General features: G+C 35.5%; 58 protein-coding genes, 2 pseudogenes, 2 riboswitches and 1 other annotated feature (1 of these 63 running past the window's edge). Of the genes and pseudogenes, 16 read left to right on the top strand and 44 right to left on the bottom strand.

Translation table 11 applies throughout. From position 1 onward, the window contains the following. From FG382_RS00310 to FG382_RS00260, 10 genes are all read right to left on the bottom strand, one after another. On the bottom strand, nucleotides 1-58 hold the 5' portion of the coding sequence (locus FG382_RS00310; RefSeq protein WP_142537378.1) for a Y-family DNA polymerase. It extends 1,196 nt beyond the left edge of the window; only the first 58 of its 1,254 coding nucleotides appear in the window; the start codon lies at nucleotides 56-58; its stop codon lies off the left edge, out of view. A gap of 138 nt (nucleotides 59-196) precedes the next feature. After that, complete coding sequence (locus FG382_RS00305) at nucleotides 197-400, bottom strand: DUF6366 family protein (RefSeq protein WP_142536889.1); 204 nt, start codon at nucleotides 398-400, stop codon at nucleotides 197-199. A gap of 401 nt (nucleotides 401-801) precedes the next feature. Further along, nucleotides 802-960: a DUF4083 family protein gene (locus FG382_RS00295; RefSeq protein WP_244950510.1), complete on the bottom strand. Its 159-nt coding sequence runs from the start codon at nucleotides 958-960 to the stop codon at nucleotides 802-804. A gap of 390 nt (nucleotides 961-1,350) precedes the next feature. Then, nucleotides 1,351-2,385, bottom strand: a complete 1,035-nt coding sequence (locus FG382_RS00290; RefSeq protein ID WP_142536887.1) for a uroporphyrinogen decarboxylase family protein — start codon at nucleotides 2,383-2,385, stop codon at nucleotides 1,351-1,353. A 14-nt stretch (nucleotides 2,386-2,399) separates the two neighbouring features. Beyond that, complete coding sequence (locus FG382_RS00285) at nucleotides 2,400-3,095, bottom strand: amino acid ABC transporter permease (protein ID WP_229677335.1); 696 nt, start codon at nucleotides 3,093-3,095, stop codon at nucleotides 2,400-2,402. A gap of 39 nt (nucleotides 3,096-3,134) precedes the next feature. Next, complete coding sequence (locus FG382_RS00280; protein WP_142536886.1) at nucleotides 3,135-3,872, bottom strand: amino acid ABC transporter permease; 738 nt, start codon at nucleotides 3,870-3,872, stop codon at nucleotides 3,135-3,137. A 35-nt stretch (nucleotides 3,873-3,907) separates the two neighbouring features. After that, on the bottom strand, nucleotides 3,908-4,741 hold the full coding sequence (locus tag FG382_RS00275) for a transporter substrate-binding domain-containing protein (RefSeq protein ID WP_229677336.1): 834 nt from the start codon (nucleotides 4,739-4,741) through the stop codon (nucleotides 3,908-3,910). Continuing rightward, complete coding sequence (locus tag FG382_RS00270; RefSeq protein WP_142536885.1) at nucleotides 4,734-5,504, bottom strand: amino acid ABC transporter ATP-binding protein; 771 nt, start codon at nucleotides 5,502-5,504, stop codon at nucleotides 4,734-4,736. Before FG382_RS00270 ends, FG382_RS00275 begins: the two co-directional genes overlap by 8 nt. Nucleotides 5,505-5,525: 21 nt before the next feature. Then, nucleotides 5,526-6,728 (bottom strand): trans-sulfuration enzyme family protein, encoded by a 1,203-nt coding sequence (locus FG382_RS00265; protein ID WP_142536884.1) that lies wholly within the window; start codon nucleotides 6,726-6,728, stop codon nucleotides 5,526-5,528. Then, on the bottom strand, nucleotides 6,729-7,388 hold the full coding sequence (locus FG382_RS00260) for a GntR family transcriptional regulator (RefSeq protein WP_142536883.1): 660 nt from the start codon (nucleotides 7,386-7,388) through the stop codon (nucleotides 6,729-6,731). 264 nt (nucleotides 7,389-7,652) lie between these two features. Here FG382_RS00260 and FG382_RS00255 point away from each other — a divergent pair, with 264 nt between their 5' ends. Further along, on the top strand, nucleotides 7,653-8,537 hold the full coding sequence (locus FG382_RS00255) for a LysR family transcriptional regulator (protein WP_142536882.1): 885 nt from the start codon (nucleotides 7,653-7,655) through the stop codon (nucleotides 8,535-8,537). Between the two features lie 240 nt (nucleotides 8,538-8,777). On the opposite strand, the gene FG382_RS00250 is transcribed toward FG382_RS00255, so the two are convergent. The 9 genes and pseudogenes from FG382_RS00250 to FG382_RS00210 all read right to left on the bottom strand — a co-directional run bounded on the left by FG382_RS00250 (nucleotide 8,778) and on the right by FG382_RS00210 (nucleotide 17,665). Beyond that, nucleotides 8,778-9,716, bottom strand: coding sequence for a ring-cleaving dioxygenase (locus FG382_RS00250; protein WP_142536881.1), 939 nt, complete (start codon nucleotides 9,714-9,716; stop codon nucleotides 8,778-8,780). A gap of 78 nt (nucleotides 9,717-9,794) precedes the next feature. Beyond that, nucleotides 9,795-10,736 (bottom strand): ring-cleaving dioxygenase, encoded by a 942-nt coding sequence (locus tag FG382_RS00245; protein WP_142536880.1) that lies wholly within the window; start codon nucleotides 10,734-10,736, stop codon nucleotides 9,795-9,797. Between the two features lie 161 nt (nucleotides 10,737-10,897). Then, nucleotides 10,898-11,500 carry an NADPH-dependent FMN reductase gene (locus tag FG382_RS00240; RefSeq protein WP_142536879.1) on the bottom strand — a complete coding sequence of 201 codons (603 nt, stop codon included), beginning with the start codon at nucleotides 11,498-11,500 and terminating at the stop codon, nucleotides 10,898-10,900. Nucleotides 11,501-11,518: 18 nt separating this feature from the next. Further along, nucleotides 11,519-12,502 (bottom strand): ring-cleaving dioxygenase, encoded by a 984-nt coding sequence (locus FG382_RS00235; protein WP_142536878.1) that lies wholly within the window; start codon nucleotides 12,500-12,502, stop codon nucleotides 11,519-11,521. Nucleotides 12,503-12,932: 430 nt separating this feature from the next. Beyond that, nucleotides 12,933-13,397, bottom strand: a complete 465-nt coding sequence (gene ribH / locus FG382_RS00230; protein WP_142536877.1) for a 6,7-dimethyl-8-ribityllumazine synthase — start codon at nucleotides 13,395-13,397, stop codon at nucleotides 12,933-12,935. A 72-nt stretch (nucleotides 13,398-13,469) separates the two neighbouring features. After that, nucleotides 13,470-14,060 (bottom strand): annotated as a pseudogene (ribB, locus tag FG382_RS00225) (3,4-dihydroxy-2-butanone-4-phosphate synthase); the annotation flags it as partial. 26 nt (nucleotides 14,061-14,086) lie between these two features. Next, entirely contained in the window at nucleotides 14,087-14,725 is a 639-nt protein-coding gene (gene ribE / locus FG382_RS00220; protein WP_142536875.1) for a riboflavin synthase, read from the bottom strand. Nucleotides 14,726-14,880: 155 nt separating this feature from the next. Beyond that, nucleotides 14,881-15,012: riboswitch (FMN riboswitch) on the bottom strand. A 147-nt stretch (nucleotides 15,013-15,159) separates the two neighbouring features. Beyond that, nucleotides 15,160-15,290: riboswitch (FMN riboswitch) on the bottom strand. Nucleotides 15,291-15,371: 81 nt separating this feature from the next. Next, nucleotides 15,372-16,115: an SAM-dependent methyltransferase gene (locus FG382_RS00215; protein ID WP_142536874.1), complete on the bottom strand. Its 744-nt coding sequence runs from the start codon at nucleotides 16,113-16,115 to the stop codon at nucleotides 15,372-15,374. A 128-nt stretch (nucleotides 16,116-16,243) separates the two neighbouring features. Then, nucleotides 16,244-17,665 carry an aminotransferase-like domain-containing protein gene (locus tag FG382_RS00210; protein ID WP_142536873.1) on the bottom strand — a complete coding sequence of 474 codons (1,422 nt, stop codon included), beginning with the start codon at nucleotides 17,663-17,665 and terminating at the stop codon, nucleotides 16,244-16,246. A gap of 99 nt (nucleotides 17,666-17,764) precedes the next feature. On the opposite strand from FG382_RS00210, the gene FG382_RS00205 reads away from it, so the two are divergent. After that, nucleotides 17,765-18,367, top strand: coding sequence for a LysE/ArgO family amino acid transporter (locus FG382_RS00205; RefSeq protein ID WP_142536872.1), 603 nt, complete (start codon nucleotides 17,765-17,767; stop codon nucleotides 18,365-18,367). Nucleotides 18,368-18,433: 66 nt separating this feature from the next. On the opposite strand, the gene FG382_RS00200 is transcribed toward FG382_RS00205, so the two are convergent. The 4 genes from FG382_RS00200 to FG382_RS00185 are packed head-to-tail and all read right to left on the bottom strand — an operon-like array spanning nucleotide 18,434 to nucleotide 21,742. Then, nucleotides 18,434-19,156 (bottom strand): amino acid ABC transporter ATP-binding protein, encoded by a 723-nt coding sequence (locus tag FG382_RS00200; RefSeq protein WP_142536871.1) that lies wholly within the window; start codon nucleotides 19,154-19,156, stop codon nucleotides 18,434-18,436. Beyond that, nucleotides 19,153-19,779, bottom strand: a complete 627-nt coding sequence (locus FG382_RS00195; protein WP_280525878.1) for an amino acid ABC transporter permease — start codon at nucleotides 19,777-19,779, stop codon at nucleotides 19,153-19,155. Before FG382_RS00195 ends, FG382_RS00200 begins: the two co-directional genes overlap by 4 nt. A gap of 43 nt (nucleotides 19,780-19,822) precedes the next feature. After that, nucleotides 19,823-20,596 carry a transporter substrate-binding domain-containing protein gene (locus tag FG382_RS00190; protein ID WP_142536869.1) on the bottom strand — a complete coding sequence of 258 codons (774 nt, stop codon included), beginning with the start codon at nucleotides 20,594-20,596 and terminating at the stop codon, nucleotides 19,823-19,825. 24 nt (nucleotides 20,597-20,620) lie between these two features. Beyond that, nucleotides 20,621-21,742: a tyramine oxidase subunit B gene (locus FG382_RS00185; protein WP_142536868.1), complete on the bottom strand. Its 1,122-nt coding sequence runs from the start codon at nucleotides 21,740-21,742 to the stop codon at nucleotides 20,621-20,623. Nucleotides 21,743-21,987: 245 nt separating this feature from the next. Between FG382_RS00185 and FG382_RS00180 the strand changes: the two genes are divergently transcribed. The 7 genes from FG382_RS00180 (at nucleotide 21,988) to guaD (ending at nucleotide 30,145) form a co-directional block, all read left to right on the top strand. Beyond that, the gene (locus FG382_RS00180; RefSeq protein WP_211356349.1) at nucleotides 21,988-23,403 is read left to right on the top strand and encodes a glycerate kinase type-2 family protein; all 1,416 of its coding nucleotides are present in this window, start codon (nucleotides 21,988-21,990) and stop codon (nucleotides 23,401-23,403) included. Next, on the top strand, nucleotides 23,393-24,667 hold the full coding sequence (eno, locus tag FG382_RS00175) for a phosphopyruvate hydratase (protein WP_211356348.1): 1,275 nt from the start codon (nucleotides 23,393-23,395) through the stop codon (nucleotides 24,665-24,667). The genes FG382_RS00180 and eno overlap by 11 nt, the downstream gene beginning before the upstream one ends. Nucleotides 24,668-24,725: 58 nt before the next feature. Continuing rightward, entirely contained in the window at nucleotides 24,726-25,415 is a 690-nt protein-coding gene (locus FG382_RS00170; protein WP_142536867.1) for a GntR family transcriptional regulator, read from the top strand. Between the two features lie 19 nt (nucleotides 25,416-25,434). Further along, nucleotides 25,435-26,280 (top strand): MurR/RpiR family transcriptional regulator, encoded by an 846-nt coding sequence (locus FG382_RS00165; RefSeq protein WP_142536866.1) that lies wholly within the window; start codon nucleotides 25,435-25,437, stop codon nucleotides 26,278-26,280. A 266-nt stretch (nucleotides 26,281-26,546) separates the two neighbouring features. Beyond that, a complete protein-coding gene (locus tag FG382_RS00160) occupies nucleotides 26,547-27,944 on the top strand; it encodes an HD domain-containing protein (RefSeq protein ID WP_142536865.1) in 1,398 nt (465 codons plus the stop codon). Nucleotides 27,945-28,412: 468 nt separating this feature from the next. Beyond that, nucleotides 28,413-28,634, top strand: coding sequence for a hypothetical protein (locus FG382_RS00155; protein ID WP_142536864.1), 222 nt, complete (start codon nucleotides 28,413-28,415; stop codon nucleotides 28,632-28,634). A 143-nt stretch (nucleotides 28,635-28,777) separates the two neighbouring features. Further along, nucleotides 28,778-30,145, top strand: coding sequence for a guanine deaminase (guaD, locus tag FG382_RS00150; protein ID WP_142536863.1), 1,368 nt, complete (start codon nucleotides 28,778-28,780; stop codon nucleotides 30,143-30,145). Nucleotides 30,146-30,196: 51 nt separating this feature from the next. On the opposite strand, the gene FG382_RS00145 is transcribed toward guaD, so the two are convergent. From FG382_RS00145 to FG382_RS00135, 3 genes are all read right to left on the bottom strand, one after another. Continuing rightward, nucleotides 30,197-31,474: a M48 family metallopeptidase gene (locus FG382_RS00145; protein ID WP_142536862.1), complete on the bottom strand. Its 1,278-nt coding sequence runs from the start codon at nucleotides 31,472-31,474 to the stop codon at nucleotides 30,197-30,199. Between the two features lie 179 nt (nucleotides 31,475-31,653). Further along, nucleotides 31,654-32,043: a hypothetical protein gene (locus FG382_RS00140; protein WP_142536861.1), complete on the bottom strand. Its 390-nt coding sequence runs from the start codon at nucleotides 32,041-32,043 to the stop codon at nucleotides 31,654-31,656. A 685-nt stretch (nucleotides 32,044-32,728) separates the two neighbouring features. Beyond that, complete coding sequence (locus tag FG382_RS00135; protein WP_142536860.1) at nucleotides 32,729-33,412, bottom strand: Crp/Fnr family transcriptional regulator; 684 nt, start codon at nucleotides 33,410-33,412, stop codon at nucleotides 32,729-32,731. Between the two features lie 283 nt (nucleotides 33,413-33,695). Here FG382_RS00135 and FG382_RS00130 point away from each other — a divergent pair, with 283 nt between their 5' ends. The 4 genes from FG382_RS00130 (at nucleotide 33,696) to FG382_RS00115 (ending at nucleotide 37,246) form a co-directional block, all read left to right on the top strand. Continuing rightward, nucleotides 33,696-34,976, top strand: a complete 1,281-nt coding sequence (locus FG382_RS00130; RefSeq protein ID WP_142536859.1) for an SLC13 family permease — start codon at nucleotides 33,696-33,698, stop codon at nucleotides 34,974-34,976. Between the two features lie 102 nt (nucleotides 34,977-35,078). Next, nucleotides 35,079-35,966 (top strand): DUF6282 family protein, encoded by an 888-nt coding sequence (locus tag FG382_RS00125; protein WP_142536858.1) that lies wholly within the window; start codon nucleotides 35,079-35,081, stop codon nucleotides 35,964-35,966. A gap of 49 nt (nucleotides 35,967-36,015) precedes the next feature. Continuing rightward, nucleotides 36,016-36,399: a cupin domain-containing protein gene (locus FG382_RS00120; RefSeq protein ID WP_211356347.1), complete on the top strand. Its 384-nt coding sequence runs from the start codon at nucleotides 36,016-36,018 to the stop codon at nucleotides 36,397-36,399. A 70-nt stretch (nucleotides 36,400-36,469) separates the two neighbouring features. Next, complete coding sequence (locus FG382_RS00115) at nucleotides 36,470-37,246, top strand: HpcH/HpaI aldolase family protein (protein ID WP_142536857.1); 777 nt, start codon at nucleotides 36,470-36,472, stop codon at nucleotides 37,244-37,246. Nucleotides 37,247-37,641: 395 nt separating this feature from the next. On the opposite strand, the gene FG382_RS23470 is transcribed toward FG382_RS00115, so the two are convergent. The 3 genes and pseudogenes from FG382_RS23470 to FG382_RS00095 form a co-directional block, all read right to left on the bottom strand. Continuing rightward, nucleotides 37,642-37,758, bottom strand: a complete 117-nt coding sequence (locus FG382_RS23470; RefSeq protein WP_373287594.1) for an Imm30 family immunity protein — start codon at nucleotides 37,756-37,758, stop codon at nucleotides 37,642-37,644. Nucleotides 37,759-38,099: 341 nt separating this feature from the next. Beyond that, complete coding sequence (locus FG382_RS23110; protein ID WP_229677338.1) at nucleotides 38,100-38,309, bottom strand: hypothetical protein; 210 nt, start codon at nucleotides 38,307-38,309, stop codon at nucleotides 38,100-38,102. A 188-nt stretch (nucleotides 38,310-38,497) separates the two neighbouring features. Continuing rightward, nucleotides 38,498-38,908, bottom strand: a pseudogene (locus tag FG382_RS00095) (tetratricopeptide repeat protein). 264 nt (nucleotides 38,909-39,172) lie between these two features. Between FG382_RS00095 and FG382_RS00090 the strand changes: the two are divergent. The 3 genes from FG382_RS00090 to FG382_RS00080 are packed head-to-tail and all read left to right on the top strand — an operon-like array spanning nucleotide 39,173 to nucleotide 41,762. Next, entirely contained in the window at nucleotides 39,173-39,625 is a 453-nt protein-coding gene (locus FG382_RS00090) for a hypothetical protein (RefSeq protein WP_142536856.1), read from the top strand. 30 nt (nucleotides 39,626-39,655) lie between these two features. Next, a complete protein-coding gene (locus FG382_RS00085) occupies nucleotides 39,656-40,525 on the top strand; it encodes a tetratricopeptide repeat protein (protein WP_142536855.1) in 870 nt (289 codons plus the stop codon). 4 nt (nucleotides 40,526-40,529) lie between these two features. Then, nucleotides 40,530-41,762, top strand: a complete 1,233-nt coding sequence (locus tag FG382_RS00080) for an ATP-binding protein (protein ID WP_142536854.1) — start codon at nucleotides 40,530-40,532, stop codon at nucleotides 41,760-41,762. A 325-nt stretch (nucleotides 41,763-42,087) separates the two neighbouring features. Here the strand turns inward: FG382_RS00080 and FG382_RS00075 are convergent, their stop codons facing one another. From FG382_RS00075 to FG382_RS00005, 15 genes are all read right to left on the bottom strand, one after another. Beyond that, entirely contained in the window at nucleotides 42,088-42,510 is a 423-nt protein-coding gene (locus tag FG382_RS00075; protein WP_142536853.1) for a hypothetical protein, read from the bottom strand. Nucleotides 42,511-42,559: 49 nt separating this feature from the next. Beyond that, nucleotides 42,560-42,850: a tetratricopeptide repeat protein gene (locus FG382_RS00070; protein WP_229677339.1), complete on the bottom strand. Its 291-nt coding sequence runs from the start codon at nucleotides 42,848-42,850 to the stop codon at nucleotides 42,560-42,562. 280 nt (nucleotides 42,851-43,130) lie between these two features. Further along, entirely contained in the window at nucleotides 43,131-43,595 is a 465-nt protein-coding gene (locus FG382_RS00065) for a hypothetical protein (RefSeq protein WP_142537370.1), read from the bottom strand. A 2-nt stretch (nucleotides 43,596-43,597) separates the two neighbouring features. After that, nucleotides 43,598-45,436 (bottom strand): ribonuclease YeeF family protein, encoded by a 1,839-nt coding sequence (locus tag FG382_RS00060; RefSeq protein ID WP_142536852.1) that lies wholly within the window; start codon nucleotides 45,434-45,436, stop codon nucleotides 43,598-43,600. 348 nt (nucleotides 45,437-45,784) lie between these two features. Then, entirely contained in the window at nucleotides 45,785-47,341 is a 1,557-nt protein-coding gene (gene lysS, locus FG382_RS00055; RefSeq protein WP_142536851.1) for a lysine--tRNA ligase, read from the bottom strand. 81 nt (nucleotides 47,342-47,422) lie between these two features. Further along, nucleotides 47,423-47,675 (bottom strand) — a binding site (T-box leader). 119 nt (nucleotides 47,676-47,794) lie between these two features. After that, nucleotides 47,795-48,412 carry a nicotinate (nicotinamide) nucleotide adenylyltransferase gene (nadD, locus tag FG382_RS00050; RefSeq protein WP_142536850.1) on the bottom strand — a complete coding sequence of 206 codons (618 nt, stop codon included), beginning with the start codon at nucleotides 48,410-48,412 and terminating at the stop codon, nucleotides 47,795-47,797. A gap of 51 nt (nucleotides 48,413-48,463) precedes the next feature. Next, entirely contained in the window at nucleotides 48,464-49,915 is a 1,452-nt protein-coding gene (locus FG382_RS00045; protein ID WP_142536849.1) for a nicotinate phosphoribosyltransferase, read from the bottom strand. Between the two features lie 20 nt (nucleotides 49,916-49,935). Continuing rightward, nucleotides 49,936-50,487, bottom strand: a complete 552-nt coding sequence (locus FG382_RS00040) for a cysteine hydrolase family protein (RefSeq protein ID WP_142536848.1) — start codon at nucleotides 50,485-50,487, stop codon at nucleotides 49,936-49,938. A gap of 92 nt (nucleotides 50,488-50,579) precedes the next feature. After that, a complete protein-coding gene (locus FG382_RS00035; RefSeq protein WP_142536847.1) occupies nucleotides 50,580-51,380 on the bottom strand; it encodes an NUDIX domain-containing protein in 801 nt (266 codons plus the stop codon). Between the two features lie 223 nt (nucleotides 51,381-51,603). Then, a complete protein-coding gene (splB, locus tag FG382_RS00030) occupies nucleotides 51,604-52,632 on the bottom strand; it encodes a spore photoproduct lyase (RefSeq protein ID WP_142536846.1) in 1,029 nt (342 codons plus the stop codon). A gap of 93 nt (nucleotides 52,633-52,725) precedes the next feature. After that, nucleotides 52,726-53,937: an MFS transporter gene (locus FG382_RS00025; RefSeq protein ID WP_142536845.1), complete on the bottom strand. Its 1,212-nt coding sequence runs from the start codon at nucleotides 53,935-53,937 to the stop codon at nucleotides 52,726-52,728. Next, entirely contained in the window at nucleotides 53,934-54,977 is a 1,044-nt protein-coding gene (locus tag FG382_RS00020) for an ArsR/SmtB family transcription factor (protein WP_142536844.1), read from the bottom strand. The genes FG382_RS00025 and FG382_RS00020 overlap by 4 nt, the downstream gene beginning before the upstream one ends. Nucleotides 54,978-55,157: 180 nt before the next feature. Then, a complete protein-coding gene (locus tag FG382_RS00015) occupies nucleotides 55,158-56,093 on the bottom strand; it encodes an MBL fold metallo-hydrolase (RefSeq protein ID WP_142536843.1) in 936 nt (311 codons plus the stop codon). 27 nt (nucleotides 56,094-56,120) lie between these two features. Next, on the bottom strand, nucleotides 56,121-57,206 hold the full coding sequence (locus FG382_RS00010; protein WP_142536842.1) for a metallophosphoesterase: 1,086 nt from the start codon (nucleotides 57,204-57,206) through the stop codon (nucleotides 56,121-56,123). Between the two features lie 130 nt (nucleotides 57,207-57,336). After that, a partial coding sequence (locus FG382_RS00005; RefSeq protein ID WP_280525876.1) for an acyl-CoA dehydrogenase family protein occupies nucleotides 57,337-57,671 on the bottom strand: 335 nt, incomplete at its 5' end.

Genomic DNA, 57,671 nt, shown 5'->3' with positions numbered 1-57,671 from the left:
CGAAAAAGCTCCGTATATCAATGCATATAATTTTTCGATCTTCTAAACCTTCATGCATCATATCTCTTCTCCTTCAACAAAGAACATTTGTTCTTATTATATGCCGAACGTTCGATTTTATTCAAGAAGATTTTATTGGTAATAGACCAAAATAATTGGAAAATGAAGAACAACAAATTATAGAGACTAATTGAAATCAGTTAAAAAACAATTTATACAAAACATACCCAACTATTAAAACAACGATTAATATTCCTGTCCCTTTCCATCCCATACCGCCCGTTAAATTCCCATTGCTTCCTCTATTTATGGCATCGTTTAGAGAACCAGTCGGATTATTTTTTAGTTCCGCTTGTCTCAATCGCTCTCTTTTTTCTTCCGTTTCGTCGTGATTATTCAAACTAAACACCTCCTAAAAATAGCTTCGATTGTATCTCTGTGGGAATTAAATAACATTTTTAAGCCAAGTCATCATTCGTAAAACCTGAAAGGGTTCAAACCAAACAACTAAAAAGAGAATGACAAAAAAAGAAGTGAGTGTTATAAATTTTATACTTCCAGCTTCCTTTTTAAATATGGCTATAAAGCAAAATAGAGCCCCAATTAGTATAAAAATAAATCCGGTAAGGATAAGAGGCTCAAAATAACCCTCTATTATCCAGTTCACTGTAAAGGAAAGAAGTCCTAAAAGCATGAAGAATATGGAGATTAAACTGAATCGTTTCATCTTACACCTCAAGTTCATTTTCTGAATATGACTCCATGATCCCTTATAAGGTTTCACTTCTTGAACCTAACCTATTAACCATTCATCAATTTCATTAATTTATCCAATTTCATTTCAATTTCCTTAAGTTGAATCTTTTGTGCTTGTTGATTCAAAAGCAATCTTCTAATAAATAGCGTAAACGATATTACAAATAAAATGATAAGTCCCCACACGATAATCTGATAAATCATTTCTCCCATATTAAACATTTAAACATCTCCTTTTCTAGAAATGGTCAGGCATAGCTGTCTATCACTTATCGTTTTCCCGCATTACTTTAGTTGCACTAGACAATCTTCTAAATGAAACGTAATCATTTTTGCAATATGTAATTTTCTTACATCCTTAAATTTGGATAACTTTGTGTGTGCATTCAATTTTCATGTATTATTTACTTCTAACCTACTTATAAAATTCCCCATTATACATCCAGCAGAATTACTTCACTTACCCCTTATAGTCAAATACGAGGGTTTCCTTTTAACCATAATTGTTTTCAATTGTCCTACTCTGCTAATATAGTAAGTTCAACAAAAAGAGCGTTAATTCCTCCCAGAATTAACGCTCCTATTTTTTTAGTACTAAACGAGAGTTTGTGGAACATATTGTACAACACTACGACGTACAGCATATATATTCTTTTCAGGTATATTTTGACTAGCAACACACCCAGGACCAAGAATTATCCCCTTACCTTCTGCCTCGTTTATTGCCTCTAGAATATGTTCTTCAATTTCAGGAATTGTACCATCTATCAACAAACTGTTTTTAATAAAATTTTTATTTGTATCGTAGTAAGGTACCTCTCTCATTCCCCCTAATATACATTTATCCGTGAGTTTCCGAGCTTCTGCAATTGTTGGAGAACTCCAACGATCATGCCAGTTCAAACAATTTACTGGATATTTTGAAATAGTATCAAACATGATGTTATTACCATGCATATGTGCAATATTAAAGAATGTTTTATCATGATAGCTCTCTATTACTTTTAAATCGTATGGGACACCAAATTCCTCATACTCTTCTTTTGTCATGAAATCAGTTGTCGCACATTGTGTCGCGAAGAAAAATCCATCAATACCTATATCAATATTTGCTTTAACAAAATTAATAGTAGTCTCTGTGATGATTTCCAGCGCTGCCTTAACTAAATCAGGATTTTCTTTCATATCTAAAATAAGTCTATCTCCTCCTAATTTACGAGCTACTGTTAATGGACTAAAAATTGTTTGAACAAATGGGATTTCATTTTTAACTTCTGCAGCGACATATTTAGTTAATTGAAGTTGTTTACCATAGGTTCCGTAAATAGGAGGCAATACTTCAAGTTTTGCCCAATCTTCTACCTTTTCAATAGCATATTTTTTTACAACCGGCGGTTTATTAACTTGGCTAAAGTATTCAACTTCAACTCCCCAATCTTCTACGCAATATAAACCAAATGGCATTAACTTTATAAAATCAAAGTTATATTTTCGTGCATATTCCACTTGAGCTAATGCTAAACTTTTTGGGTTTTGGTCAACTGCTGACAAATGCATCCAAAGGTTAACTGGTATTTGGTCAACTTCCTCAAAATTTAATGCTGCCTTTATTCTCTCAAATTTATTCATTTTATCCGCTCCCTTTAATTAAATCCTTCCCGCATTTTAAATTCGATTTTGTTCGCAATTTTTGTTAATAAAACACATAATACCCAGTAAATTATAGCTGCAGCTGCAAAAGCTTCAAGGTATCGTTGTGTAAAACCGCCAAGAAGTTTCGCTTGACCCAAGATATCAATAACTGTAAATAAGTAAGCCAACGATAAGCCCTTAATAATAACTAAAAGTGAATTCATAATATCAGGGAATGCTGCTATCAAAGCTTGGGGTAAAGTTACTTTTCTAAATGTCTGCCAGAAACTATATCCTAAAGAATGTGCAGCCTCATTTTGCCCTTGATCAACAGATAATATAGCACCTCTGATAATCTCAGATTGGAAAACAGACAGACTAATTGAAAAGGTTAATATAACAATAAAAACAGGTTCAATTTTATTTGCATCAAATGGAATTCCCAAACTTTCCGTTATAGAAGTAAGTAATTCTGGCAATGCTGCGAACATGAAAAATAACAATACAACATTTGGTGTCCCTCTCAAAAATGATTGAAGCACAACAATTACTTGTGATAAAATGGGTACTTTATAATGTACAATCAAGTATATAAATGCACCCATTATTAATGCCAGTAACAAAATAAACATAGCTAACAATAGTGTTTTAGGTACAACTTTTGAAATTTCAACTATTCCATTAAGGAAAACACCTATATCAAACAAATGGCTCCCCCCTTCCGAAAATTAATCAGAACATTCCGACTATTGAATCGATACTGACTCCTTATATACTTTAGTTTTTTTAACCTTAGACTTTCTCTTAATTCTCTTTAAATATGTGAAATGCTCTAGTAATTTAATAATTCTATCCGAAGATAAACAAACTAACCAATACATAATAGCAATTGCTAGATACATTTCAATTTTATTTTCACCATAAGTGTTAGCTAACATTAACTTCGCTTGCCCCATTATATCAACAACTCCAAGTGTAAAAACTAGAGATGTATCATGAACCAAATAGATAATGGCATTTCCCAATCCTGGTAATGCTATTGGGGCTAACTGAGGAAAGATTACTTTACGGAACTTTTCAATAGGTTTATATCCTAGACTATCTGCAGCTTCATGCTGCCCCCTTTCAACGGATAGATAAGCAGGTCTTAAAATCTCCGACAAATATGCACCATTAAAAATGATCAGTGCAATAATGGAGGATGTAATAGCGCCAAAATCCCCAGCATTAAATCCAAGACTATTCATTAATACAGGTAAACCGTAAAAAACAAGAAATAACTGTATAAGAATTGGTGTACTACGCATGAATGAAACATAGGTTTCTAGTATTGGGCCAATAATTATCAACTTTTTTAATCTTAGGTACGTAACTCCTATGCTAAGAAGCAAACCAAAAATAGCAGATACTACAATAATTAATAATGTAATAGGTAAAGTCATAATTAATTTCGGAAATATCTCTATCATATAAGCTACATCCATGCATTCCCCTCCTAGTTAACTTGAAATACTAAACTTTACTCAAAAAGGAATACATCTTCACCGTAATATTTTATGGATAGTTCTGATAGCATGCCCTCTTCTTTTAATTCAGATAAAGCTGTGCTTACTTGTGATACGAGCTCTTGATTGTCTTCGGAATTATGAATCATAAAAAATGTTGGAAAGACTTTTACTGGATCTGATGTATTGATCTTTAAACTTTGCATTTCAATTATGTCTGCCGCACCTAAATTCGAAGGTAATACTAAAACATCATATTTTCCACTTTCTACATCTTTTAATCTTTCTGCTACTGTTAACCCTGCATCAGAAGTATCAAATTTCAATTCTTTATCAGGATTTTCTTTGTTATGTGCCATTAATAAGTTATAAACTCCACCACTTGGAGTAGGCGGGGAAATTGTTTTACCAACTAAGTCACCTAAAGATTCAATGTCAGTAAATTTCTCATTACTATAAACACGCATTAAACTTGCACCATTATTTTGCTCTGGAATTAAGTACTTTTCTTCACGGGTTGGTGATCTAAATAAACCCTGTGCTATCATTTGATATTTTCCAGTATCTAACCCTATTTCTGCCGCACTGTCATGAACACCCACCAAGTCAAACGAATAATCCTTTAATTTTTCATCTACTGCCTTTAAGATTTCAATTTCATAGCCAGTTAGTTCACCATTTTCATCAGTGTAGCTCAGTGGTTTTGAATCGGGTGGAACAGCTACTTCAATAGAACGTACACCATCTGCTAATGCATTTTTATCCTTGGCTTCTCCACCACATGCCCCCAGCAACATAAGAGCAAGCAAACTAGAAATCAGTGAGATTTTCTTGTGCTTTTTAAGCATAAACTTCCTCCTTCGTGACATTTAATTTATTTGTATTAAAATGATTTAAAAATTCTTTTGTTCGTGCATTTGTGGAGTCCTCAAAGATCGATTTAGAGGAACCTTCTTCCACGATGTTACCTTTATCCATGAAGACAATTTTTGTAGAAATCTTTTGTGCAAAAGACATTTCATGTGTTACAAGAACAATTGTCATACCAGTAGATACCACATTTTCAATTACCTTTAAAACCTCTCCAACTAATTCTGGATCAAGTGCTGATGTTGGTTCGTCAAATAAAACTACCTCCGGCTTCAATGCTAACGCCCTAGCTATACTAACACGCTGTTGCTGACCTCCAGAAAGTTGAGAGGGATATGATTCCAATTTATCTATTAATCCTACCTTGTCTAGTTGTTCTACACTAGTTTCGTAAGCTTCCTTCCTACTTTTTCGTTGCACAATCATTTGCGGTTCCATGACATTTTCAATAACTGTTTTATTTTTGAATAAATTATATTGTTGAAAAACCATAGCAGTTTTTCGTCTTAAGGCTAATATTTCTTTCTTTGTAATTTTTTCATAATCAATATTTAGATCATCTAAAATAATGTTTCCTTTTGCCGGCTTTTCTAAATAATTAATACAACGAAGTAAAGTGGTTTTACCTGTTCCGCTTGGACCAATTAGGGTCACTACATCTCCTTTATTTACCTCCAAGTCGATTCCTTTTAAAATTTCATTGTCTTTAAATGACAACCTTAGATCTTTGATTGATAACATTTATATCCCTCCCTCCAGTAATTAGACACTCATCCGAATATCTACCTTTTTTAATGCTTGTTCTAAATCATTTATAATATCTTGTGAATCCTCTAAACCTACTGATAATCTCATCAAACCATCAGTAATTCCATACTTTGCTCTTTCTTCTTTTGGAATTTGAGCATGTGTCATAGAAGCTGGATGTTGTATCAAAGTTTCTGGATCTCCGAGACTAAATGAAATCATTGCTAGTTCTAGAGAATTAATAAACAGTTTTCCTTGTTCTAGCCCACCCTTAACTTCAAAACTTACAATTCCACCCATGTCCCTCATTTGTTTTATGGCTATTTCATGTCCTGGATGACTTTTCAGACCTGGGTAATACACTTTGTCAATCATGGGATGTGTGGCTAGAAACTCCGCAACTTTCTTTGCATTTGAACAATGCTTCTCAATACGAAGGGAAATTGTTTTTAAACCTCGAATTACTAAAAATGCTTCATAGGCGTTTAAGTTTTGCCCTAAATCTCCCATAATTTTTTTACGCATCATGTCAATTCTATCTGCATCAGAAACTATAAAACCGCATAGTACATCCCCATGACCATTAATATATTTAGTCCCACTATGAACAACAATGTCAGCACCTAGTAATAAGGGATTTTGTAAAATCGGACTCATAAATGTATTATCAACAATTAAAGGAACTCCCATTTTTTTGGAGACTTTAGCAATTTGCTCAATATCTAAAATGGTTAAGTTTGGATTTGATGGTGTCTCGATGTATATTGCTTTTGTATTCGATAACATTCCCTCAAAAATATTATCTGGATTTGTACAATCAACAAAATCAAATTGGATACCTATTCTTTCTGCTAATGTAGTAAGAAAACTGTATGTTCCACCATATACATCTTTTGTTACTAACACGTGATCTCCAGTTTTTAGACAAGAGAGAAGTGCAGTAGAGATTGCAGCCATTCCACTTGATAACGCAAGCGCAGCTTCACCATACTCTAAAGAAGCAATTTTTTCTTCTAATTTACGAACCGTTGGGTTACCATAGCGTCCATAATAAATGCCCTCTTCCATGCCAGCTACGACATTAGCGGCTTCTTCAGCAGTGGCAAATGAATATGCAACAGCTGGAGTTATACTCGGTACAATAGCACGTGTTTTTTCATCCGGCGTTAAACAATCGTGAATAATCTTCGTATCTACTTTCCATTTAGCCTTGTTCATTTAATCAGTCCTTTTTATTTGGTTAAATTTTTTTAAAAGAGAATTTAAACTCTTTTCAATATGGAGTTTTATAGTCATCTCAGCCGCTTCAATATTCCTTTGTTTCATATATTCAACTACAGTTTGATGTTCTTCTACTGTATTTGGATACCAAACACCAGATTTTGAGATAAGTAACCTATATCTTAATGAATGATCGTTTAACATACTTAAAAATTTTATTGGTATATGCATGTCACTTATGTTATACAGAAGACCATGAAACTCATTACCATAGAGCACCGTACTTTGAGGGTCGCTATTTAAAATAGATAGCCTTGTTTTTTCGATAATGGTTTCTAAATTCTTAATGTCCTCAGAAGTAGCTTTTACTGTCGCATTTCGAACGATAAACCCTTCTATTAAGCCACGCATTTGATAAATTTCAATTGCATTTTCTTTAGAGATAGAGGAAACTTTAAACCTCCCATTTGGTTGTCTAAAAATAAATTCTTCAAATTCTAATCGCTGAATCGCTTCTCTAAGAGGTGTCCTACTAATTTGTAGAAGGTTAGTTAAATAGTCTTCTGTTAGAATCTGATCAGGGGCTAACTCACCACCAATAATTCTTTCTTTAATACCTAAATAGGCATTGTCCTTCACCAGCTTTCTAATTTGCATCCTGCCATCCACCTTTCTTAAAACAATATACTTGTATACAATTATTATAAATTTAAATCCTATATTTCTAAATACTTTGAATTTTGTATTGTATTCAGAAATATCATGTTGTATTATTGTATACAATTTAGATTTAAATAAGCCACCTTGTATAAAATGTTTTGTTTCATAATTGGATTATATAGTTTTTTAAAAATTTTGAATAATAGAAAATTTTGAGGTAATTTAAAAAAAATTTAATCATTTTCCTAGGGGGTCTTTAAAATGCACTTAGATCAAATCAGTACTTTTATTTCTGTAATTGAAAGTGGTAGTTTTAACAAAGCTTCAACAAAACTGTTTTTAAGCCAACCTACTATCACTCATAGAATTAATAAAATGGAATCAGAATTAGGTATTTCTTTATTAGTTAGAGGAAAAAAAGAAGTGCAGTTAACTAAAGAAGGCGAGCTTTTTCTATATTACGCCAAGGAAATACTGGAATCATTCCAAGAGTGTTTAACAAAAATAGAACTACAGAAAGGCGAATCAATTATTAATTTGGGTTATGGTGTTTCGTTATCATATTTCATGATGAATAAAGTAATAAATTCGATTAGTTCCCTAAACTATGAAAATCGTTATCATTTCAATATTCTTAGAGATATTGATATAATTTCTAACATTCTAGAAAACAAAATTCAAATGGGTTTTACAAGAGAATTACTAGAAAATGATTATCTCGATTTCCATTTAATAACGCAGGAACCTATCTATATAGTAGCGGGGAAAAAATTGGGGATAAAAACAGATAAAAATATGTCTTTTAAGGAAATAATAGGTCAAAACTTTATTGTTCCGAATAAAGAAACATTGCCAAACGACTTTATGATAAACTTTTTAAGATCAAATAATGCAAATATAAAATATCAGACAAATGATATACTAATTCAAAAAAAGCTTGTACTCGAAGGGTATGGTATTAGCTATTTCTCTAAGGAATGTATCATAGAAGAATTGGATAATAACAATATTTCACAACTGCAAATAGAAGATTTATCAGAAATTTCATCGCCAATTTATTTGGTTTATCGAAAAGGCTTCGACGATAAAACACTTGAAAATATTTTGAATTTATTGACAGAACCTATATACTCAAAACTAGAATAGCTATAAATCAAAGATTGATTATTAAATTTCATTTTTTGTCCCCTTCCGCCAAAACAATTATATTCCAAAAAACTAATCGGTGTGATCACTGATTAGTTTTTTGGAATATTTCAAGCTTCTAATGCAGATGCAACTAAGCTAGTAAAAATTACTGAGCACTTTATGACTTGATTACTTATATTTATCTGTCAATTAATAACCTCTCTCACATCATTTTAAATCAATAATTAAGTCCCGTTATTAATCGATTGGGCGCACTTGAATTGGGATAAGTGAATTAACTAATTGCTCACGGTGTTGTTCGTATTGAATAGGTAACATTAGCTGAGTCCCCATAGATTCAATTGTTTCATCATGTGCAAATCCCGGTGGGTCTGTTGCAATTTCAAATAGTATTTCGCCTGACTCACGGAAGTATAGTGCGTTGAAATAATTGCGGTCTTTTACTTCGGTTACATGTTGACCATGTCTCATCGCATACTGCTGCCACTCTAGATGATCTGTATCATCTTTGGCGCGCCATGCAATATGATGAACAGTACCGACACCCATTGAGCCTCTTCCACCTGTTACCATTTTTACATCAATGATATTACCAATATCTGCCGCAGCTTTAAAGCGTGAATAATCACCTTCAGTGCCCGCCAATTCAAGCCCCATTACCTCCGTTAAGGTTTTAGCAGTCTCCTCTGGTCTGGTAGAATAAAGTGTTGCTCCGCCAAAGCCTTTAATCGCAACTTCCGGTGTTACTCCGCCGAATGTCCAGTTGTTTTGTTCACCTTCTGCACGTTCAACAAGCTCTAAATGTAAGCCATGTGGATCGTCAAATTGAATCACTTGCTCACCAAAACGCTCCGCCTTTTTAAATGGAATCGCAAATGTAGCGAGACGATTGATCCAAAAACTTAATGATCCTGTTGGTACAACATACGTTGTGACACCTACTTGACCGTCTCCAATTTGTCCCTGATACGCATTTGCCCAAGGGAAAAACGTAATAATTGTACCTGGCTTACCACCACCATCTCCAAAGTATAGATGGTATGTTCCAGGATCATCGAAGTTTACTGTTTGTTTAACTAGACGTAAGCCTAATATTCCTGCATAAAAATCAATATTTTCCTGTGGGTGACCTACGATTGCTGTAATATGGTGGATGCCAGCAGTTTGTTTTTTCATCATTATTTCCTCCTTAGTTAATTGATAAATTCTATAAACATATCGCCCGGCTTTCGGTAACCGCTTAACCGTCGATTATTACTCAATGTGTTCTAGTTTTGCCTCTATCTCTGCACGTTTGGCTTCTAGAAATGGCGGCAAATCTAGCTTTTTACCAAGTGATTCAATAGAAGAATCTACTGTAAATCCTGGTCCATCAGTTGCCAACTCAAATAATATCCCGTTTTTCTCTCTAAAATATAAGCTCTCGAAATAGTAACGGTCAGTAATTTTTATTACCTCAAATCCAAAGTCTTGAATACGCTGCTCCCACTGATGTAGCTCTTCACTATCTTTTACTCGGATAGCTAGATGATGTATACTGCCTTTTCCTGGTTTTTCTGGTGGACCATCTTGTTCTACAATAACAATTTCACCCAAAGCCTGTCCTTTTATTGACTGGTAGATAGTTTCGTTTTCATTTCGGGAAGCAAGCTTATACCCGAAGAGGTTCTCTAATGTACTCGCTAAGCTATCAAGTGATCGTACCGTCATTTCCACAGCACCCATTCCAAGGATACGATGCTCACTTAAAACAATTGAATCATCCCAAGACTGCCAATATTCCGGCACTGCGTCGCCGTTATTATTTAGAAGGACCAGTCGAAGTCCCTCACAATCTTCAAAATGTAGGGCTTCACGTCCTGCATACATAGTTAACTCCCCATGTTGCACATCTAGTAATTCAAACCTTTTCTTCCAATATAGTAAGCTATCATAAGAAGGGACGAGCAAACCAATTCGCGTAATAGCATTGGTTCCTCTTTTTGTCCTTCCTGCCATGGGCATTTCAAAAAAAGACAGCTCTGTTCCTGCACTTCCTGTTAAGTCTCCATAAAATAGATGATACATACTTGGATCATCTTGATTGACCGTTTTTTTCACTCTCCGAAGTCCAAGTACATTTTGATAAAACTGATTGTTTTGTTGTCCTTTTTTTGTAATCATCGAAATATGATGATGTCCTGCTATTTTATTCATAATGACTCCTCCCCTTTCTTGAACCTGTTATCCTCATAAACTCTGAGCGAAACCTTCAATCTACTTGATAACATTTTGCTCAAAATTCATTTATTTAAAGCACAAAATGTACATCCACTCATGTACATTTTGTGATTTGTAAAGAATTACATACAATAAACTTATTTACGAACTGTATTTAGTGCATTTGTCCAAGGAATCACTTGGTCTAACATTTGGTTTACTGAATCTGCTTGAACTGCAGCTGGTTTGAAATCTGTACCGTTTTCGAAGTCTGTAAATAATGACAATGCAGGATGTACACGTACGTGTGCTACTAACAATTCACTTAAAATACCACGTAAATGTTCTGTTGCACGAGCTCCACCTACAGAACCGTAAGACACGATACCTGCTGCTTTGTTGTTCCACTCTTCACGTAAGTAATCTAATGCATTTTTAAGTGCTCCTGTGATTGAGTGATTGTATTCTTGAACGATGAATACGAATCCGTCTTGTTTTGCGATGATTTCTGACCATGCTGCTGCGCCAGATGCGTCGCCGCCTGCTTCACCTAAAAGTGGTAATTTGTAATCTGCGATATCGATAATTGTGTAGTTTGCGTCTCCGCGTTTATCTGCTAATTCTTTTACCCATGCTCCTACTTGTGGACTTACGCGTCCTTCACGTGTTGAACCTAAAATAATACCTATATTTGATTTTGTCATTGTTTTTTCCTCCTCAGGTTGTTGTTGTGTTCCAAATAATTTACTTAAAAATCCCATTTCTTCTATTTCACCTCCTTACAAGTACTCTTTTTGGATATTTCGTGTGCTACGTACTGTATTAATTGGTCGCACGGATGCTTCAATTTGTTCGCGTTTTCCTTCAAGGAATGGTGGTAACGATAAAATTTCTCCTACTGTTTCGTAAGGTTCATCGCCCATAAATCCTGGACCATCTGTTGCCCATTCAAATAGAATACCAGGTGCCACACGTGCATATAAAGATTCAAAAAAGAAGCGATCCACATATCCCGAAGTACCAAAACCAGCTGCTTGCATATGGTCAATCCACTCATACAGTACTTTTGTATTTTCTACGCGGAAAGCTGCGTGATGTACTGTACCATAACCTTGTCGTCCTGCTGGAAAAGTCGTATTATGTTCCACAATTACTTGTGCGCCATTTCCCCCTTCTCCGACCTCAAACAAATGTAGGGAACCTTCTTGTGCTATTTCACGCATTAACATTACTTTTTCCAAAACCTCTTTGAAATAATCAAATTGTGCAATACGAATATGAATAGGTCCTAAACCTGTAATCGCAAATTCAAGTGGTACTGGTCCATTTTGCCAAGGTGTCCCAGATGCAATACCCTCGTTAAACTCATCTGAAACTAACATATATTGCTGATCATCAAAGTCGACAAATGAAATAGTTTTCTTACCGAATACTTCTTCAATACCCGAATTTTTAACCTCATACTTATTAAAACGTTTTACCCAGTAATCTAGTGCTGCATCAGTTGGAACGCGGAAAGCTGTTTTATAAATTTCGTTCGTGCCATGTGTTCCTTTTGGAATACCTGGAAAATCGAAGAATGTCATATCTGTGCCAGCCGACCCTTTATCATCTGCAAAAAATAAGTGATATGTCTGAATATCATCCTGATTGACTGTTTTCTTTACTAAACGCATACCTAATACATAGGTAAAAAACTCATAATTCTTTTCTGCACTGCTGGTAATCGCTGTGACATGGTGTATTCCTTTTAAATGATTCATTCAAATTCCTCCTTTTATTTCCATTAATTAATGAATCTCGAATTCGAGATATTTATTAGAATTTAAAATCTATTGACTACTATCTAACTTCTTTTGAAAGTAGATCGATCATTTTCTTCTTATCTAATTACTTCTTGAACACATTGGGAGGAACAAAGGAAAATTGAAACAGCATTCGATTTTACAGTGGAGATTCCCAAACGTCATCATCCTCAAAGTATCTCCAAATAAATAATCTTTAAATTAATTATCTTTAATTCGAACTAAATATAACATGGAACCATTTTAACTGTCAACACTTTAGTTAATGTTAAATAGTATTTTAGTTAAAGCTGCAGTTTATCTTATATTATTATGCTTCCCAACATCTTTAATTTGCTCAAAAAAAGACAGACTATTCATAGTCTGCCTTTGTCCATAACTGATTAAATTAAAATAAACGATTCAAATTTGCCATTTCTATAGCAGATACCGCAGCGTCATAGCCTTTGTTTCCAGCTTTAGTACCAGCACGTTCGATCGCCTGTTCAATCGTTTCCGTCGTAACAACACCAAACATCACTGGAACACCAGTTGATAAACCTACACTTGCGATGCCTTTCGCAGTTTCATTACACACATAATCATAGTGCGTAGTAGAACCTCGAATAACAGAACCTAAGCCGATAATGGCATCGTATTTTTTCGTTTCAGCCATTTTTTTAGCGATAAAAGGTACTTCAAATGCACCTGGTACCCATGCAACATCGACATTTTCTTCTGATACTCCGTGACGTTTCAAACCATCCATTGCACCATCTAATAATTTTCCATTGATAAATTCATTAAATCTTCCTACCACAATCCCAACTTTTAAATCTGTACCAATTAACGTTGCTTCAAATACTTTACCCATTCTTCATCTCTCCTAAGTTAAATTATTTTTTTCCCATTAAACTGTCGCTTTACTACTCGATTCCTCTTTAGAACGATAGTTCACTAACGCCTCTATCGTCACGAATTTCAAATCGTGCATCTCTGCAATAGTATGTAATTCTGGAACTCTTGCCATGGAACCATCTGCACTCATAATTTCACAAATAACTCCTGCGGCTTGTACGCCACAAAGTTTTGCAAAATCGACCGCTGCCTCGGTGTGACCTGGACGTTCCAGCACTCCGTTATCTTTTGCAATAAGTGGAAATACATGCCCGGGACGACGGAAATCGGAACTCACCGATTTTGCATTTAACAATTGTAAAATGGTTTCCGAACGCTCAAATGCACTTATTCCAGTGTCTGTTGTTTTGTAGTCGACACTAACAGTAAAAGCCGTTTGATGATTGTCCGTGTTATGCTCTACCATCGGATTTAAATCTAGACGACCTGCTAACTGTTTAGTTATAGGTGTACAAATCAGACCACGGCCATGTGTTGCCATAAAGTTTATATTTTCCGGTGTCGCGTAATCTGCCAACACAAGGAAATCTCCCTCATTTTCTCGATCCTCATCATCTACTACAATAATGATTTTCCCTTTTTTTAGATCTTCTACTGCTTCCTCAATTGAATGAAACATATTCAAAACACCGCCTATCGCCTATTTTAAAATCCATTTTGTCTTAAAAAATCCATCGTTATCGACGAATTAACTTTCTTTTGCTCTATATGATTGATCACATATTTGCCAAGTAAATCATTTTCAATATTGACGACATCCCGCTCTTTCTTTATACCTAAAATTGTTTCGCTAAATGTAAGTGGAATAAGTGAAACAGTGAGCTGTCTCGGTTGAACATCGAAAATAGTCAAACTAATACCGTCGATTGCAACGGAGCCTTTCAGCATGCAGTATTTACTCAATTCTTCACTTATACCGATGTCCACATATACGGCATTCTCCACTTTTCTTTTACGAAGGATAACGCCCGTTCCGTCCACATGCCCTGAAACAAAGTGACCGCCAAATCGACCATTTGCAGGCATTGCCCGCTCCAGATTAACAACATGTCCAGTTTGTAAAGAACGAATGCTTGTAGACTTCACCGTTTCTGGCATGACATCGACTGTAAATAGATTGCCCGAAAACGAAATGACTGTTAAACATACACCATTTACTGCGATACTATCACCTAAGTGAATATCTTCTACAATCTTTTTGGATTCTAATGTTAACTGCATACTATTAGAACCGCTTTTTATCGTCTTAACCTTACCCAAGTCTTCCACAATTCCCGTAAACATTCCCAACACCTCTTTTCTACTAAGAAATTTTGTTCAAAAAGAAAACCCCATAGATCGACTCTAAGGGGTTAGTTTTGGGAAATTATGTTTTACGCATCGACAAATAAACCTTTTAGGAGTATTTTTTTACCCCATAAGGAAAATAAGCTTGCTCGTACATCCTTCTCCCATCCAGACTATACTGTCGGCTTTGGACTCACACCAAATCCTGCCTTAAAGAAGGCTCACGGGCTTAGAATTGCTTCATCACCGTCGATTGGGAATTTCACCCGACCCCGAAGGAATACATTTTTTATGAAATTTTTGGGTTTTATGACAAAAATAAAACCCCATAGATGTATCTCTACGGGGTGGATTAGGAAATTCATGTTAAAAGCATCACTAAATAAACCTTTTAGAGTGAGTTTCACTCCATAAGGAAATAAGCATACTTGCACATCCTTCTCCCATCCAGACTATACTGTCGGCTTTGGACTCGCACCAAATCCTGCCTTAAAAAGGCTCACGGGCTTAGAATTGCTTCATCACCGTCGATTGGGAATTTCACCCGACCCCGAAGGATTATTCATCTATTAAACCATAGTATAACACTTGGAAATTAAAAAATCACGCAAAATAACTCACACTACACTACAAATAATGATTATCAGTAATTTAGCACTAGTTTTACCATATAAGACATAGCTTCACCTAGGTCCACATTCTCATGATACTCCCCAGTCGTGTAAATCATCGCACCACCCGATTTTATATCAACAAGCGTTAGGCCGGTGTCTTTTAATAACATGTTTAAATCTGGAGGAGAATAACATCTTAACGATTGAGTGACTTTTTCCTCTCCATCAAACCATGTATCCAACATACGACAACCCCAAAAATCAAAATCATAATTTCGAAGCTTACTTCCAATCCTCATCTCTTGTCCAGAGACACTCACCCAATACCAAGGCGTATAAATATCTATTAAAATACATCCATCTGGTTTTAGCCACTTACTCATTCTATTTAACAATGTTTGCTGATCTTGATCCTCTCCAATCCCAAATCCATCTATATAGCAAATAACATCAAAGGTTTTAGAAAGCTCTACTTTATAAAAGTCACCTTCTATAATCTCAAGGTCACCGATTAAATGATGTTCACTTTTTAGCTTTTTCATGTAGTCAATTCGGGATGGTACTAACTCAACTGCCGTAACATCATATCCTTTTTTAGCAGCTGTTATGGCAAATTCTCCGCCTCCAGCCCCTAACTCCAAAATAGACTGGAAAGGTTTAGATGCCAAATTCTCTATTTTCGTCAATATTTCCTCATGCTCTTCGTTTGGACCTGTTAAGCCTTCTTCATATAATCTAAATTGTTTATCATAAAAATTTTTTACCCATTCCATTCTGAACACTCCTTATTCAACATTTTTTATTCAATAAGGCCAATCAGAATGGATCAATTGTAAAGCAACATGGATCGTCCTCCAATAATTTATAGTCTCATAAACTATAACACAGATTTTTCAGAAATCTATCTTATTATATTCGATAATAGAATATATAATCCTTCTTTTAATTCCTCCAAATTAGCGTAAGCATAAGATAACCGTATATGATGTAAATCTTGTGAATCATATATATAACCTGGATTTATGAGAACATTTTGCTTAATTAATTTCAAAAAAAGCGTCTTATTCACAAAAGGCTCATTAAATCTAAGCCAAATATAGAACCCGCCATCTGATTTTTTCCATGTGGCAATTCGCCCAAAATCTTTCTCAAGAATAGTCTCTACGAATAAAGCACGCTCTTTTAATTGCTTGCGCAGCCTCGTAACATGTTCCTCATATAAACCAGAAGACAGCCAATAGGCAACAATTTCTTGAGAAAAGGCACTCGATCCATAATCTGTTTGCATTTTAATATCAGCGAGTCTATTAATAACGGGTTCAGGGGCAACAACCCAACCAATTCGTAGACCGGGGCTTAATGTCTTGGACACACTCCCTAAATATAAAACTTGCCCTGTGCGATCCAAAGACTTAATGGCCGGTAGAGATTCTTCAAACAACAACTCATAATACACATCATCTTCAACGATTGGTATTTGTAAGGCTGTACATATATCTAATAATCTTTGCCGCTCCTCCAGCTTTAAGCTACTCCCTGTTGGATTATGCAAAGTGGGCATAGTATAAAATAGTGATTGTTTTTTCCCTTTTGCAGCTTTTAGTGTTTCAGCTAAGCGTTCATTCTGCTCGATGGATACCATTTGCATACCAGCTGATTGAAATGGATGAACCGAATTTAAATAGGAAGGATGCTCTTGAAAAACAATCGATTGCTGTTCAAGTAAACCCACGGAGATCAATTGCAAGGCTTGTAATGCCCCTGAAACAATTAAAATGTTTTCTGGTGAAGTATGTATTTCACGTTTCTTCAAATAGTCACTTAAAATTGTTCGAAGTCTTTTACTTCCTTTCGGCTCCGAATAGCCGATATCTCGCGCTTTTAATGAAATAGATTGCAGGGATTGTTCTAAAAGCTTAGTAGGTAGTAGTTCTGGAGAAAGCTCACCAGTACCAAGCCTAATCATAGAGGAATCTTGTTCATATTCATTAATGAGTTGGATTGTATGATAATTTGGTTTGTGAATACTTGCTTCTATATGTTTGTGCCAATTTGGCTGTGATTTATTGAGTAACATATTCCAAGAGTTATTCGATACAAAAGTACCCGCCCCTCTTTTCATTTCCAGCAATCCATCCGCTTTTAATTCGTCCAGAACTTCAATAATCGTGCTGCGATTCACGTCTAACAACTCGGCTAACCTGCGTTGAGGTGGAAGTTTCATGCCAACTGTCCATTCCCCACGACTAATAAGTGTCGTCATCCAATCAGCAATTTGGACATGGAGTGACAAATGCGAGTGGCGATCTGGTTTCCAGTTCAAAATATCGCTCCTTAAATTGGTTGGTTCAGGAACCATCCAATTGGTTGTTTTCTTCTAGTTGTAACATAGCTAAACTAGTTATGGAAGGGAGTTTTTAATTTGGAAGCGATATTACACGGAATTTTATTAGCATTTGGACTTATATTGCCTTTGGGCGTACAAAATGTCTTTATCTTTTCGCAAGGTGCCACCCAACCAAGTTTGTTTAAGGCTTTTCCTGCTGCCATTACAGCGGCACTATGCGACACCTTACTAATTGTACTTGCGGTATTTGGTTTGTCTGTCATCGTCTTGCAATTGGAGGGTTTGCGATTGGGACTAATGATTGTAGGGATTGTCTTTCTGTTGTATATGGGATACTCTATTTGGAAATCCAAGCCTGCTAGCCTAGAAACGGGGAAAAGTTTAAAAGCAAGGAAACAAATTGTCTTTGCGATGTCCGTTTCCCTATTAAATCCACATGCTATTTTAGACACGGTTGGTGTTATTGGGACTAGTGCCTTAAAATATGTTGGAACAGAGCAATTATTATTTACAGCGGCTTGTATCCTTGTATCGTGGTGTTGGTTTATCGGACTGACAATTGCAGGTGCAACGATGAAAAAGCTCGATGAAACAGGTAAGTTGATGACTATTTTTAATAAATGCTCTGCTGTTTTCATTTGGTGTACTGCGGGTTATCTACTAGTCGGATTACGTTAAAATTGAGATGTTTTGCCCTAACAAAAAACTAACCTAGCATTAGATTACGATGCTAGGTTAGTTTTTTTATAATACTTTTTCTAAGAAGCGTTTTGTTCTTTCATTTTGAGGGGCAGTGAAAATTTGTGATGGCTCACCCTCTTCTACGATATAACCATTTTCCATAAAAATTACACGATTAGATACTTCTCTTGCAAATCCCATTTCATGAGTTACTACAACCATTGTCATTCCTTCATTTGCTAAACCTTTCATTACATTAAGCACTTCACCGACCATTTCTGGATCGAGGGCAGAAGTTGGTTCATCAAAAAGCATTATAGAGGGTTGCATTGCTAACGACCTTGCAATTGCGACTCGTTGTTTTTGTCCCCCCGATAATTTATCAGGATACACATTTACCTTCTCTATAAGACCTACTTTTTTTAGTAAATCATATGCTATTTCTTCCGCTTGCTTTTTATTTATTTTTTTTAGCATTATTGGTGCCAATGTAATATTATCTATCACTGTGAGATGGGGAAACAAATTAAAAGATTGAAATACCATTCCGATGTTTTGTCTGATTCTATTAATATTTACTTTTCTATCGGAGATTTCAATTTCTTCTATATTAATATGACCACCTGTTATTTCTTCCAACTTGTTTAAACACCTTAAAAATGTGCTTTTTCCAGAACCTGACGGACCTATTACACAAACAACTTCATTTCGTTTAATTTCACAATTTATGTCTTTTAGTACTTCGTTAATCCCAAAGCTCTTTTTTAAATTTTTCACACTAATCATACTGTCCACCTTCTCTCCAGCCAGGATGTTGCAAGTGTTAATATTTCTATAACTATCAGATAAATAAATCCAACCATAATCCAAACTTCAAAAGCTTTAAAAGTAGAAGCAATAATTATTTGCCCACTTGATGTGAGTTCAATAATACCTATAGCTGAGAGGATGGATGTATCCTTTAGAGATATGATCGACTGATTTACTAACGGTGGTACCATACGCTTAATCGCTTGTGGCAATATAACTTTTCTCATAGATTGAAAGTAACTTAGCCCTAAACTTCGTGAAGCTTCCATCTGACCGTTATCAATCGATAAAATTCCTGCTCTTATTATTTCTGCCATATAAGCACTAGCATTTATAGCTATCGCTATAGTTCCTGCGGTTACTGCAGATAATCTAAAGTCTAATACAGTCGGTAACCCAAAATAAATAAAAAACACTTGCACTAAAAGTGGTGTACCACGTACTAAACCTATATATACTCTTGCGAACGCTTTCAAAACTTTGTTATTCCCTACATTGATAACCCCTATTACCAATCCTATAATTAATGCTACAACAATTCCCACGGTTATTATTCGAACTGTCATTTGAGCACCTTCAAGGAGGGCTGGTAAACTCACTTTAAATAATTCCCAAAAATTCAAATGACTCACCTGACTTTTTTTAATTTATACTAATGTATTTAGAAATAATCTCGTCGTATTTACCATTTTCCATTAGTTTTTCTAAACCACTATTAAATTTCTCCAGTAGTTCTGCATTTTTTCCTTTTTTAACAGCAAATCCATAATCCATCTTTTCTAATATGTTAATCATTCTTAAACCGGATTCTTTATCAACAGTTAGTCTGTATGCAACTATAGGATAATCAAGTAACCCAAAATTAGCTCCACCGTTCGCTACTTCTTGAAATACAGCTGTCGCATCATCAAAATAACGAATTTCTAAGTTAAATTCATCCTTATTTTTTTCTGCATATGCAGCTCCGGATTCCCCTTTTTTAACAGCTACAATCTTATCCTTAAAATTTGTTTCATCGTTTATTTCCGTATTTACTTCGGTTGTAAAAGCACCTATACCTGACTCAAAATACCCTTTAGAGAAATCTAAGGTTTCTTTTCGTTCTTCTTTGATGAACATTGCGGCCAATGCCCCATCTACTTGCCCTGCTTGTACCGCCGGGATAATACCGTTAAAATTCATATGCTTTGTTTCATATGTGAAACCTTCCATATCTGCAATTGCAGCTAATAAATCTACATCGATTCCTACCCATTCATCATTTTCTTTAAATTCAAATGGTGCCATATTAATATCCATAGCAATAACATAATGATCTTTAGAAGCTTTTTCAGCGTTTTTTCCTTCTTTAGAAGAACATGCAACTAATGATATAATCACCATCAGTAACATCAGAGCTAAAATATATTTTTTCAAAAACTTTCCTCCTGTTATTAAGTTTTAAGATTGTAATGAACTTTCCCATAAAAGCAAATTTTGCCCAACTCTATTTTCTAAAGCTTTTTGATACAAATTAAAACCAAGTGCTACATCAAATACAGCCATTCCACAAGAAACAAATATGATTTTTTCAGAATCACTTACTCTACCTTGTTTTTCTCCTAAAATTATCTCACCCATGCTTGTCGAATCTTTTAAACTAGCAATCTTTCCTTCATCTATTAATTTATAAATTGGACCGCCAATTACCCCGTTGTAATAAGCTTGCTTGTCACCTGATTGAATTGCTTCTTCTACATAAGCTTCATGAAGTTTATAATTATCATAAATTATTTTATTATTTTTCCAAAAATCTTCATCTGCGGATCCTGGACCAGAAAATAAAATAAGAGCACCTTCTTTGAACCAACTATTTTCTAAATTTAGAGGTGCAGTTCTTGAAACAGCAATTGTTATAATATCTGCTTGCCTGATTGTCTCCTCTAAGTTTGTACTTACTACCCCATCGATTCCTAACTCATCAGTACACCATTTTGCTAATTGTTGCGCTTTCTCAATAGATCTGTTATAAAAAATAGCTTTATTTAAATTTGCTGCTTGACTAGCAATTGCTTCAAAGCAAACTTGATTTATTGGACCACAGCCGATTACAGCACAAACTGCTGAGTCGGACTTTGCTAAATATTTTGTTGCTACCCCTGGTATTGCACCAGTTCTACTAGCACTTATTAAATTGGCAGACATTAAACTTAAAGGTTCCCCAGTATCTTTATCATTCAACATCAAAGTTAATACTGATCTTGGTAGTCCTTTTTGTTTATTTTCAGCATTTGATCCATACCACTTATTCCCGCAAATATCATATTCGCCACCAAGGTAAGCGGGCATAGCAACAAAGCGTCTATCCGGCCCCGCAACTGGCATATTAGGAAATGGCGATGTCTTTGGAAAAACGATTCCCATTCCATGACTATTTGCGTTACTCCCTCCCATTAAATAATCACCTTTACTTAGCAGTTTAAAAACATCTTCAGCCACTTCTACACTGTTCTTTATATCTAGAACACCTACGTTAATAAGATCTGGCTCTGACAAATATAGAAATTCAGTTTTCTTTGACACAAAACCCCTCCATCTTTCTGATAGTTAAGAATGTATTATTTAGTACAAAATGAATAACTGTCATACAATTACGAGTCAACAATATATTTATATTAAGCAAATTAAATTTATATACGGAAATTTCACTGAAAAAAATATTAATTTGCACTTAAATTTAGAAGTTATTAATGAAAATAAAGAATAATAATTATTTTTTTGTAATATACAATACAAAAAGTATTAAATTTTACAAAGGGGATTTGTTGATGAAAATTCAAAACAGCAGTTCATTAAAAGCAGTAGGAGTTGAAAAATCTAGGGAAATAATTTTAGACATTACAAACAAAACACTCCTAAAGTTAGATTCTTACCATCGAATCAAAGAAATCATGCATTTGGAAGGAAGTTTTCTTACTATAGGGAAAAAAGTTTGGGATCTAAACAAAAAAAATCGCATTTATTTAGTTGGAGCGGGGAAAGCCTGTAATGCAATGGCAAAGGCAGTATGTGATGTTCTAGGTGGATGGCTCACTAAAGGGATTATTATAGTAAAAGTTTTAGAGGAGGAAGATGTATTTCATAATACTGATGTGTATGTAGGTGGTCATCCTCTCCCCAATGAAGAAGGATACCGGGCATCTTTGAAAATACTAGACTTAGTTGATCAAGCAAATGCAGATGATTTATTCATCGCAGTTATGAGTGGAGGTAGTTCTGCTTTAATGAGCTGTCCTCGAAAAGAAATCACTTTACAAGATGAGATAATAACGACTGATGTTATGTTGAAATCGGGTGCTAATATATACGAAGTTAATGCTATTAGAAGACATATTTCACGATTAAATGGTGGAATGCTTGCTAAAAGAATAGAAGAACGTGGAGCTGAATTAATTGGTATTGGGATTAGTGATGCTGTTGGAAATCCTCCTACCAAGGATATATCAATCCCCTATAAAAATTACAATAGTACACCTATTGGACCAGACAAAACAACACTTGAAGACGCTAGAAATGCTATAAAAAAATATAAAGTTGAAAATAGATTACCTAAATCTGTAGTTGATTTTTTGACTAATGCAACCGAAAAAGATGAAACGCCTAAGGCTTTTCCTAACAATACTTATTATTTAATAAATACATTAGCCGACTCTTGTATTTATGCCAGAGATATTGCAGAAGAAACAGGTATAAATACGATTATACTAACTTCTTATCTAGAAGGAGAAAGTAAAGATGCAGGTGTCTTTTTTGCATCTATAGCAAAAGAAATTCAAGAAAACGGAAATCCAATTCAAGCGCCTTGTATTATATTAAGCTCTGGTGAGACTACTACTAAGATCATAGACAATAAACAAATTAAAGGTCATGGTGGCCCGTCATTAGAACTAACAGTCGGTTTCGCCACTGCTATTTCAAAAACCCCAGGAGCTTGTATGCTCTCGATTGATTCGGAAGGAACAGACGGAACTTCTATGGCTGCTGGTGGAATGACAGATTCAACAAGTTTAAGTCGCGCGAAGAAAGCCAATGTTGACCTATTCACCTCCTTACGAGAGCACTCTACTTTTGAAGCTCTATCTACTATAGGAGATGTAGTTATTACCGGTAATACCGGCACAAACTTATGCGATTTCAATATCATGTATGTCCCTCAAAAAGGAGACACTAATAATGAAGATTAAAGAAATTAAAGCTCGTCAGTTAATTGATTGTAAATGTAGACCTATGATTGAGGTGGATGTAATCACAGAAGACGGTTACATTGGACGCGGGAGTGCCCCAACAGGATCCTCCGTAGGCATGTATGAAGCTTTCGTATTAAGAGATAACAATCCTAACGAATACAAAGGCCTAAGTGTTCGTAAAGCAGTTGAAAATATTAATAACGTTATTGCCCCCGCGCTTATCGGAAAAAATGTAATTGATCAAGAAAAAATTGATCGAATTATGATAGACCTTGATGGCACCGAACTAAAAACCCGGCTGGGAGGAAATGCAATTTATTCTGTGTCAATAGCATGTATGCATGCAGCTGCAAAAAGGAAAGGTCTTGAGTTGTATGAATACATCGCAAACGGAGCTATTACTTCTGTACCAGTGCCGAGTTTTAATGTTATAAATGGTGGAAAATACGATAATCTTGTCCAGCCATTTAACGAATTTTTAATAGTGCCATATAAAGCGAAAAATATTGAAGAAGCAGTAGAAATGTCCGTATTAGTATTCCAAGAACTTGAAAAAGTACTGACAAACTACCTTGGAAGAAAACCAAATATAGCAAGTTCATATGGATATGCTGCGCCTTCTGAAGATCCTGAAATTATTTTAGAGCTCATACAATCAGCTATTGATAACTGTGGTTATAAAGGGAAGATTGCATTTGCCTTAGATTGTGCTTCCAGTGAAATGTATGATAAAGCGACCGATACTTATCAACTCAAAGGGAAACAAATCAGTGCTATTGAATTAGTGGATTATGTAGAAAAATTAACTACTAAATTTGATTTTGTATTCATTGAAGATTTGTTAGATGAAAATGATTGGAAAGGATTTATCTATGCTATTAAAACCATTGATAAAGCACTCATTCTTGGAGACGATTTAATCGTAACTAATAAAGACAAACTAATGTATGCGCATCAGAACCATGCGGTTCATGGTTTCATCCTAAAACCAAATCAAATTGGGACAATTACAGAAGCATTAGATACTTTTGATTTTGCTCACAATAATGGACTATTAGCTATTCCCTCTGGACGTTCGGGTGGTGTAATTGGTGACATTTGTATGGATTTAGCAGTAGGTTTACATGTCCCATTTATTAAAAATGGAGCCCCACGCTCTGGAGAACGAATTGATAAATTAAATTACCTTATGAGAGTTGCTGACTTAAGTAACCCCTGTCCAATGTCTGATATTTCATCACTAGTTAAATTTAATAATTAATAATTGAATCAGTAATCTTTATTGATTACTGTTTTTGAAATAGATAAGGAGAGATCTTATGCCTTTACCTAACAAAACTTTGGAAAAAAATTATAAGGGTAAAACATCATCCTCTGTGATCTTTTACACGGTGAAGAGATGGATTGTAACGGGGCAACTTAAACCTAATGAAAAGCTAGATGATATGGAGTTCGCTAATTACTTCTCTGTAAGCAGAACTCCTATTCGTGATGCATTTAAATTACTAGAATCTAAAAATCTAATTATTTCTTCACAAGGTCGTGGAACAGCTGTTACAGACCTGCAATTAAATAATGTAAAAGATATTTATATACCTTTAATCGGACTTCAAAATCTTGTTTTTACAAATGAATTAATTGAATTTGAAAATGAGGAGTTAAATAAACTTAAATTTATTAACGACGAATTTGAGAAAAGTATTCACAAAAAAGATACTTCAAATATTTTAGCATTAGATTACAAGTTTCATAAATTTTTAATTAAACAATGCAAAAACTCATATATTATAGAGTTTTGTGATACATTATTTGACCATGCATACAGGCTCGAATATCTATTTTTCTCTAATACTCTTGATTTGAGTGAATCGCATTCTGAACATAATGAAATCATTAAAGCGTTAGAACGTAAAGATATGTATTCGGCTTCCATACTTGTAAAAAAACACTGGGAGCGTACAGTTCATGTTCTCAATACTGTAATTGCAAAACAAAATAGACTATTATGACATGTCATGAGGTGAAAATATGACAGAAATCACAAAAATAATCCATTCAAATATAGAAAAGTTTACTCCTTCTCAAAAAGTAGTAGCCAATTTTATTATTGATAATATGGAGGAAGTAGCTTTTAATACACTAGAAGACTTAGCAAGTATTATTAAAGTAAGCACTACTACAATCATTCGTTTTGCTAGGACTCTAGAATATACTGGTTTTTCAGATATGCAAAAAGATATTCAGCATGCAGTCAAGAACAAAGAAAGTCTACCTACTAGAGCCAACCACCTCGTCCAAATTCCAAAAGATCAACTATTAAATAATATATTTCTAAGTGAGATACAAAATATAAATAATACACTTTCCTTGCAAAATGAAACTGATTTACATGAGTCTGTTCGATTAATTACAAAAGCAAAAAAAGTATACGTTCTAGGAATGCGAAGCTCATTTTCGTTAGCTTCATATACTGTTTCTAGACTAGGACAAATCAAAAAAAATGTTCATCTTATTCAATCTGGTGGCATGATGTTTCCAGAAGAAGTTACGAGTGCAACTACTGGAGATGTATGTATCGCCTTTTTATTCCCACGATACTCCAAAAATACAGCAACTTTAATCTCTTGGTTAAAAGAAAAAGGCGTTAAAATAATATTATTTACAAGTCCAGATAATACAATTGTCAAAGGATATGGGGATATAGTATTATCTTGTGCAGTTTCAAACGTAACACTTAAAAACTCATTCTCTGCTCCTGTTTGTCTAATCAATTATTTATTTACTTCGATATTACAAGAAAACTATGATGAAGCGTCGGAATTATTAAAGGACACGGAAGCTATTTTAGCTCAAGGCTATTTCTTAGGATTGTAATGCCTGACAGCATCAGAAAAAAACCTGAAGCTTGTACAATTATTTCCATTAAAAGCAGTTTTTTAATTTAATTTATAGTAACTTGTATCGGTGCATCCAGTTGTTGATTTTATTAAGTAATACTAGGTAAACTCTAAACACAAAACATCCTAAAGCTAGCTACTGCTTTAGGATGTTTCCACCTCACACTATCTAATAGTTCTGAATATAAACACTTTATTTATTCGATTACTTCTGTATAATATTTTACAAATGAGGTGAATTCGATGATTAATCAAGGGAAAGAATTGCTGAGGCAAAGATGTAAATACTTATCTAACATGGAAATTTTACAACTAGAACAGGCAATGGACTTTGCCGAGCGAGCGCATTGTGGTCAAAAAAGAGCAACAGGCGAACCATATATCATCCATCCGCTTGAAGTAAGTTTAATTTTAGCAGAATATAAAGCAGATATTATATCGCTAATAGGTGCATTACTCCACGATGTGGTGGAAGACACGGAAATTCCTTTATCCGATATTGAACAAGAATTTGGTAAACAAGTTGCTTTCATTGTAGATGGATTAACAAAGTTTGAGAAAGGAACAATCGAAAAGGAAGAATACGGGGCTGTTAACACAGAAAAGCTCCTTTCAACTGCTATTATAGACATCCGTGTAGCTGCCATAAAACTGGCGGATCGTCTACATAATATGAGAACCCTTGCAGTCAAAAAAATCGAAAAGAAAATACCTTATGCCAATGAAACATTACTATTCTTTTCGCCACTAGCTGAAAAGCTTGGATTATATAGACTACAAGAGGAATTAGAAGATTTAGCATTTAGCTATTTAGATTCGACTCGGTATAAACAATTTAAACAAACAATGAAAGATCTCGCTAAAGACTACAATACTACTTTTCAAAAGTTCATTCAAAAAGATCAAATGTGCGATTCAAATAACGTCATTATTCATGTAGAGTTTCGTATGTCTCCTCTCTTCAAGTCCTATAATCTGATAAGTGAAGGAAGTCCTATTTCTGATCTTTTTACCATTCATGTTACAACTAAAACCGCACGAAATTGTTACACTGCTTTAGGAATTATCCATTCATTATTTGAACCTATACCTGATCAGTTTATGGATGAGATAGCGATTGAAAAACATCCATTTTTAAAACATCTAAAAACAAAGCTTAAAATCAATAATCAAATCGTCCATGTCAATATCCAAGATGAAAGAACAAATAGCTTCTATAAAAATGGAGTCTTTGACTATTTGCAAGAAACCAATATGCGATATCTAAGTGAGCAACTATTAGGGAGCTCCATTCACACGATAAAATCAATCTCGAATAATTCCATTGCATTTTGCGAGTTAATTTCTTTTGAATTATTCCAAGAAGAGATAACAGTGTTCACTCCAACAATGGATGTGATTATATTACCAGCAAACTCGAATATCATCGATTATGCATATGCATTCAATCCTTCACTTGCAAGCAAAATGTCGTTTGCCAAAGTGAATGGTGAAGTACAATCCCTCCAAACAATATTACAAGATATGGACATTGTTGAAATTCACACCAAAAGCAAAATAACGGCAAACGCTAAATGGCTGCACCATGTACAAACATCAAAGGCTATAAAGGAAATAATGGAAGTTGTTGAAGAAAGTTAAAGAAGTTTCATAACGGTAAGCATACATCCCAGAGAAACAATTACAGCCGAAATCGAGCAAAATTGCTTATTTACACGTGGCCAACTTGCTAGAGACAAAAGTTCATGTATATTTTTCCAGTTAATGGCTTAGGGCAATCAATTGATAATCGAAAGCAACCAGTTCTTGTTACAAAGCAACTAAATCAGAGTGAAAGCAACCAATACTTATAATAGCAAGATTACGTGATGTGAGACGAAGATGACTGTAACTCGCTTTTATAAATGTTGCGCATTTACTATTGTACATTATTCACCAAAAGGAAATACCTATTCTCTTACTTTCAACCTAAACTATCACTCTTCATTCAGTTTTGCTTTCTTAGTGTGACATTTTTTATCTTTCAAGTTCTAACTCCCCAAGCTCATCATAAAATAGAAGAATTCTAACTTTTAGAAATGATAAATTGCTGGAAAAGGGGACAAGAAGATGTTTGCTGTTCATTTTTATGAAAACAAGACGAAAGTGTTAAATCAAGCATTAAGAAGTATACCTTCAGTAGGAGAAGAGATTAAAATTAAAGGGCGGAAAGGAAAAGTTGTCAATATAACAGAAATAGATGAAAACACCTATCATGTATATATCGAGTTTGAAAAAATAGTAGAGAAAAATGTTGCAAGCAAAGACCTTGGGAAGAAAAAAAGAAGATAAACATTACTGATAAATAGAAAAAGCGAGAGTTATTTTTTCTCTCGCTTTTCATTGTATTTTCCGTAAAAACGATAGACTCCCTCTCTCTATTCCCCTATAATTACGAATATAACGGCTAAAATACGAACAATGAGGTGTAGTTTATGAATAAATATGCGCAAGTTTTTCAAGGAACTGCTTTTACTAGTAAGTCGCCAAAGGAAGTAGAAATCTTAGAAGACTATCTCTTTTGTATCAACGATAAAGGAATGATTGAGCAAGTTGTGGCACCAACAAATAACGACTATTCGATTTTACTAAATGCTTATGAAGGGAAAGAAAACTTTCACCGCTTAGCTGAAGGTCAGTATTTCTTACCTGGTTTTATCGATTTACATGTGCACGCTCCTCAATGGGCACAATCTGGAACAGCACTAGATATTCCCCTGTATGATTGGTTAAATACATATACATTCCCCATTGAATCTAAGTTCTCGGATTTAGAATTTGCTAAAACTGTTTATGAAGAGGTAGTAAATACGCTGCTAGCCAATGGAACGACTACTGCTCTTTATTTTGCAACTGTGCATAAAGAAGCGAGCTTCATGCTAGCGGAAATTTGTGCTAATAAAGGTCAACGTGGTCTAGTTGGAAAAGTTGTTATGGATAACCCAGATCAAAATCCAGACTTTTATCGGGATGCAAGTACCAAGACCGCATTAGAAGATACGGAAGCATTTATTTTAGCTGTAAAAGAACTTGCCAAAACTACTAAACAAGGGGTATATCCAGTAGTTACACCTCGTTTTATCCCAAGCTGTACGGATGATGCTTTAAAAGGTTTGGGAGAGCTTGCCGCTAAACACGATACACATATTCAATCACACTGCAGTGAAAGTGATTGGGAGCATGGCTATGTACAAGATCGATTCCAAAAGAACGATGCCTTTGCATTGAATGATTTTGGCCTATTAGGTGAGAAATCGGTAATGGCCCATTGCAACTTCTTAGATGATAACGATGCAAATCTGTTTGCTGAAACAGGAACGGCGGTTTGCCATTGTCCAATATCCAATGCTTACTTTGCCAACAGCGTCATTCCGATTGCTCATTTGCATGCTAAAGGAGTAGAGATTGGGTTAGGCTCCGATATTTCCGGTGGTTTTTCGCCTAGCCTTTTCGATAATGCTAGACAGGCTGTCATCTCATCCAGAATGTTAGAGGATGGTGTAGATACCACGCTTCCTGCTAGTGAGCGGGGCGTGCCAAGTTCGCGTATAACGATTAACGAGGCATTTTACCTTGCAACTGCGGGTGGAGGAGAAGGTTTAAGTTTACCAATCGGACGTTTAGCAGAAAAGTATGCATGGGATGTCCAAATCATCGATACGAAATTGGCGACTGCAAAATTACCTATTTTTAATGTGGAGGAAGATTTGAGTGACGTCTTCCAAAAAATCATGTATCTAGTTCGACCTGAAAATATTCGGGAGGTCTGGGTTCAAGGAGAAAAAGTCCACTCACGTATATAATCATATAGGAGGTGCTAATACAGCTAGCACCTCCTACATTTTAATTGGAACTCATCGGGCATCTTGCTCGTTGAGTTCTTTTTCATTAGCAACTCTAGTTATTCTTTCTAACATTGTTGGATGGCCATATCGAAACCATTTTACCAGAAGTGGAGGGTTTACTTCATTTAATCCAGCCTTCGTTAATTGCTGGAAAGTGCTCACAGCTGCCTCGGGATCTGCCATTAACTCTATTGCATAGTCATCGGCTCTAGTTTCTTGATATCTAGAGATGTAATTTGATATGGGACTGGAAGCAAACAGTAAAAAAGAAGAAATCAGAAGGAATAATGGCAACGAATGGATAGCACTCAATCGATCAATTTTTAAGACACGTCCAAAACGAGCGATGATCCAGGGCATTATTTTCGCCATTAACCAAAGTCCAACAAACGTCGTTAAAAGATAACCAGCAATTCCGAAGTAGATATGTTTCTCTACATAATGCCCCATTTCATGTGCCATGATGAAGAGAATTTCACTTTCCGATAATCTGCTTAACGTCGTATCCCATAAAACAATTCTTGCATTACTTCCAATACCTGTAACGTAGGCATTTAGTGCATTTGTTTTTTCGGCCATATTCACTTCATATACATGCTCTGTCGGAATATTCGCTTGCTCTGCAACTGCCAAAATTTTCGTTTCCAACTCTTTATTGGTCAGTGGATAGAAATCATTATACAATGGGTCAATTACGACAGGTTGGATAAACATCAAGAATATCGTAAAAGGAATCATTAATAACCAAGCATGCAACCACCATCTCTTTGTGCTTTTATTAATTAGCCAATAAAGAACGGTTACTAGGAGTACAGTCTCTCCGAGCGTAATCCAAAAATCAATTAGATTGTCCCGCATCCATGAAGAAAAAGCTTGCGTACTTATTCCGTAATACTTGCTTAAGTAATACCTGTAATAATCTAATGGAAACAATACGATAAAAAGGAAAAACGATAATAAAAATAAATAAACCGCATTTTTGACGATTGCCCATTTGTTTTTTAAAGGTAGCCATCTTTCAAACAATTGAGAAAGACCAGTAATCAAAATAAAAAAATAAACAAGCCATTCAAAAGGAGTTAAAACAAAAAAGAGGAAATTTCTTATTTTTGAATACTCTCCACTTAAGTACAACTCGCGCTCCGTCATAAAAGTATCCGGGTCAGCAACTGTCCCTTTCAATGTTGCTGGAATACCACCACTTCCACTATGGAAAATATAAATATACATAACTAATGCATATACTCCAAATATCAATAGAGCAGTTATCCCCCATTTTTTCGCCAAATCCTCTTCCCCTCCTCACACTCTCTCCTACAGTAAGTGTAATCAAAAAGAGAAAAGATAGAACCACTTTCTTCAAGATAATGAGAAAAAACTCAGAAGGGAACTCTTAAGAAACTTCTTCAACTATTCAATTTGATATAATATTGCTCTTATATACCCGGTTAAATATTTCAAAGAACTTATACACCTAAAGAGTACATTTTATCTTTGATCTCCTGCAAATTAGTCAATTCATTTGCAAATAATAGAAATGACTCCTTATCATGTGCATCAAGTGTTTCATTTACCTTAAAATTCAAATGTAAAATTTTCAGCTCAAAATCTAATACGGAACAAATACTACCGTTATTATATAGACTCTCTATATCTTCCACCTGCATTAGAAATCTAAATTCACTGTTGACGATTACTAACAAATGCCAACCTAGAAGATCGACGTATTTCCGTTCATTTGTAATTGTCCAAACGTCTCCTTGTCGGAACTCAATAATATGTTGATGTTGTTGTCCCGGACAGCAACAGCTAACTTGTTGTTGAAAAGATTCTAGTATTACAAAACGATCATACATAGGTCTTCCTCCTTCATTCATCTTCGTTTTTCAACTAAAATTAATCTAAGCTCTCTTTTTAATAACAAGTAAGAGTAACTTTCCAAACTCCAAATGAAAATGATTATCACTTTCATTTATGATTGTATATGATAATGTTTATCAACGTCAATATATATTATTTTAACTTCCATCAAATTGCTTTTTCCAGGTAAAATACCTAAATATATTCCAAGTTTAAGCAATAAAAATAGCCCCTTATCTCAGGATTTCCCCTGGAATAATGGGCTCGTAATTATTTGCAACACCTCTTAAAAGTATTTATTGTAAAAGATCTCCTACTGAAATTATATTCCTTATGTTTTTCTTTTCTATCACATTATGTATTTGCTTATCCTCACCAATTAGTTGTATTTTTGCAATTGGGTTAGCTTACAACTTTTCATACATTTTCCTTAGCTCTAAATACTCGAAATAGGAAATGTTGGTTTTGGTATTCTCTTCAATACCTTTTATCATCTAGTCAATTTTGATTATATTACTCAAACTTAGGGTTTTATTTTGAAGACTATTGAGTCCTCTATCTCCCTCAGTATCATATTTTTTCGTATTCGTAGTCTGTCTCGCCTCTTGGGTCTAAAAGATAATTTTACTAGTTATACTGAAAATTCATCGGTATTTAAATGCTTGATTGTTACCTACTCGATTAGTAAACAAAATCAGGGTTACAGTTCAGTTTAAGTAGTTCTGGATTCAGTATTTCAATACCATTTCGGGATGTTTTAATGATCCCCTGATCACGCAGTTTTTTTAGGGAACGCGCAACCTCTAACCTTGACTCCCCAATTATCTCTCCAATTTCCGTCTGAGTAAGGTTAATCCCTGCCTTATTCAAGGAGCGCGTGTATATGTAAACGATGTTGCAGGTCTTCACGAAAGCAGAATCATAGCTGAGAGTAATCGATTCGTGCATGAATAGATTGGAGTGCATAATGACATAATCCAACATGGTGATGCTTAGATTAGGATGCTCCATCAGTGCTTGATAGAAATCTTTCGGCCGAATGCGAATCGTCTGAATGTCAGTGATAGCGGTTATTGAAAAGAAGTCGACATCGATATGGAATTTGCCATCGATCGGTCTGCTTAAGGAGTAAGGACAAATAGAACCTCCACCGTGGAAACAAATTGTCTTGCTGACACCTTCTATATGATTGACCGATAATCTAAAGATACCTTCCTCTACATAGTACAAGTATAATGGTTCCACATTATTGGTTACGATGCTCCCTTTTTCCAGCAGATACCTCTCCCCTATTTCTAATAAAAGAGGCTTAAAATCTATAAACTGATTTTCAAAAAATAGATTATTTTTTCGCAAACTGCTCATACCTCCTTCTCTAAAATAACAATAATTAAATTAAAATAGATGCTTTGTGGGTAAATACAGTTTCATTTATACATTATACTATACTAATCTTTCTCTTCTATATCTCTTTCAGATTCTTAATATTTAAAATAATTTAATCTCTGTGTATCAAATGATACTGAAAACGCTTTCCTGAGTTAGTAATATAAAATTAACAAAGCAGTTAAAGATAATAAATGAAGGATAATGGATTGCTTCATTGATGTCAGAAAACTAGCTAAATAAAAAGTATAGGAGGTATTGAATGGAAGTAATTTCTTTATTATCCCTCATCTTTGTAATCACATTGGGAGTTTTTACAAAAAAGAATATAGGAATTATCTCCCTTGCGGTCGCAATAGTATTAGGATTGATGAGCGGGATATCAAGCAAAGATGTTGTAGCTGGTTTTCCTACGAGTCTATTTCTAAATTTATTTGGAATGTTTTTCTTCTTTGCGATTGCGCAAAAAAATGGATCTCTGGAACTACTTTCCAAGAAATTGTTTGCAATATTTGGCCGTTATGCTGCATTGTATCCTCTTATGGTCTTTCTAGTAAGCGCTCTCATAACGGTTGTCGACCCTGGAGGTTTGACCGGTTATGTGGTATTGCCTGCGATTACCATGGGTGTTGGTTATCAGATGGGCTACAATCCTATCATGATAGGAATTCTGACTATCTTTGGTGCAAACGCTACACTAATGACACAGGTAGGCGTTTTTGGGAATACGGCCAACTTAATTGTCGCTGATGCTGGCCACCCTAATTACGCTACACAAATTCTGTTAAATGGTGCAATCATGTTCTCTATTGCTGCGACTTTGTCGTATATCGGTTTCCGTGGATGGAAGAGAAACCAACATGCTGACGAAACCTTGTCGTTGGAAAGTAATGCCGGGCCAATTGATCTTCCGATTTTCAATGGCAAGCAAAAACTGACCTTGTTGATGCTAGTATTGATGATTCTCGCTATCATGTTTTTAAAAACGCATGCGGGACTTACAGCACTAGTTTTCAGTATAATCCTATTGCTTGGTAAGGCTGCTGACGAAAAAGATGCCTTTCTGGGAGTTCCCTGGGAGACAATATTCCTCTGTATTGGGATTGGTAACCTCCTAAGTGTTATTGATACATTAGGCGGTTTAACTCTTTTAGCTAGCTTATTGTCTTCCATTTCTACGCAGTGGACGTTGGCACCTTTACTTGGTATCACTTCGTCGATTATGTCCTTCTTCTCCTTAGCGATTGCGGGACCTATTCCGACTTTGATTCCAACAGTCGAATCATTGAATGAGTTGAACGGTAATCGTTTCATGAATATTGAATTGATCAGCACCGTCATCAATGGCGGATTCACAGCTGCCATTAGTCCCTTGTCGCTAGGTGGCGCAATGGTTCTGGCTGCCTATGGAACACTATTTAAACCTAGTGCTGAGGAAAGAACAAAAGTCTTTACTAAGTTGTTCCTAGTGGCAATCGTAATTTCCGTTATCGCTGGAATCTTGGCAAATACCGGTATATATAAAATAACTGCAGGCTTGTAATATTGCTTACTCTATTTTAAATAGTTATTCAGCTTAATTACACAATAATTTTATTTACTTCATTAGCACTCGAAAAAAATAGAATAATAAGGAGGAATTGGAATGGATAGAAGTATATTAAAAGGTATGTATGATGTGCATGTTCACTGTGGACCATCTACAGCAAATAGAGCAGTAGATGCTGCTGAGATGCTGAAGCTTGCGGAAGAAGTCGGTTATGCAGGATTCGTCGTAAAGGATCACTATATTCCGGCACTATTAGGAACGAAAATGGTGGAGAAGCATTTAGGAAATGGTACTTGTAAGGTTTACGGATGTCTCGTTCTTAATAATGCAGTGGGTGGCTTTAATGTCAATGCAATAGATAAAGCAAGACAAATGGGCACGGCAATGGTTTACTTTCCAACCGTCTCCTCTAAAACGCATATCGATGGTCACAAAGGCTTTGGGTTTGTTGGTGGAGCAGGTGCTTCGGATGTAGAGGAAGAGCCAATCGTTATAGCCGATGAAAATGGCAATCTTAATCCTAAAGCTGTGGAAGTAATTGAGTACTTGGCCAAGCACGATATGGTATTGGCTACCGGACATGGTAATGAGATTGAAGTGGATTCTACAGTCAAAAAAGCTTTGGAACTGGGGATGAAACGTATCCTGGTAACCCACCCCCATTATCAAGTAGGAGCAACCATTCACGATATGAAAAGATGGGCAGAAATGGGTGCCTATATTGAGATTAATGCTTGTGTGTTTAAAGATAGCGGTTCGAAAGTGGAAGCAGTAGTAGATCTGTCCGTGGCCAAAGAGATGATAGATGCCTGTGGTGCGGATCGTATCATCATCGATACTGACTATGGTCAAGCTGCTAATGGTTCACCAATAGAAGGAATGTATAATTTCGTCAATGCCCTGGAAGAACATTTTGGAGTCACCGAAGAAGAAATTAATATTATGACTAAGAAGAATCCGAAAGAACTGTTCAATTTCCAATAACAACAGAAGTCACACAAAAAATAATTATATGATACTGGAGGAAATAAAAATGACAAAAATTGATTACGGTAATCTGGACAACCTGCCATGGCAATTTGTGAGAGAAGGTATCACACGGAAAGTATTCGGTATGGGAGCCGAAAACATCAACGTCACAATCAATAAAGTGGAGAATGGTAACGAGAAGAACCCGCATACCCATGAACTAAATGAACAGATTGCACTTATCTTAGAAGGTGAATGTGACTATTATGTAGATGGTGTTCCCTACCGCATGACCAAGGGTTCTTGGATTACTGTCCCAGCTGGTGTGGAGCATTATATTGAAGTCTACGACAGTCCTGTACCAGTACTTAATATGGATATTTTTTATCCTCTGAGAGAAGAGTACAACGAATCCTATGGTAAATTCATTGAAAACTACCGGAAATAAATACGAACCACTGTTGATTAATCTATGTTTATAATTGTTGTCAGCAGTGGTTTAAAGGGGAGTAAGTATTATGAAGATGCGTAATTTGGTCAAAGAGAAGCTGGAGAAAAACGGGCATGTATTGGGTGCCTTCGTTGCTTCGGGCTCACCCACTAATGTAGAAATTTTAGGACTTAATGAATTTGATTTTGTCCTCATTGATCAGGAGCATGCTCAAACTGATATGGAAACGATGGTCAATATGATCCGTGCAGCGGAACTATATGATATGGCACCACTTGCTCGTGTCTATCATCCACATGATGGACCTATGATGTCTCGAATGCTGGATGTTGGCATTCATGGTTTGATGATTCCTATGGTGGAAACGAAAGAGCATGCACAATATATAATTGAACATATGAAGCTTGCTCCTTTAGGAAAAAGAGGGATAGGCGCTGGGCGCGGACCAAGATGGGGATGGTATGAGAATTATAATAAAGGCGAAGTGAACGATAATATCTATGTCATCATGCAGTGTGAGACTAAAAAAGGCGTTGAAAATATTGAGGAGATTTGCCAAACGCCAGGTCTAGACTGTATTTTTATTGGAACTGCTGATTTATCACAGGATATGGGCTGTTTTGGCGATAACAATAACGATGATTTACAAGCTGCAATTGACAACGTATTGAAAGCCTGTCAGAAACATAGTATCGTAGCCGGCATCGTCACTGGAACGGCGGAAGAAGCGTCGAAACGTGTTCAACAAGGTTTCCAATTCGTTACCATAATGAATGACTTGGGATTCTTAAAAAGCCAGACTAAACAACAAATCGATACGGTTAGATATAGTCTGTCGAGATAACGATAAAGTGAAACTTCGATCAGTGGGGGTTTTTTTCATCCCCCACTGATTGTTAGTTGTGTCCCACACGATGTGGGTGACACAGACGTTGCAACACGATGTTGCGTACTTAGTCTGGGATCATTTCTTCGGGCTTTTACGGGCAGTTGATCTCCCACTTATCTTTTCGCTTTTCTTAAATCTTGAAGTGGGAGTCTTACTGCCAGTTAATGCGGGATAAAAAGTGATTTTAAAATTTCTATAACTCTTGACTGCTTCTGCTGTATGGAAGGCAAATTAAAAATGAAGTACAATTAATTAGACAATAATCGAAAAAATGGCAAATGCTATACTCTATAAAGGAGCGTATGGCATTTGCCTTTGTACTTTTCAATTGATTTTCCATATCAAGCCGCTTATTCATAGAGATGCTCTATTCCATGTACAAGGCAGAACATAACCTCATATTGTTCAGTAACATCGTCAAATACCATGCATGATTCTGTAATAATAGACGTTTTTCCTAAATTAATAAGATTGTCTAATGCTTTTTCAAATTCTGATACTTCTTTTGGAGATTGTAAAAGTCTATTAGTACAATTTTTTTAACTCAGATCTCACATCCACACATTTATACCTCAATTACTTTTTTTCTAGTTCAGGATATAAGTCGCTAACTTTCTAATCGTAATTAGAAGTCCCTACATTGCTCTTAAGTAATAATTTCATCGTTTTCGTTAAACACTGCCTTTATCTCGTTACCATCGAAAACAACCATATAGTCATATGACAAAGAGAGAACTTGAATGATTTCTTACTTTAATTTCAAATGCTGGTATGCATATAGAGCATACATATCGTTTCAGTTCTATATTTATTGTTTATCTTTTAAAAATTTCAAGTACTTTTCGTCTTCTTCACCAAAGTCCCTGCCTCTTGATTTCTTATTTGCAGTATCTAGATACTCTTTTGCTTTAGCTAAATCACCTAACTCATAAGCCACCTTTCCAGCCCATAGTTCTCTTTCGCCTTTATCTCCTCTTGCGGGATCTGTGACAAAGATATTATCAACCCATTTTTTCATCCGTTCCGTATCGTTTAATATTATGGATATATCTAAAATCCCCCATATGATTAAAAAGCGCCATCAAAAATTATTTTATCATCCGGTAGTTCTTTCCATGCTTGTTCTAATAAAATGACAGACTCCTCTAGATTTCCTTTGTCAAATTCTTCATTACTCTTATCCATTAATTCTTTATTAATCACCTCTTAAATTTCACTTTTAATCACATCAAAATATTTCTCCTCTTCATTTTCAAAAATCGAGTAGCCTTCCAGAATATATGCTCTCAGTAAATAATCTTTCGCTTTATTAACGTCTCCTAATTCATACAAGGTCTCACCAAGACGTAACATAATAAAAGGATTTTCTATTCCATCAGGACAATTAATCGCATTAAATAAAAAAATCTTTCGAAGCATTATAATCTTTATTCATATAACAGGTATCACCTAATGCTGTGTAAATCCATGTACTTGCTTCCCAATTATGTTTAGGTTCGGGAACAAAGCTTTCAAATACATTTGTATGGCATTCTCCAAGTCAAAACTATTAACTAAGTCATCTCCTTGAGAGCATATAATTACTATTCTCTCATATAGTTCATCCTGTAATTCCAATATGAACTCCTCGCAATTATCTGGTGATAAGCATTCCTAGAAACTACTTTATAGAAGTTTTGTGCAAGCCCCCTAAAAAAGGAGGAAAGATAAAATGTTATCTTTTTAACCTTTTTATATAAAACTTAATAATAAAAGGTTCTTTTAAGTACTTTTTATGTTTAACAGGATTATAGTTGACTTTCTAAAAGAATAAATAGAAAATTATGTATATAAATAAATATATTTAGTGTTTCTTTATTGAATTATTAGGAGGATATAAAAATGCAGGAAGATCTATATTCAGCAAGCATTACAGATGAATACATAGAAAAAACGAAAAGCTATAACCTTAGCAGTTTATTTATAGCTGCTTTCTTTGGTCAAATTATTGCAATTACAGCATTGGGTTTGCAGAATGCGATTTGGCTAAAAGTAGAGAAGAAGATTTTATATAAGCTTATTACCGTAAGCGCTTCTTTGTTTCTCTTTAAAATATATTTAACTTATGCAATTACCCATCAAATAATCGACTTAGACGAAAGTTATATTAAAATTATTGGTAGAGTGATAGGAATTGTTACTTTTATCATTTATTATAACTATTTAAATGGTATCTTTAAAGAACATATGTCTTTAAACGGTAAGACACAATCGCTAGTTCTTCCAGGCATCATTTGGTGCACTATCGGCATTGCAATAGAATTTTTTACGATAAATTTCATTTCTAGTATATAGTTAGATCACCAATAAAAGGAGGATAGAAAATTGATCAAGGAAAAAGCTGTTTCGTTGGAACTAGTAGAGCATTATTTTCACATTCATAAATACGAGCAAGTGATAGAAATATTTAAAGACGGCATGGGAGAGTACATCAACAACGGTGTATCCTGGTACATTCTTGGATACAGTAATTATTCTCTAGAAAACTATGAATTAGCTGAAGAGCAGATGAAGGAAGCCCTCCGTTTAGGTATCAATGAAGAGCCGGTACTTCATGTATTAGGCATGATATATATTAATACGGAACGGTGGCAAGAGTCAGAAAGTGCCCTTCTCGAGGTACTCCGAATAAATCCTGAAAGTGCAGATGCTCATGCAAGTTATGCATATTTGATGAAATTGGTTGGCCAAAGAAAAAAAGCATCCTTACTCATAAAGAAAGCACTGGAAATGAATCCAGAGGATGGTCGAACACTCCGATTACATTATTTTATAGAAGAGTTAGGCAATGGGAAGAAAGAGCAAATTAATTCTGTACAAAAGTATATGAACTCGAATGACTCTGAGCTTGAAAAATTGCAGCATTTAGGTCATGCAGCTCAAAACCAAAATGATCCAAAAAAAGCTATGGAACATTACGGGCAAGCATTTGCCTTAAACCCCGAAAATAAAAAGTTGTTGGCTACACTTGAGGAGCTTGAAATTGATGCACACCCCTTATTAGTTCCAAATAGACTGGCGGGTAGACTGGGTTGGGGGGTTATATGGATAATAGGAGTAGGACTCACAATCCTATTATTTTCATTGGATTTTAATATGCTAGGTACTATTTGGCTTTATACATACATTGCATTTTGTATTTATACTTATTTATCAGTACCAATTGTAAAGTTCTTACTAAAGAGAAAAAGGTGATAAAATGGATAAAGTGAAATGGCTACAACAAATGGTAGAACAAAGTCCTCAAGATGCCCAAGCTCACTATTGGCTTGGAAAAGAACTAGCTGAAAATGGAAGTTTACTAGAAGCGGTTCAATCTTTCTCAACTGGTATAGCTTGCTGTCAGGATGAGGAGCTTCGCATAGAAATAATTCAAGAACTTACAGCTGTAAGTTCAAGACTTCAACAGCAAAAGATAAAAGAAACCGTGCCATCATCCGAGGAATTGTTGGAAGAAGGATATTCTGAACCAAACATGCTTGTAGATCAACAAACAAACCTACAGCAATTAAAGCCAAAGCTGAAAGTTATTGAAGGAAATGGTTCCAATAAAGAGGTTAAAAGTGTTTCTAATACGATAACCTTTGAAGATGTTGCCGGCTTAGAAGAGTTAAAAAAGACGATTACTCTTCGGATTATAAGTCCTTTTTTTAACAAAGGATTATTCGCTAAATTTAAGAAAAAATCAGGTGGAGGAGTACTTCTGTATGGTCCTCCTGGATGTGGAAAAACGTTTATTGCTCGAGCGACTGCTGGCGAATGTAAGGCAAATTTCTATCCAGTCCATATCACAGATATTTTAGATCCATATATTGGCGTAAGTGAGCAAAATCTTAAAGATATCTTTGATAAGGCCCGCTTTCAAAAGCCTAGTATTATGTTCTTCGATGAGGTTGATACCATAGGATACAGTCGTTCCAAGTCTTCCTCACATCTTAGAGGAGTAATTGATACCTTTCTTTCCGAAATGGAAGGAATTGATACGAGTACAGATGAAGTGCTTGTCATGGCTGCTACAAATACTCCGTGGGATATAGACAATGCATTAAAGCGTCCGGGCAGATTTGACCGATTGATATTTGTTGCTCCTCCGGATGAGAAAGCAAGAAAGCAAATCTTTCAATTAAAATTAATGGGTCGATATGCGGAAGAAATAGACGTGGCAGCACTTGCTAAAAAAACCGAGTTTTACTCAGGTGCAGATATAGAAAATATAGTGGAAATGGCTTCAGAAAATGTTTTAGAGGAAATTCTGACCACGGGAAATGAACGACCACTAAACACAAATGATCTAATGCATGCACTTAGCAATCAGCAAGCATCCACTTTAGATTGGTTACGTACGGCAAAAAATTATGTAAAATATTCTAACCAAAGCGGGCTTTATAATGATATTGAAAAATATCTTCAAAAGCATAGCAGAAGCATTTAGGGAAAATGAATGTATGGCTTAAGTTAAATATGAATATTAGATAAGCTTATAAGAAACCCTGTTGTATCAAGTTAAATTACGCTGATATCGACAGGGTTTTCCATTGACCAATTAGCGTAAGTCCGTCTTCCAGTTCGCCTTCTAGAAATTGTTCTTCCATATCAACTAACCCTAATACTGACTGATAGATGGAATCTACTTCGCTTCTAAATTTATTAGCTATAATTAATCATAATTATTAGATCTATGTATCTAATAATGCAAAAAAGCACTATTCACTAATAGTAGACAAGTGCTTTAAGTTCAGTTCGTTTAATGTTCTACTTTATTGTTTATCTTTTAAAAATTTCAAGTACTTTTCGTCATCTTCACTAAAGCACCTGCCTCTTGATTTCTTATTTGCAGTATCAAGATACTCTTTTGCTTTACCTAAATCACATAACTCATAAGCCACCTTTCCAGCCCATAGTTCTCTTTCACCTGTATCTCCTCTTGCGGGATCTGCGACAAATATATTATCAACCCATTTTTTCATCCGTTCGGTATCGTTTAATATAATAGATATATCTAAAATACCCCATATGATTAAAAAGCTCTCATCAAAAATCACTTTATTATCTGGTAGTTCTTTCCATGCTTGTTCTAATAAAACGACAGACTCCTCTATATTTCCTTTATCAAATTCTTCATTACTCTTATCCAACAATTCTTTTATGTGAGCACCTTTTTCACCTGTTACATAACTCATTTTTAATCACCTCATAAATTTCACTTTTGATCACATCAAAATATTTATCCTATTCATTTTCAAAAAACGAGTAGCCTTCCAGAATATATGCTCTCAGTAAATATTCTTTCGCTTTATTAACATCTCCTAATTCATACAAGGTCTCACCGAGACGTAACATAATAAAAGGATTTTCTATTCCAGCAGGACAATTAATCGCATTAAATAAAAAATCTTTTGAATCATCATAATCTTTATTCATATAACATGTATCACCTAATAAAAAAACCTTGAAAGGCAATTTGCAAATCAAGGTTTTATCAAAAATCTTTAGTCTATCGTTCTTCTTTAATTGCTCCATTTTTTAATATTCTCCTCTTAGATTAGATGCAGAACCAATATGTGGTATAATTCCATGTGGAATATCGTCTCGCCTAATTTTCGAACATTTTTGTAATCATCGCATTAAAATAGAGACTCCATGAGGGTATTACCTTCGTGGAGTCTCTATTTTCAAACGTGTTAATTTTATATGTTTAACTCAATATTTAAATTATCTTTAGTCATTTGGATTCTTTGTTGCTGATATATGATAACCTTTGGTATAGCTAGCTTCGGCACAGAAGAGCGCTCTAGACAGATTACCTATCCTCTTTGCACAAATGAATGTACTGACCAAAATCAGGAAATACGTCCCAGTTTTTTTCAAGAGTATCACTAATCTCGCGTTCCTCGACTGTACCGGTCTTAAAGTCTCTCTTTTCCATTGCTATATAGCCATCTTCTCTGAAGCCTAAAATCATGCTACTTACTTCCCGATCAGTTTCATCATCATATTCCCAATAGATTGCCGTTCTTAAAAAAATCTTACCGTCATTTATAATTTCAAAGTCATAATTTAGATACTTCCGAATGTAATCATCATAAAAACTTACCGATACCCATTCGTTTGTTACATTTACAATATATTTAGGTTTTTCATTCTCAGTTAATACTGCAGTATATGGTTCATGTTTTTGATGGCATGTGTATGCAGTACGGTCATCAAGAATGTTCCAAGGCTTTTTTCTGAGATCTGACCACTCGTCACAATAATAAACTTTCATAGTCAATTATACACCTTCCCATTAATATCTCTAATAATAATTCTGTTTTTTGTTGCTTCATCAAGAATTGTTTGCGGAATTGGTTTATTTTGAACTGGTACTTCTAATAATAATTCCCCTTTAAGTCGCCCTCCCCTGAGAGCGTTTGGATTAAAAGTGCCATTTGATATTTTTGAGTCTGAAGGATATTTTTTTGTAATTTCATTTAAATAACTCTTAGCCGTCTTTTCTTGCACCTCGCTAAGTTGCGTGAATTTTCTGGATACTATTTCCTTATTGGGAGCATATGAGTCAACTACGTACTTTTTGCCACCTACTTCTTTTGCTTCCAACTCTACCTCATTATATGGGTAACGAGGACGATTTTCCTTATTAAAATTATTACCTGCTTCCCATCGCTCCTTAAGCCAATCCGGTACAGTTTTCTTTTTAGGTGTAACTACACCAGAACCATTAGCCTCTACATCCACATTCTTTATATCAGTCTTAACATCGACATCTCCACTTTTAATCGTCGTAGGAATCTCCGTTTTTACTGGTGGCATATTAAATGGAAGGACATTCGGCGTACTATATTGGTAACCATTAGACATTATATCCAGGTGATTTTGCGTTTTTCCTAATGGACTATTCACAACATCTTGGTAAATGGGCGTATAGATGGATGCCATTTTCTCCGTGCTGACGACATTTCTTGCTTCATATAAATCGCTGCCTTTTTTGACGAATTTCCCACCTGTACTCGCCCAGCCTGCAAAGGGAATCATCGCACTAAAAGAGAGTGCGGCATTCGTCGTATCTCCTCGAGCAGTATAAATAATCCCATTTACACCATCGGCTATTTCTCCAACTCCTGGTATAAGTCCAGCCACATCTAATACTGTCTGGAAAATATCTAGTCCTATATTTTCCTTTGGTTTCTCAACTTGAACGCTCTCTTGTTTATATTCTACTTTGGAAACAACTTCATGGAAAACTGTTTCGCCTACCAAATACTCTTTAACAAGTAACCCATTTTCATACTGATGGTATTTGACATTTTCCTCTACGTTCTTTTCGACAGTGGCCACTTTTTTTCCTTCAAGACCTTGGAAAGTCGCTGCGGTAAGCATGGTGCCGATCAACTTTTCCTGTTTCTCCACCCACAAGTTACTAGGATCTAAGTATACTTTTGGGAATAGTTCTGTTCGAATGTCACTTCTTAAGGTAAGAACTTCCCATTGACTTTGCTCAAAGGTTATATCCTTAACTCCAGCTTTAAACAGGCCTTCCAAGTCAGCTAGCCATGTGTCCATCGCCTGCAAGCCCTGTTCAATGGAGTTTAGCGCGGTCGTCTGGGAGGCATCAAATTCGTAAAGTCCAACGATCGTGTCATCCCGTTTTTTCTTAGAATCGATGACTCCCATTTGTACCGCACTATCATCCAAATGGGGTAAACCAACAATATCACTGACCTGGTCCATGATACTATTGGTCTCATCCGTCAAGCTTTCGGTCAGTTGACCAATTAGCGTAAGTCTGTCTTCCAGTTCGCCTTCTAGAAATTGTTCCAGTACGTAGCCTGCGGAATCTGGCTCGAACGAGTGAAGAGCTGCTTCCATCTGCTTGAGAACTTGTTGAAAGTGATCGGAAAACATGCGGAAAAATTGGAGAAATGGCAAATGACATTCCCGATAAAAGGAGCGAATGGTATTTCCTCCTGCTCCTTTCAATTGTTCTTCCATATCAACTAGCCCTAATACCGACTGATAGATGGAATCTACTTCGCTTCTTAACCTGTCAAGCATGGCTATGTTGCGTTGTAAACCATCTTCAAATAGATCTACATCTAACACTTTCATAAGCAATACCTCACCAAACTTTTAGAAACAATCACTTTTGAACGATACCCATTTTCTTCATTATACAATAATCCCCCGTACGTGAACATGCTTCTCCTCCTCTAGTAAGCTATCAATAGTTATAATATTCCACTTTTACAATGGAAGGTAAAGAGAGAAGTTGCAATTTTCATAAAAACAATGCAAAGGAATTAAATAGAAGAATTTGGTTTGTAACTCTTCTACCACCACTCAAGGAAAATAGTGGTTATTTAGGTAGCGCTTAATGTAGGTCTTAGTCACCATAAACAACCGAGAGAAATCGACCATTACCGATTGTTTTAATCTATTAGATACAGGAAAATCCACTCAAGAAAATGTAAGTAGTTTAACCATTTTCTCTCTACCAACCGCACTTATGAGTAAAGGTAATCTGGGGCCACTACTTTGACCTATAACTAATTGATAGACATTTTGAAATAAGTCTTTCTGGCTTTCACGCATTCTTTTTTTATCGTCTTCTTCACAAATAGCATATATTTGGTTCATAAAAGAATCTCCTGATAAGGAAGTTTCATTTCTTAGCAACTCTGTTAGTTCGTTTAATTTTCTTCGTTGCTCAGTAGTCAAACTATTATAGTACAGGACATTATTTACCTGGTTTATACTTACCAATCGATGGGGATTCCAATATATTATCCAATGAGCCACCCTGTCACTAATCGGATTGATCTCTTCCATTGTAAATTCTTGCCCTGTTCGACTTAAGGAAGTTTGTAATAATTCATAGTTAAAACCTATAAGCGAGAAAATGCTTGCAACTTGGCTAAAACTCGGGTGCCTAATTATACTACCGCCACAAGCCAACTCTAATGTAAGTCGAATATCGTCCTCTTTTATCAATCCCTTTGCATATGCCGATTGATATCGTTCGAACTCTGAGTAATTGCGCAATACATCATCATCTAGTCCAATATGAAAGGAAGCATTTGGTTTGTATTTGGCAAACATAAATAGAATAATTTCCGGTGTGTAGACTAATAGAAGATCATTTGGTGTAAGTACGTTTCCTGATGAGCTAGACATTTTTTCATTTGTTCCTTTTAGCCCTAGAAATTCATAAGCAATATAGTCAGGCGCCTCATAATCAAATATTTCTTTCGCAATCGCTTTAGAGACATTATAACTACCAGTTGCAGATGAATGATCTCGTCCCCCTGGTTCAAATACTACATCTTCCATCATCCAGCGCATTGCCCAATCGACTTTCCAATTTAGTTTTATCCTGTTTTTTCCCCCTAGTGATTGCACTCCTTCATTTCCACAAGTACAGGTGTATTCAAATTGTCCGAGTTCTTCGTTAAAAGCACTTATAGCGGTCGTATCCTTGTTACAGCTGTCACAATATAAGGTGATGGGGAAAAATGCTTCACTTTGTTCGGAAGAAAAAGGGCTGGACTTAAAACGCATGAGTATCTCGTATATCTCTTTCCTTTTTTTCAATGCAATCCTAATGTAGTCCGAATATCGTCCACTTTGATACTCCACACTTTGGTATATAAACTCAGGTTGGATACCAAAAGCTTGTAAGGATTGTTCAAACTCTTTTTCAAAATAATGAGCATAACTTCCTTCTCCAAAAGGGTTTGGGACATCCGAATAAGGCATACCAACAAATCTTTCAAAAGATGCTGGTACATTTTGGGGAACTTTTCTTAATCGATCAAAGTCATCCCACGAAAAAATAAACCTCGTCTCTTTACCTAAGCTTTCTAAAGCCTTCACTACAAAAAAAGTTGTTACGATCTCCCGGAAGTTCCCGATATGGACAGAACCAGAAGGGCTAATCCCTGATGCACAAGTAAAAACCTCTTTTGTTGGATGTTTTTCAATTAATCTTTTCGCTATTTCATATGCCCAGTGCATATACTCCACCTCTTTTTTTCTATTTTTCCTTCCACACATTTTAAATAAAATAAAAAAACTCCCACCTCCCAAGATTTTCATCTTGAGGGCGAGAGTTTGAATTCGCGGTACCACCTCAGTTTGCTTATTGATCACTCAACAAGCCTTATCAGGTACGGCCATTTGCGATACCTTATCCCTGTAACGGAGGAAACCGTCGTAGCATCCCTAAGACCCGCTTAGTTCCATACGAAGCTCGGAGTTTTTTTTCAATAAGAATTCCCATCCCTCTTTTCACCAACCAAGGGTCTCTGTAATGCTGCATCTTATCTAATCGTCTCGTCATCGCTAATAAGTTATTGTTACTGATAATAGCAAATACCATTTAACCAATCAACTGTTTTTTTCAAAAAGTCTAATTATTTATTTTAGACAGTGGTTAATGAGGGCTATGTTACTTTTCGCTGCAACATATCATCTACTATATAGTCCATGTTTTTTTATATAGTTATAGCATGAAGAAGGTAATAAATATTTCGGTTCTCCGCCCATAGCAAATTCTTCTCGAATATACGTTGAGCTAATCTCCATTGCCAACCCTTTATCAACTAAATGGAAGGTTGAACCATCATCATTGTTCCTAAGTATTGCTGAGCGACTAATTGTTGATAGCATATCTACTCCCTCTCTTGCCATCACAATGAATTTGTTTTCAGAAACTAACTCTCTCCCTTTAACCCATTCACCTTTTGCTATATCGACTAACAAATCTGCTCCCATAATGAAGTACACTTCATCATTTGGATACTTCTTCTTAAAATGTACCATTGTGTCATACGTATATATATTCCATGCATCTTGCTTCATTTCATGATCATCTGCAATAAAACGACTGTCATCTTCAATTGCTAGTTGAAGCATATTCCAACGATGCTCATCTTCCGTTTTCATTCTTTTGTCTTTTCGTTTACTCGAGCAAGGCAAGAAAATCACCTGATCCAATTTACAGCGATGTGCAACAGTGCTTGCTGTCCATAAATGTACGTTTGTAATTGGGTCAAATGAAGACCCATAAATACCAATCTTAGCCATTAATTGTTTCCTCCAAATCCCTTGTTCAACTTTTACAATATAATCCCAACATTATCTTCGCACTTTTTCTTGAATTTCACGGATTCGCTCCATCTTGTTATCCCAACAAGCTTGACTCAAATCGACTGGGTACTCTTCTGGATTCATCGTACGTTTATATTCATTCCATAATAAATTTAAATTGTCGTTTGAATAGCGCTGTATTTCTTGAATTGTAGGTAATTCATATTCAACAGAACCGTTCACTATTACATCTAAATGCAATTCCTTTGCAGTAAAATCAGTCACGAATTTACTAATGTAGGTGTGTACCGGATGAAACATTTTCAAACGCTCTTCTGCTTGTGGTTTTTCATGCGCTAAAGCAATATAGTCTCCTTCAGCATGACCGTTGACATTATTAATAATACGATAAATGCGTTTCCGTCCTGGTGTTGTTACCTTTTCTGGATTAGCAGAGATCTTAATGGTATCTACCATTTCTCCGGCTTCATTTTCAATGGCAACTAATTTATATACAGCGCCAAGAGCGGGTTGATCATAGGCAGTAATCAATTTTGTTCCAACACCCCAAGTATCTATTCGAGCTCCCTGTGCTTTTAAGTTCATAATCGTGTATTCATCTAAATCATTAGAAGCGGAAATTTTCGCTTCTGTAAAACCAGCTTCATCTAACATTTTCCTTGCTTCTTTTGAAAGGTAAGCCATATCCCCACTATCTAAACGAATCCCTATAAAATTAATCTTATTGCCAAATTCCTTGGCTACCCGAATAGCATTAGGTACACCAGAACGCAGCGTATCATATGTGTCTACTAAGAAAACGCAATCCTTATGTGCTTCTGCATATTTGGTGAAAGCTACATATTCATCTTGATAAGCTTGCACCATTGCATGTGCATGTGTACCAGCTACAGGTATACCAAATAATTTTCCTGCTCGCACATTACTTGTAGCAGAAAACCCTCCGATATAGGCAGCCCGAGTACCCCAAATTGCCGCATCTAATTCTTGTGCGCGTCTAGTACCGAACTCCATTGCTACCCCTTCACCAATTACTTGTTTAATCCGGGAAGCTTTTGTAGCGATCAATGTCTGGAAGTTCACTATATTCAATAAGGCTGTTTCAATCAATTGAGCCTCAGCTAATGGTGCTTCTATTTGCAAGATAGGTTCATTGGCAAATACTAATTCTCCTTCTTTCATGGAACGAATCGATCCTGTGAATTGAAGATTAGTCAAATATTCAAGATACTGCTCAGTATATTGCCCTTCCTCCCGTAAATAGGCGATATCGCTCTCCGAAAACCCGAAGTTTTCAATAAACTCAATTATACGCTGCAACCCTGCGAACAGGGAATAGCCATTCCCAAACGGAAGTTTACGGAAATACATTTCAAATACAGCTTTCTTATTGTGAATACCATCTTTCCAATAAGTTTCCACCATATTAATTTGATAAAGGTCTGTGTGTAACATGAAACTATCATCTGCGTATTTCATTTTATTATCCTCCTTTAATTTTAAACGATCTTTGCTCCAAGTGAATATTGAAAATGCCCTAATGCCCATTCATGTCCTGCTTGATTAAAGGAAGCTACTGCATCTTTATGGATGATAATATGAAATCCTTTGTTATAAGCGTCTACTGCTGTATGAAGCACACAAATATCTGTACAAACGCCAACTAAGTGAATTTCTGAAATTCCTCGTTCCCGTAATTTAATTTCTAAATCTGTTCCTGCAAATGCTGAATATCTTTTTTTATCCATGAAGTAGACGTTTTCTTTTCCTTCATTTGTGTCGTATACATTTTTTAAAGAACCATATAAATTTCTACCTTCTGTATTTCTAATATTATGAGGGGGAAATAATTTCGTTTCGGGATGATATTTGTCCCCTATTTCATGGACATCCACAGCAAATACCGTAAAATCTCCCTTTGCAATAAATTCCTCTGTCAGCTCGCTAATTTTTGTTTCCAATCTTTGACCTGGTTCACCACAAGTTAAAGAACCGTTTGTCGCAACAAAGTCTTCCGTATAATCAATGTTAATCAATGCACGTTTTTGCATAATATCTTCTCCTTATGTTTAGTTTTTAATTAGTAATTGGCGAATTACAATTTACTTTTTTGTAAAAATGATTAGGAAAGAAAGTAACTTTCCTAATGGTAAATAGACTCAATAATCTCATTATCATTAAATGTATATAACTGAGATGGTCTATATGAATTTCTATTAGTTTTTTTCGGCTTTCCTTCATCATCTACAACCTTTTCGATAAAGGGAAGCTTTGGTGCTTTGGTAAAAAATACAGAATCATTCGAGATACGCGGATCCTCTCCCACCGTCAGAAGTACCCTTTGTAATTCAGATAAAGTGAATTCATTTGGCAGAAAATTCTTAGCTATCGTTGATTGAATCATTTCTTTTTTAATGGACTTCAAGGCATCAGTAATTATTTTGCGATGATCAAAAGCTAAATCCAACTTGAATACTTCTTCAATATTGAACAATTCCACCTCTGCAGCATCATCATTTGCTTGACGCTGACCTATATGATTATCAGGAACTATTGCGTAAAAGGCATTTGAAATCATCCATCCACGAGGATCGCGACCAAATTCGTCATAAACTCCAAAATGCTTAATATGCAAACCGTCTACATTTGTTTCTTCTTTTAATTCTCTCTTTGCCGCCATGTAAGCCGTTTCTCTTTTCGGAGCGTCTACGAAACCACCAGGAAGGGCCCATTTTCCTCCCTCGATATTTGGGTTATTTTCGCTATCATTTTCAGCTCGTTTGATCAACATAATTTTCAGTGTCATTTTAGGCGGAGCCTTCTCTAATACTTTTTCAGATACAATCGTAAAAATGGCGATATCCGCTGTGTATCCATCTGGTGTGCGGTATTTAGAAGAATCATATTTCTTTAGAAATTCTTCTTCTGTCTTATAGTTTGTCATGAAAATAAATCATCCTTTTTAGTAATTTGTAATTAATGAATTACTATTTGTTTTTATAATATGCCTTTTTCAATTATTTTGCAACCCTTTTGCACAAAATATTTAATGAAATTTCTAATTATAAGAGAAATCTGAATGCTTAATTGAATTTTAATTAAGCTAAAATGCTTTGTAACACACAAAAAAAGCCCCGGTTTCCCAGGACCATACGTTTTTTTATTGCTCAAGTAAAATATTCTAATTTGGCATTAGGAAAGTACTTTTCCATATAGCCGTATAGATGAGATTTTATTTCTTCCTCTTCGTCCTTTTGGTAAATATACTTACCGATTCCATACTTGCCCCATTTGTAGCGTCTTTTTTCTTCATCTAACTCCAATTTTGTCTTTGGATAATTCTTTTCAATCACTTTTTTTGCGGGCTTCGTAAACCGATGTTGAATAAATTCAAATGTAATATCCTCTCTAGCATCTTGCGGCAATTCCTCGTCTAGCCGTTCAAACAAGTGCCGGTAGCCTTCCTCCCAGCCATCATGAAGGTAAATCGGAGCAATGATAAATCCAAGCGGGTAGCCAGCTCTTGCCACTTTACCAGCAGCCTCAATTCTTTTATCGAGAGGAGAAGTGCCGGGTTCAAAGTTTTTAATAACATAATCAGCATTTACACTGAATCGGAATCGTGTCTTGCCATTATGCTTGGCATCCAACAAGTGGTCTACAAAATGGAATTTCGTTACAAAACGTAGCCTACCTAGTTCTGTTTGACCAATATGTTCAATTGCTCTTTTCAATGAATGCGTTAAATGGTCAATTCCCACAATATCGGATGTACAGGCGGCTTCGAATCGAGTAATCTCTGGAGCACGTTCTTCGATATAGCGATCGGCTGCTTCCAAAATCTCCTCTACGTTTACGTAAGTTCGAATATATGGTTTGCTGCCCATCGTCGTCTGTAAATAACAATAATGGCAATGCCCCATACAACCTGTTGCGAGCGGGATTGCATACTCAGCTGAAGGCTTGGACGTATCGAATTTCAATGTTTTTCGTATGCCTACAACTAAGGTAGATTTGGCAATACGATATTTTTGAGCGTCCGTCTCACCCGGTAAATCCCGAATTTGGTTATGTGAAGTCGTAAATCGTGTTTCAATTCCCATTTTCTCGAATTTTTCTTTCAATTCTCTACCAAGCGGATAATCAAGTGAATTTGGCTCAAAATATACAAGCTGCGGTGTGAAGGGTTTATTCATAATGCGTACAACCTAATCCATAATTATTATCCATTTAATCATCTTACTCCTTTTAGTTAGCTTGTCTTAAAAGCGAGTAATTATGAAAAGGATTTAATCATCCATAAACCTAAAATAAGGAAGAAATATCCCCAGTAATGATACGGTACAAATAATAGTTCCGATTAAAAAATAAAGTGGCCGTATTCCCCATTGTTCACTCAAAACCCCTCCAACAAGTACACCTAATGGCATTGTCCCCCTTATAATGAAAAGTCGGACAGAAGCTACTTTACCCATCAATTCATTCGGAACTGTTTGTTGAAATATCGTAATGTTATGGACACCGAAAAAAGCCATCGCAACTCCAGCAATTAACTCCGTGACTATCCCCAAAATAATGCTATGGTTAAATCCTAGCGCGATAAATGTTAGACCACCGATCACCAATGCTCCCAACATTAATACTCTACGACTCTTAAATGTTATTTTCCCTACTAGTATCGACCCAATCACATAGCCAAGTGGAAAACTGGCCATAAAATAGCCGTATTCAGCGTAGCTTCCTGATAATTCTTTTGTTATATAAGGTAAGGTAGCAACCATTGTCACGCCTACTCCAAATTGAACGAATGCTAAAAAGATTCCTAACCAAACAATAAGCCGTTGCTTAAAGAAATACGATATTCCTTCTGAAAATTGTTCTATCCAAGATTTTCGTACACTAATGGAAATTCTATTTTCATGAATAAAAAGTAAAAGAGTCCCGCTTGTAATTAGTGTGCCGCAAACAAACAATAAAGTAGGTATTACACCTATATATTCAATGACAACCCCTCCTAAAATCGGAGCAAGAAAAGTCATTAATCGAACGGTTCCATCTATATAAGCATTCGCTTCCGTTAATTGTTCTTTCGAGACAATTGTCGGGGTGATTGCTTGGTTAGCAGGTGTATAAATAGGCGTGATTAGCCCCACCATAATTTGGACTGTATAAATATGCCACACTTCAAGATTTCCACTAGCTAAAGAAACAAGTGGTATAAGGAAGATGATCCCCCGCGTCCACTGTGAAAATACCATGATCCATTTTCTACTCCATCGATCGATAAAGGGTCCAATAGATAAATGCAAAATAAGAGATGGTATAAAATATAGTAGCCACATGCTACCTAATGCCATCGTCGAATTAGTCAATTGATAAATTAGAATGGAATTACTAAAAGTTCCAAATGCACCGCATAATTCGGAAATGACGTTACCTATCCAGATGAAGATAAAAGGACGATTTCTCCGTAGTGTTCTATTGCTTCGCCTCTTACTCATTGATTTAGATAAAATTCCAATTCTTTTGATAGCATACTAAGCGATTTTCTTTTAAGCATATACTTAGAATCGTTCATTTCTACTAGCTTTGCTGCTCTTAGTATTTTTAGATGATGATGTATGGTGGATTTGCCTATGTTTAATTGCTCTGTGAGATTTTGTAATGAAAGATCCTGTTCATAAAGCAACTTAACAATGCGAAGTCTAACCTCATCTCCCAATGCTTTATGTTTTAATATTAAAAAATTATCGGGGGTGTACGGGTCATTTGGTGTTATACTTTCATTGGCAATAGGATAGTAAAATACTTTTGTATCTTCTATATCCGATTCAATGTTCCATGGACGGTAGATATATTGTGGGATTAATAATACATTGGACACATTGAGTTCTGGCAAATACGTAATTCCACCTGTTGTCCATTCGACCAGTTCTTCTGCAGTCATTTTATCTGCCATCTTTTGCTTTATTTCATAATCATTTTGCAAAATAGTATGCAAATGCTCCGCATCTTGCATGATAACCGCCTCATACCACCCAGTCATCACTTGGATCAAATGTTCTTTTAACCTTTTCCCGTTAGCCTGGCAAATGAATTCAATATAACTTGGAAAAAAGGAATTATCCTTGGTAATTTTCATCATTTCTTTCATAGCTAACGGATCTCCTAATGAAGCATTTCTTCTCAATCCTTGATAACTATTTCCGATAAAGGGCAAACATATAAAGGTGAAATGTGACATGGAAAGCCCTTGAATATAGTGCGTAAACTCCTTAAGATCGGTGAAATCTCGTTGATGGAGTAACTGCAATAAGGCTTTCCACGTATTTTTGTTTTCTACAAAGTCTAATTCAACCAATAGTTTCACAGGTAAAGATTCTTTTATTTCTTTCCAATATTCCACTGGTTTTTCCATCGTTTTCATAAGTGGCATATTTGTAATCGCTGCAATTCCTAATGCACATTCCCATAAAACAGAATATTTTAAGCCGATTTTATATGTTTCCCTCTTTCTGCTTGTAAGATTTAAAACTTCCATTACATCACCTCTCTTATAAATTCTATATATACTGAATATATCATTCGATAATTTCAGAATCAATAGAAGATTAATTTTTCTGATAATAGAACTTAGGTAATCATTTAATTAAGATCTTTTACTGTTCAATCACATTCATCTTTCCTGCTTAGCTTAGTTTATAACGTATATCTCAAAAATCTAAACCACTTTCCTCTTGAAGCTTACTATCCCATCCAATTCCATACGTTCCACTTTTCCAATCGATTCCAAATACAATAACCGAGTAAGTGTAGCCATAAAAGAACTTAAACTGAGGATGATATTTACAGTTCCATAAACTTCGTTACAGATTTGATTCGCCGTTTTGCCTTCAACTGTTAAGGACTGTAAAACTTGTTGTAATCTATGTTCATGTTTAGCATTCAGTTCGTGTATTTTTGTTGGAAGATCATATATCAAGTCACCATGGCCAGGCAAAATAATATCGGCTGGATATTTTTCCACCTCCTTCAATGATAATAAATAATCTTGCAATAGATTTCCTTCTTCTCCCGACCATAGACCGATTACTGGACTAATTCGGTCTAATACATGATCTCCGATTATCATAATTTTTTTATTTTCATTATAAAAGCAGAAATGGTCAGGTGCGTGACCTGGTGTCCAAATAGCTTTATATAATTCTTCTCCTAATTGGATATGCTGATGATTTTTGAAAAAACCATCCGGTTCGAAATCATAAATAGAATGATCTTCTTCTATTTTATTAGGAAGAGCAAGTCCTCCATGTTTAATAATTAGTTTGTTTAATCGATCCCTACTAAAGGAAACTCGATTTTTTTTCATTTCTTCATAGCCTAAATAGGAAACGATAACTGGTACCCCTACCTCCTGTTGAAACCATTTCCCAAGACCAATATGGTCCTGGTGGGTATGTGTCAGAACGACTTTCTCTATGAGAATCCCCGATGATAATACTTCCCTCCATCCATCTTTCGCCTCTTTTGAATCAGTTCCTGTATCAATTACGGTGTAGCCATTTTTTCCTTCTATTAAATAGCAGTTCACCTCTCCCATACCAGTAGGAAATTTAATCACCAGTTTATGTATACCGTCGACTACTTCTGTTAACATATTACTCCCCCCTTTGTCGCTCTAAATTTAAAAGCAATCTCTCGGTAACCAACCAACCTCTCCATTTTCTTTTTTCACAAGCATATAACCGTCACATTCATTATCAACGATCCATACTTTCTCTCCTTGTTTAACAGACAGAAAAGTTGTACTCACGTCTGTCTTAGAAAGTGTCACTTCATTCTCCCATTTTATATATTCATTTTTAATCCATTGTTTCATCCCCAGATTCGTATTTTCACATAAAGTGAAATATGTCTCTTGTCGTATTATTTGTAAGTAATAATTGGGATATGTCACCGTTCCTACTCTATTCGTAGAATCGTTATATTCTTTTTGCACTATGATTTCGTTTGTTAATGCATCAACATATGTATGTGTAAACGTTCCATTTTGGATAATAAGCGCATTTAGCTGACCATCTTTCTTAATCTGATTTCCCCCATCTAATGCGATGATTTTTTTATCGAGGTCAATGATCGGATTATGGGAACTAACTTGATTTGCACGGTAATTAACTACTGGCCAGTGACCAACAATAACTGTTTTTTCCGCTTGATGGCGTTGGTTATAAAATTCTTGCGTATACAAAGCTGTCTCTTCTGAAGTTTCTCTCCAACTTTCCTTGTTATCAAGACCTGCATGAATGACAATAAATTCATCTGTTTCATATGCAATTGGTAATGATTCTAACCAGTCTATTTCCTCTTGAAAATTTTGGCGATAATAACAGCTGAGCTCTTCTAAATTTATAAAATCATCTAATGTTTTACGATGTCTTGCTAGCATTTCGTTCAGAATAGAATGCTTTTGTCTATTCATATAAGCAATGATCCCCTCACTTCCATGAAAGACATAGCGATGAACTACATCACAGTTGCCTTTTGTTACATATACATTAGCAGTTCGTTCAGACAATACTCTTACAAATTGCATTACTTTTACACTATTTGGTCCTTTTTCACAAAGGTCACCATTAATGAATAAATAATCATTCTCTTTATAATCTACTTTTTCTAACAGACGTTTAAATAGCTTTAAATTTGCGTGTATATCTGAAATAACTATCGCACGTTTTGTTTTATCTAATTGCAGTTTTCTTACATCAATCATGATCTCAACTCCGTAATATTATAATCTTAGGAATATTATAGCAAAAAAAGTAACCAGCCATTTACTATATGGCCGATTACTTTCTAATTGTCACGTTATGTCAACACTGTAAAATGTGAATGTAACTCATTTAAGAATTAACCAATTCTTGTTCCCAAGCAGGTAGCATTTTGTTTAATTGTTTGTCTTCTCGGTATCCTAATACATATTCAGCTTGCATCACAGTATGGATTTCACGCGTTCCTTCATAAATAACAGGCGCTTTCGAATTACGTAAATAACGTTCTACTGGATATTCGTCCGAATAGCCATTTGCCCCATGAATTTGAACGGCATCATCTGCTGCTTGGTTGGCAAAATCACATGCTTGCCACTTTGCAAGGGACGTTTCTCGCGTATTTCGTTTTCCAGCGTTTTTCAGTTCTCCTGCGCGATATATGAGCAGTTTGCTAGTATATCGCGCAG

It is taken from the genome of Psychrobacillus lasiicapitis (assembly GCF_006861795.1).
Taxonomy (GTDB): Bacteria; Bacillota; Bacilli; order Bacillales_A; family Planococcaceae; genus Psychrobacillus; species Psychrobacillus lasiicapitis.
This window is presented reverse-complemented; position numbering and strand designations above follow the sequence as displayed.

What these genes read in the sequence shown, in the direction of transcription:
- FG382_RS00295 (WP_244950510.1), bottom strand. Translation starts at nt 960, where the DNA reads ATGATTTATCAGATTATCGTGTGGGGACTTATCATTTTATTTGTAATA.
- FG382_RS00290 (WP_142536887.1), bottom strand. Translation starts at nt 2,385, where the DNA reads ATGAATAAATTTGAGAGAATAAAGGCAGCATTAAATTTTGAGGAAGTT.
- FG382_RS00280 (WP_142536886.1), bottom strand. Translation starts at nt 3,872, where the DNA reads ATGGATGTAGCTTATATGATAGAGATATTTCCGAAATTAATTATGACT.
- FG382_RS00275 (WP_229677336.1), bottom strand. Translation starts at nt 4,741, where the DNA reads ATGCTTAAAAAGCACAAGAAAATCTCACTGATTTCTAGTTTGCTTGCT.
- FG382_RS00270 (WP_142536885.1), bottom strand. Translation starts at nt 5,504, where the DNA reads ATGTTATCAATCAAAGATCTAAGGTTGTCATTTAAAGACAATGAAATT.
- FG382_RS00265 (WP_142536884.1), bottom strand. Translation starts at nt 6,728, where the DNA reads ATGAACAAGGCTAAATGGAAAGTAGATACGAAGATTATTCACGATTGT.
- FG382_RS00260 (WP_142536883.1), bottom strand. Translation starts at nt 7,388, where the DNA reads ATGCAAATTAGAAAGCTGGTGAAGGACAATGCCTATTTAGGTATTAAA.
- FG382_RS00255 (WP_142536882.1), top strand. Translation starts at nt 7,653, where the DNA reads ATGCACTTAGATCAAATCAGTACTTTTATTTCTGTAATTGAAAGTGGT.
- FG382_RS00250 (WP_142536881.1), bottom strand. Translation starts at nt 9,716, where the DNA reads ATGAAAAAACAAACTGCTGGCATCCACCATATTACAGCAATCGTAGGT.
- FG382_RS00245 (WP_142536880.1), bottom strand. Translation starts at nt 10,736, where the DNA reads ATGAATAAAATAGCAGGACATCATCATATTTCGATGATTACAAAAAAA.
- FG382_RS00240 (WP_142536879.1), bottom strand. Translation starts at nt 11,500, where the DNA reads ATGGGATTTTTAAGTAAATTATTTGGAACACAACAACAACCTGAGGAG.
- FG382_RS00235 (WP_142536878.1), bottom strand. Translation starts at nt 12,502, where the DNA reads ATGAATCATTTAAAAGGAATACACCATGTCACAGCGATTACCAGCAGT.
- ribH (WP_142536877.1), bottom strand. Translation starts at nt 13,397, where the DNA reads ATGGGTAAAGTATTTGAAGCAACGTTAATTGGTACAGATTTAAAAGTT.
- ribE (WP_142536875.1), bottom strand. Translation starts at nt 14,725, where the DNA reads ATGTTTACGGGAATTGTGGAAGACTTGGGTAAGGTTAAGACGATAAAA.
- FG382_RS00215 (WP_142536874.1), bottom strand. Translation starts at nt 16,115, where the DNA reads ATGGAATGGGTAAAAAATTTTTATGATAAACAATTTAGATTATATGAA.
- FG382_RS00200 (WP_142536871.1), bottom strand. Translation starts at nt 19,156, where the DNA reads ATGATTAGTGTGAAAAATTTAAAAAAGAGCTTTGGGATTAACGAAGTA.
- FG382_RS00180 (WP_211356349.1), top strand. Translation starts at nt 21,988, where the DNA reads ATGAAAATTCAAAACAGCAGTTCATTAAAAGCAGTAGGAGTTGAAAAA.
- eno (WP_211356348.1), top strand. Translation starts at nt 23,393, where the DNA reads ATGAAGATTAAAGAAATTAAAGCTCGTCAGTTAATTGATTGTAAATGT.
- FG382_RS00170 (WP_142536867.1), top strand. Translation starts at nt 24,726, where the DNA reads ATGCCTTTACCTAACAAAACTTTGGAAAAAAATTATAAGGGTAAAACA.
- FG382_RS00165 (WP_142536866.1), top strand. Translation starts at nt 25,435, where the DNA reads ATGACAGAAATCACAAAAATAATCCATTCAAATATAGAAAAGTTTACT.
- FG382_RS00160 (WP_142536865.1), top strand. Translation starts at nt 26,547, where the DNA reads ATGATTAATCAAGGGAAAGAATTGCTGAGGCAAAGATGTAAATACTTA.
- FG382_RS00155 (WP_142536864.1), top strand. Translation starts at nt 28,413, where the DNA reads ATGTTTGCTGTTCATTTTTATGAAAACAAGACGAAAGTGTTAAATCAA.
- guaD (WP_142536863.1), top strand. Translation starts at nt 28,778, where the DNA reads ATGAATAAATATGCGCAAGTTTTTCAAGGAACTGCTTTTACTAGTAAG.
- FG382_RS00140 (WP_142536861.1), bottom strand. Translation starts at nt 32,043, where the DNA reads ATGTATGATCGTTTTGTAATACTAGAATCTTTTCAACAACAAGTTAGC.
- FG382_RS00135 (WP_142536860.1), bottom strand. Translation starts at nt 33,412, where the DNA reads ATGAGCAGTTTGCGAAAAAATAATCTATTTTTTGAAAATCAGTTTATA.
- FG382_RS00130 (WP_142536859.1), top strand. Translation starts at nt 33,696, where the DNA reads ATGGAAGTAATTTCTTTATTATCCCTCATCTTTGTAATCACATTGGGA.
- FG382_RS00125 (WP_142536858.1), top strand. Translation starts at nt 35,079, where the DNA reads ATGGATAGAAGTATATTAAAAGGTATGTATGATGTGCATGTTCACTGT.
- FG382_RS00120 (WP_211356347.1), top strand. Translation starts at nt 36,016, where the DNA reads ATGACAAAAATTGATTACGGTAATCTGGACAACCTGCCATGGCAATTT.
- FG382_RS00115 (WP_142536857.1), top strand. Translation starts at nt 36,470, where the DNA reads ATGAAGATGCGTAATTTGGTCAAAGAGAAGCTGGAGAAAAACGGGCAT.
- FG382_RS23110 (WP_229677338.1), bottom strand. Translation starts at nt 38,309, where the DNA reads ATGAAAAAATGGGTTGATAATATCTTTGTCACAGATCCCGCAAGAGGA.
- FG382_RS00090 (WP_142536856.1), top strand. Translation starts at nt 39,173, where the DNA reads ATGCAGGAAGATCTATATTCAGCAAGCATTACAGATGAATACATAGAA.
- FG382_RS00080 (WP_142536854.1), top strand. Translation starts at nt 40,530, where the DNA reads ATGGATAAAGTGAAATGGCTACAACAAATGGTAGAACAAAGTCCTCAA.
- FG382_RS00075 (WP_142536853.1), bottom strand. Translation starts at nt 42,510, where the DNA reads ATGAGTTATGTAACAGGTGAAAAAGGTGCTCACATAAAAGAATTGTTG.
- FG382_RS00070 (WP_229677339.1), bottom strand. Translation starts at nt 42,850, where the DNA reads ATGGAGCAATTAAAGAAGAACGATAGACTAAAGATTTTTGATAAAACC.
- FG382_RS00065 (WP_142537370.1), bottom strand. Translation starts at nt 43,595, where the DNA reads ATGAAAGTTTATTATTGTGACGAGTGGTCAGATCTCAGAAAAAAGCCT.
- FG382_RS00060 (WP_142536852.1), bottom strand. Translation starts at nt 45,436, where the DNA reads ATGAAAGTGTTAGATGTAGATCTATTTGAAGATGGTTTACAACGCAAC.
- lysS (WP_142536851.1), bottom strand. Translation starts at nt 47,341, where the DNA reads ATGCACTGGGCATATGAAATAGCGAAAAGATTAATTGAAAAACATCCA.
- nadD (WP_142536850.1), bottom strand. Translation starts at nt 48,412, where the DNA reads ATGGCTAAGATTGGTATTTATGGGTCTTCATTTGACCCAATTACAAAC.
- FG382_RS00045 (WP_142536849.1), bottom strand. Translation starts at nt 49,915, where the DNA reads ATGAAATACGCAGATGATAGTTTCATGTTACACACAGACCTTTATCAA.
- FG382_RS00040 (WP_142536848.1), bottom strand. Translation starts at nt 50,487, where the DNA reads ATGCAAAAACGTGCATTGATTAACATTGATTATACGGAAGACTTTGTT.
- FG382_RS00035 (WP_142536847.1), bottom strand. Translation starts at nt 51,380, where the DNA reads ATGACAAACTATAAGACAGAAGAAGAATTTCTAAAGAAATATGATTCT.
- splB (WP_142536846.1), bottom strand. Translation starts at nt 52,632, where the DNA reads ATGAATAAACCCTTCACACCGCAGCTTGTATATTTTGAGCCAAATTCA.
- FG382_RS00025 (WP_142536845.1), bottom strand. Translation starts at nt 53,937, where the DNA reads ATGAGTAAGAGGCGAAGCAATAGAACACTACGGAGAAATCGTCCTTTT.
- FG382_RS00020 (WP_142536844.1), bottom strand. Translation starts at nt 54,977, where the DNA reads ATGGAAGTTTTAAATCTTACAAGCAGAAAGAGGGAAACATATAAAATC.
- FG382_RS00015 (WP_142536843.1), bottom strand. Translation starts at nt 56,093, where the DNA reads ATGTTAACAGAAGTAGTCGACGGTATACATAAACTGGTGATTAAATTT.
- FG382_RS00010 (WP_142536842.1), bottom strand. Translation starts at nt 57,206, where the DNA reads ATGATTGATGTAAGAAAACTGCAATTAGATAAAACAAAACGTGCGATA.